At 66.0% G+C, this 56504-nt stretch carries 53 protein-coding genes (2 of these 53 cut by a window edge); 26 read left to right on the top strand and 27 right to left on the bottom strand.

Going from position 1 to position 56504, the window contains the following annotated elements:
- The 8 genes from LK540_RS12680 to LK540_RS12645 form a co-directional block, all read right to left on the bottom strand.
- On the bottom strand, window positions 1–913 hold the 5' portion of the coding sequence (locus tag LK540_RS12680) for a type II and III secretion system protein family protein (RefSeq protein ID WP_229437664.1). It extends 758 nt beyond the left edge of the window; 913 of the gene's 1671 nt are visible here — the first part of the coding sequence; the start codon lies at window positions 911–913; its stop codon lies off the left edge, out of view.
- A gap of 57 nt (window positions 914–970) precedes the next feature.
- Entirely contained in the window at window positions 971–1957 is a 987-nt protein-coding gene (gene cpaB, locus LK540_RS12675) for a Flp pilus assembly protein CpaB (protein ID WP_229437663.1), read from the bottom strand.
- Between the two features lie 3 nt (window positions 1958–1960).
- A complete protein-coding gene (locus LK540_RS12670) occupies window positions 1961–2179 on the bottom strand; it encodes a hypothetical protein (protein ID WP_229437662.1) in 219 nt (72 codons plus the stop codon).
- Window positions 2176–2952, bottom strand: coding sequence for a hypothetical protein (locus LK540_RS12665; RefSeq protein ID WP_229437661.1), 777 nt, complete (start codon window positions 2950–2952; stop codon window positions 2176–2178). Before LK540_RS12665 ends, LK540_RS12670 begins: the two co-directional genes overlap by 4 nt.
- Window positions 2949–3803: a hypothetical protein gene (locus LK540_RS12660; RefSeq protein ID WP_229437660.1), complete on the bottom strand. Its 855-nt coding sequence runs from the start codon at window positions 3801–3803 to the stop codon at window positions 2949–2951. The genes LK540_RS12665 and LK540_RS12660 overlap by 4 nt, the downstream gene beginning before the upstream one ends.
- Entirely contained in the window at window positions 3800–4690 is an 891-nt protein-coding gene (locus LK540_RS12655) for a hypothetical protein (protein WP_229437659.1), read from the bottom strand. Before LK540_RS12655 ends, LK540_RS12660 begins: the two co-directional genes overlap by 4 nt.
- Window positions 4687–6036 (bottom strand): pilus assembly protein TadG-related protein, encoded by a 1350-nt coding sequence (locus tag LK540_RS12650; protein WP_229437658.1) that lies wholly within the window; start codon window positions 6034–6036, stop codon window positions 4687–4689. The genes LK540_RS12655 and LK540_RS12650 overlap by 4 nt, the downstream gene beginning before the upstream one ends.
- An 81-nt stretch (window positions 6037–6117) precedes the next feature.
- On the bottom strand, window positions 6118–6429 hold the full coding sequence (locus LK540_RS12645) for a Flp family type IVb pilin (RefSeq protein WP_229437657.1): 312 nt from the start codon (window positions 6427–6429) through the stop codon (window positions 6118–6120).
- Between the two features lie 586 nt (window positions 6430–7015).
- Between LK540_RS12645 and ubiE the strand changes: the two genes are divergently transcribed.
- From ubiE to nudB, 9 genes are all read left to right on the top strand, one after another.
- Complete coding sequence (gene ubiE, locus LK540_RS12640; RefSeq protein WP_229437656.1) at window positions 7016–7750, top strand: bifunctional demethylmenaquinone methyltransferase/2-methoxy-6-polyprenyl-1,4-benzoquinol methylase UbiE; 735 nt, start codon at window positions 7016–7018, stop codon at window positions 7748–7750.
- 11 nt (window positions 7751–7761) lie between these two features.
- A complete protein-coding gene (locus LK540_RS12635; RefSeq protein ID WP_229437655.1) occupies window positions 7762–8721 on the top strand; it encodes a Tim44 domain-containing protein in 960 nt (319 codons plus the stop codon).
- A 130-nt stretch (window positions 8722–8851) separates the two neighbouring features.
- Window positions 8852–9598 carry an SCP2 sterol-binding domain-containing protein gene (locus LK540_RS12630; RefSeq protein ID WP_307729176.1) on the top strand — a complete coding sequence of 249 codons (747 nt, stop codon included), beginning with the start codon at window positions 8852–8854 and terminating at the stop codon, window positions 9596–9598.
- On the top strand, window positions 9598–11169 hold the full coding sequence (gene ubiB, locus LK540_RS12625; protein ID WP_229437654.1) for a ubiquinone biosynthesis regulatory protein kinase UbiB: 1572 nt from the start codon (window positions 9598–9600) through the stop codon (window positions 11167–11169). The genes LK540_RS12630 and ubiB overlap by 1 nt, the downstream gene beginning before the upstream one ends.
- 1 nt (window position 11170) lies before the next feature.
- Window positions 11171–11767 carry a methyltransferase domain-containing protein gene (locus LK540_RS12620; RefSeq protein WP_229437653.1) on the top strand — a complete coding sequence of 199 codons (597 nt, stop codon included), beginning with the start codon at window positions 11171–11173 and terminating at the stop codon, window positions 11765–11767.
- 417 nt (window positions 11768–12184) lie between these two features.
- Window positions 12185–12511, top strand: coding sequence for an FmdB family zinc ribbon protein (locus LK540_RS12615; RefSeq protein WP_229437652.1), 327 nt, complete (start codon window positions 12185–12187; stop codon window positions 12509–12511).
- Window positions 12512–12562: 51 nt separating this feature from the next.
- The gene (locus LK540_RS12610) at window positions 12563–13150 is read left to right on the top strand and encodes a DUF502 domain-containing protein (RefSeq protein WP_229437651.1); all 588 of its coding nucleotides are present in this window, start codon (window positions 12563–12565) and stop codon (window positions 13148–13150) included.
- A 76-nt stretch (window positions 13151–13226) separates the two neighbouring features.
- Window positions 13227–15020 carry an aspartate--tRNA ligase gene (aspS, locus tag LK540_RS12605; protein ID WP_229437788.1) on the top strand — a complete coding sequence of 598 codons (1794 nt, stop codon included), beginning with the start codon at window positions 13227–13229 and terminating at the stop codon, window positions 15018–15020.
- Window positions 15021–15109: 89 nt separating this feature from the next.
- Entirely contained in the window at window positions 15110–15562 is a 453-nt protein-coding gene (gene nudB / locus LK540_RS12600; protein ID WP_374041358.1) for a dihydroneopterin triphosphate diphosphatase, read from the top strand.
- A gap of 4 nt (window positions 15563–15566) precedes the next feature.
- Here the strand turns inward: nudB and LK540_RS12595 are convergent, their stop codons facing one another.
- Window positions 15567–15974, bottom strand: a complete 408-nt coding sequence (locus LK540_RS12595) for a hypothetical protein (protein ID WP_229437649.1) — start codon at window positions 15972–15974, stop codon at window positions 15567–15569.
- A gap of 315 nt (window positions 15975–16289) precedes the next feature.
- On the opposite strand from LK540_RS12595, the gene LK540_RS12590 reads away from it, so the two are divergent.
- Window positions 16290–17474: a hypothetical protein gene (locus LK540_RS12590; protein ID WP_229437648.1), complete on the top strand. Its 1185-nt coding sequence runs from the start codon at window positions 16290–16292 to the stop codon at window positions 17472–17474.
- Window positions 17475–17615: 141 nt separating this feature from the next.
- Window positions 17616–18533, top strand: coding sequence for a serine O-acetyltransferase EpsC (epsC, locus tag LK540_RS12585; protein ID WP_229437647.1), 918 nt, complete (start codon window positions 17616–17618; stop codon window positions 18531–18533).
- Window positions 18534–18609: 76 nt separating this feature from the next.
- Here epsC and LK540_RS12580 read toward each other — a convergent pair whose 3' ends face one another.
- From LK540_RS12580 to LK540_RS12545, 8 genes are read right to left on the bottom strand one after another with little or no spacing between them, the layout of a single operon-like run.
- Window positions 18610–19341, bottom strand: a complete 732-nt coding sequence (locus tag LK540_RS12580) for an ABC transporter ATP-binding protein (protein WP_229437646.1) — start codon at window positions 19339–19341, stop codon at window positions 18610–18612.
- Window positions 19338–20171, bottom strand: coding sequence for an ABC transporter permease (locus LK540_RS12575; protein WP_229437645.1), 834 nt, complete (start codon window positions 20169–20171; stop codon window positions 19338–19340). Before LK540_RS12575 ends, LK540_RS12580 begins: the two co-directional genes overlap by 4 nt.
- Before the next feature lie 4 nt (window positions 20172–20175).
- Window positions 20176–21156, bottom strand: a complete 981-nt coding sequence (locus LK540_RS12570) for an aliphatic sulfonate ABC transporter substrate-binding protein (RefSeq protein ID WP_229437644.1) — start codon at window positions 21154–21156, stop codon at window positions 20176–20178.
- A 19-nt stretch (window positions 21157–21175) separates the two neighbouring features.
- Window positions 21176–22597, bottom strand: a complete 1422-nt coding sequence (locus LK540_RS12565; protein WP_229437643.1) for an LLM class flavin-dependent oxidoreductase — start codon at window positions 22595–22597, stop codon at window positions 21176–21178.
- Entirely contained in the window at window positions 22594–23418 is an 825-nt protein-coding gene (locus LK540_RS12560; RefSeq protein ID WP_229437642.1) for a MetQ/NlpA family ABC transporter substrate-binding protein, read from the bottom strand. The genes LK540_RS12565 and LK540_RS12560 overlap by 4 nt, the downstream gene beginning before the upstream one ends.
- 29 nt (window positions 23419–23447) lie before the next feature.
- A complete protein-coding gene (locus tag LK540_RS12555; RefSeq protein ID WP_229437641.1) occupies window positions 23448–24110 on the bottom strand; it encodes a methionine ABC transporter permease in 663 nt (220 codons plus the stop codon).
- Complete coding sequence (locus tag LK540_RS12550) at window positions 24103–24921, bottom strand: methionine ABC transporter ATP-binding protein (RefSeq protein ID WP_229437640.1); 819 nt, start codon at window positions 24919–24921, stop codon at window positions 24103–24105. Before LK540_RS12550 ends, LK540_RS12555 begins: the two co-directional genes overlap by 8 nt.
- Window positions 24922–24939: 18 nt before the next feature.
- Entirely contained in the window at window positions 24940–26145 is a 1206-nt protein-coding gene (locus tag LK540_RS12545) for an acyl-CoA dehydrogenase family protein (protein WP_229437639.1), read from the bottom strand.
- A 190-nt stretch (window positions 26146–26335) separates the two neighbouring features.
- Between LK540_RS12545 and ssuE the strand changes: the two genes are divergently transcribed.
- The 14 genes from ssuE to LK540_RS12475 all read left to right on the top strand — a co-directional run bounded on the left by ssuE (window position 26336) and on the right by LK540_RS12475 (window position 41387).
- Window positions 26336–26923: an NADPH-dependent FMN reductase gene (gene ssuE / locus LK540_RS12540; RefSeq protein WP_229437638.1), complete on the top strand. Its 588-nt coding sequence runs from the start codon at window positions 26336–26338 to the stop codon at window positions 26921–26923.
- Between the two features lie 22 nt (window positions 26924–26945).
- On the top strand, window positions 26946–27920 hold the full coding sequence (locus LK540_RS12535) for a sulfonate ABC transporter substrate-binding protein (protein WP_229437637.1): 975 nt from the start codon (window positions 26946–26948) through the stop codon (window positions 27918–27920).
- Between the two features lie 9 nt (window positions 27921–27929).
- Entirely contained in the window at window positions 27930–29087 is a 1158-nt protein-coding gene (gene ssuD / locus LK540_RS12530; RefSeq protein ID WP_229437636.1) for an FMNH2-dependent alkanesulfonate monooxygenase, read from the top strand.
- The gene (ssuC, locus tag LK540_RS12525; RefSeq protein WP_229437635.1) at window positions 29088–30038 is read left to right on the top strand and encodes an aliphatic sulfonate ABC transporter permease SsuC; all 951 of its coding nucleotides are present in this window, start codon (window positions 29088–29090) and stop codon (window positions 30036–30038) included. It abuts the gene before it with no gap.
- 22 nt (window positions 30039–30060) lie between these two features.
- Window positions 30061–30834, top strand: a complete 774-nt coding sequence (locus LK540_RS12520) for an ATP-binding cassette domain-containing protein (protein WP_229437634.1) — start codon at window positions 30061–30063, stop codon at window positions 30832–30834.
- A 509-nt stretch (window positions 30835–31343) separates the two neighbouring features.
- Window positions 31344–31547 carry a hypothetical protein gene (locus LK540_RS12515; protein WP_229437633.1) on the top strand — a complete coding sequence of 68 codons (204 nt, stop codon included), beginning with the start codon at window positions 31344–31346 and terminating at the stop codon, window positions 31545–31547.
- 131 nt (window positions 31548–31678) lie between these two features.
- Entirely contained in the window at window positions 31679–32488 is an 810-nt protein-coding gene (locus LK540_RS12510) for an endonuclease/exonuclease/phosphatase family protein (RefSeq protein ID WP_229437632.1), read from the top strand.
- A 3-nt stretch (window positions 32489–32491) separates the two neighbouring features.
- Window positions 32492–33652: a cardiolipin synthase ClsB gene (clsB, locus tag LK540_RS12505; RefSeq protein ID WP_229437631.1), complete on the top strand. Its 1161-nt coding sequence runs from the start codon at window positions 32492–32494 to the stop codon at window positions 33650–33652.
- A 72-nt stretch (window positions 33653–33724) separates the two neighbouring features.
- The gene (locus tag LK540_RS12500) at window positions 33725–34105 is read left to right on the top strand and encodes an RNA-binding S4 domain-containing protein (protein ID WP_229437630.1); all 381 of its coding nucleotides are present in this window, start codon (window positions 33725–33727) and stop codon (window positions 34103–34105) included.
- Window positions 34106–34398: 293 nt separating this feature from the next.
- On the top strand, window positions 34399–35010 hold the full coding sequence (locus LK540_RS12495) for a TetR/AcrR family transcriptional regulator (protein ID WP_229437629.1): 612 nt from the start codon (window positions 34399–34401) through the stop codon (window positions 35008–35010).
- Window positions 35011–35058: 48 nt separating this feature from the next.
- The gene (locus LK540_RS12490) at window positions 35059–36849 is read left to right on the top strand and encodes an acyl-CoA dehydrogenase C-terminal domain-containing protein (RefSeq protein WP_229437628.1); all 1791 of its coding nucleotides are present in this window, start codon (window positions 35059–35061) and stop codon (window positions 36847–36849) included.
- 21 nt (window positions 36850–36870) lie between these two features.
- Window positions 36871–39267 carry a 3-hydroxyacyl-CoA dehydrogenase/enoyl-CoA hydratase family protein gene (locus LK540_RS12485; protein WP_229437627.1) on the top strand — a complete coding sequence of 799 codons (2397 nt, stop codon included), beginning with the start codon at window positions 36871–36873 and terminating at the stop codon, window positions 39265–39267.
- A gap of 24 nt (window positions 39268–39291) precedes the next feature.
- Window positions 39292–40488 carry an acetyl-CoA C-acyltransferase gene (locus tag LK540_RS12480; RefSeq protein WP_229437626.1) on the top strand — a complete coding sequence of 399 codons (1197 nt, stop codon included), beginning with the start codon at window positions 39292–39294 and terminating at the stop codon, window positions 40486–40488.
- A 125-nt stretch (window positions 40489–40613) separates the two neighbouring features.
- Complete coding sequence (locus tag LK540_RS12475; RefSeq protein WP_229437625.1) at window positions 40614–41387, top strand: enoyl-CoA hydratase; 774 nt, start codon at window positions 40614–40616, stop codon at window positions 41385–41387.
- Between the two features lie 61 nt (window positions 41388–41448).
- On the opposite strand, the gene LK540_RS12470 is transcribed toward LK540_RS12475, so the two are convergent.
- The 7 genes from LK540_RS12470 to LK540_RS12440 all read right to left on the bottom strand — a co-directional run bounded on the left by LK540_RS12470 (window position 41449) and on the right by LK540_RS12440 (window position 48217).
- Entirely contained in the window at window positions 41449–43380 is a 1932-nt protein-coding gene (locus tag LK540_RS12470) for a PKD domain-containing protein (RefSeq protein WP_229437624.1), read from the bottom strand.
- A gap of 166 nt (window positions 43381–43546) precedes the next feature.
- A complete protein-coding gene (locus LK540_RS12465) occupies window positions 43547–44521 on the bottom strand; it encodes a GlxA family transcriptional regulator (protein WP_229437623.1) in 975 nt (324 codons plus the stop codon).
- The gene (locus LK540_RS12460; RefSeq protein WP_229437622.1) at window positions 44518–45075 is read right to left on the bottom strand and encodes a cysteine hydrolase family protein; all 558 of its coding nucleotides are present in this window, start codon (window positions 45073–45075) and stop codon (window positions 44518–44520) included. The genes LK540_RS12465 and LK540_RS12460 overlap by 4 nt, the downstream gene beginning before the upstream one ends.
- A 129-nt stretch (window positions 45076–45204) precedes the next feature.
- Entirely contained in the window at window positions 45205–45552 is a 348-nt protein-coding gene (locus tag LK540_RS12455) for a DUF3325 domain-containing protein (protein ID WP_229437621.1), read from the bottom strand.
- Window positions 45549–47186: a PepSY domain-containing protein gene (locus tag LK540_RS12450; protein WP_229437620.1), complete on the bottom strand. Its 1638-nt coding sequence runs from the start codon at window positions 47184–47186 to the stop codon at window positions 45549–45551. The genes LK540_RS12455 and LK540_RS12450 overlap by 4 nt, the downstream gene beginning before the upstream one ends.
- Entirely contained in the window at window positions 47183–47485 is a 303-nt protein-coding gene (locus LK540_RS12445; protein WP_229437619.1) for a DUF3649 domain-containing protein, read from the bottom strand. Before LK540_RS12445 ends, LK540_RS12450 begins: the two co-directional genes overlap by 4 nt.
- A gap of 18 nt (window positions 47486–47503) precedes the next feature.
- A complete protein-coding gene (locus LK540_RS12440) occupies window positions 47504–48217 on the bottom strand; it encodes a DUF4198 domain-containing protein (RefSeq protein WP_229437618.1) in 714 nt (237 codons plus the stop codon).
- 130 nt (window positions 48218–48347) lie between these two features.
- Between LK540_RS12440 and LK540_RS12435 the strand changes: the two genes are divergently transcribed.
- Window positions 48348–50561: a TonB-dependent siderophore receptor gene (locus LK540_RS12435; RefSeq protein WP_229437617.1), complete on the top strand. Its 2214-nt coding sequence runs from the start codon at window positions 48348–48350 to the stop codon at window positions 50559–50561.
- A 78-nt stretch (window positions 50562–50639) separates the two neighbouring features.
- Here the strand turns inward: LK540_RS12435 and LK540_RS12430 are convergent, their stop codons facing one another.
- The 3 genes from LK540_RS12430 to LK540_RS12420 all read right to left on the bottom strand — a co-directional run.
- Window positions 50640–52766, bottom strand: coding sequence for a PKD domain-containing protein (locus tag LK540_RS12430; protein ID WP_229437616.1), 2127 nt, complete (start codon window positions 52764–52766; stop codon window positions 50640–50642).
- Window positions 52767–52879: 113 nt separating this feature from the next.
- Window positions 52880–54901 (bottom strand): PKD domain-containing protein, encoded by a 2022-nt coding sequence (locus tag LK540_RS12425; protein WP_229437615.1) that lies wholly within the window; start codon window positions 54899–54901, stop codon window positions 52880–52882.
- Window positions 54902–55378: 477 nt separating this feature from the next.
- Window positions 55379–56504: the 3' portion of a S41 family peptidase gene (locus LK540_RS12420; protein ID WP_229437614.1), read on the bottom strand. The gene runs 293 nt beyond the window's last position; the window shows 1126 of its 1419 coding nt (coding positions 294–1419); its start codon lies beyond the right edge, outside the window; the stop codon is at window positions 55379–55381.

The raw sequence follows: 56504 nt of genomic DNA, 5'->3' as shown, positions 1-56504 counted from the left end.
CTGCGCCCGAGCCCGGCGGCGGCGCGTCCGAGATCGGCAAGCCGTTGCCGCCGCCCGGAATGTCGATCATGTAGGGGCCGTCGTGGCCGCGGCGGATCGGTCCCCAGATGCTGCCGATCGCGGCGCCGCCATTGGCGTTCCACTTCAGGCCGATGTCGCGCAGCTCGCTCTTCGGGAACTCGACCACCTTCACGTCCATCATGACCATTTTTTCCCAGCCGATCGCGCTGGTGAAGTTCACGATCTGCGGGTAGCGCTTGGCCAGTTCGGCCACCTTTTCGCGGTCCTCGTCGGACAAGGCGTTGCCTTCGACGATGACCTTGTCGCCGACGACCGAGGTCCTGGCATTCGGGATCGAGGCCATGAAGGCCGCCACGTCGCGTGCGACGCGGGCGATGTCGCCAGGCACGATGTTGACCTTGATGCGCTGGTAGCGCCCATCCTCGTTCCAGATGAACAGCGTCGAGCTGCCGGCGCCGTTGGCGAACAGGATGGTTTCCTTTTCGTCGAGGGCGGCGGCCGACAGGATAGCGCCGTTGCCGACCGCAATGCGCGCCACGCCCGGCGTCGGGAACACACGCGACTCGCCGACGAACATCTCGATTTCCGGAATCTGGCTGTCGTCCTCGGTTTTCTTCACCGGCGCGTACGGGGTAGTCTTGGCGGCGTCGCGGCGCGCGCCCGGTTTCGCGCGCAGGATCTCGCCGGCGGTGTCGCGGCGCGCCGCGGCCGGATTGGGGGAAGTGGCGCCGGTGATCGGCGCCGGCGCCAGGGCCGGCGAAGTGTGCGCCGGGACGGCCTGGGCGGTGGAAACGGAGGCGGTGCCCGAGCAGGCCAGGCCCAGGCAAATGGCAACGGCGCTGCGCAGCGGGGCGCCTGTTGCACGGCGGTGGTTCAGGATGGTCAATGTCATGGGTGCGGTTGGTGGGAAGTTATCGCCGCGGCCGTGCTGCCCGGCCGCGGCGCGGGATCAGAATTCAGTGTTGGCTTGTGCGACGACCGGGGCCGATGCCGGGACCGGGGCGGGGGCGCCTGACGCGGCCGGCGCCGTAGGTGCCGGTTCGGGCTCCGGCGCCGCTGCGCGTCCGCCCAGGCGCAGTGCGCCGGGCGGTACCGCGTTCAGGTTGCCGCCGTACAGGACCGGTACCTGGCGCGCGGCGCGCACGCGGCGCGTACCGCCTTGCGGCGCCGGGTTGGTCAGGCCCAGCAGTGCGGCCACGTCGTACTGGCCGGGAAGGGCTGCCTTGTCCTGAGGGTTGCGCAGCAGGGCGGTCAGGCGTCCGGCATCGCGCGCCGCGATCAGGAGCCTGGCCTGTTCGGGGGTGGTGTCGATGGTGACGGTGGTGTACTGGCGCTCGCCGCCGGTCTTCGGATCGTCCTGGGAGCGCTGGCCGGTGGCCATTACGGTCACGCTTTGCATCACCGGGAAGGTCGACTTCTTGCCGTTGCGGTCGAGCGTGGCCAGCAGGTCGACCGTGTCGCCCGGCTCCAGCATGCCGGAGATCGAATTGATCTCGTCCACCGGCACCGTCATGGCGCGCCGCCCGGCGGCGACATTCGCCGAGAAGGTCGGCACGCGCGCGGTTTCCATCAGGCCCCAGAGGATCATTTCGCCGCTTTTCACCGGGTAGGCCAGGCGCTGGCCGTCGACCCGTTCGAAGTCCTCGGGCGAGAGCGCGACCGAGTGCGCGAATTCGGCCGGGATCGGACGCAGGGCCATGTTCTCGGCCGACAGTACCTCGCCCTTCGGAATGTCGTTCTTGGCGACGATGACGGTAATGGTCTTGCCCTTGGCGCTGTTCTCGATGGCCTGCATCTGGCGGTTCAGGTAGCTGCGCGCCGACATCGCGGCCAGGCCGCCGATGGTGAGGGCGACCAGCAGCAGGGCCCAGGTGCGGTTCGGCCGCAGGCGGCGGATATGGGTAACGGTGGCTGTGGCTTTGGCTGCGAGGTTCATGATTTACGTGGGCAGGGAAATGGAATGGGTAAAGCGCTGGTAGGCCTTTTCGAAACCGTCGAGCAGGATCTGGATCGTGTTGCGCGAGCCTGCGCCGTTGTCGCTGCCGGGGACCGGCAGGAACAGGGCCACGGCCAGGGCCGCGCAGGTGACGACATATTCCATCGTCGACTGGCCGCGCTGGCGCCCGTGCGCCGGACGGCGCAAGCGTTGCTGTGTCATTTGCGTTCCTCCACAAGATTGACGGTCTGGACCACGATGGCGCTGCCCGCCTCCTCGCCGGGGCGGATGACGGCCATGGCTTCCTTGTTCTTCCCCTTGAAGAACAGGGTGTGGCCGTTCGCTACCTCGGCCGGCACCCCCAGCGTGCGCGCCTGGCTCGGCGCCGCCTCGCGCTCGAGGATGTAGCCTTCGGCTTCGAGCCGCCTGACCAGGTGGTCGCGGTTCAGCTGCTGGCTGTGGCCGTTGGTGGCCAGGATGTAGGCGGTGGCGCGCCCGCGCTCGGTGGAGCTGAGCTGGTTCATCAGGCGGCTGCCGTTCGGCAGGCGCGCCAGCATGCGCTCGTTGATGGCGCGCGTGGCGTCGCGCTGTTCATAGGCCGTCTTCAGGTTCGCGACGGTGACCGTGCCGCGGGTGCCTCCGCGCTCGCCCGGCAGCGCTTCGAGCATCACCGATACGTAGTAGTCGCCCTCGGCCCGGCCCAGCACCAGCTTGCCTTGTACGTTGTTCTCGACCAGCGGCTGGCCGAGGCTGGTGCGGAACCAGGCCGCCGTGTCCAGCGGTGCGGTGCGGGTGACGAAGCCCTGCATGCGCGTCGGGGTGCCGTTCACGGACATCTGTTCGCCGAGCTGGTAGGGGGTGGCGCCGGAAGGAAGAGCCACGCGCGGCCAGGCTGGAGACGATGCGGCGGCAGCCAGGGGCAGCAGGCTCAACGCGGATACGAGAACCAGACCCAGCGCGCTTGCCAGTCGGATAAACAGTACAACGCCCATCATTGCCCTGTCCTCGGCCGCACGATGCGGTCGGCCGGCACGACTTCTTTCCAGTAGTCGAGTTCGCCGAGTTTCGGGCCGCAATGGGAGAAACAGCCGGACGGACTTTCCATGACCACGACGGCAGCCTCGATAACCGGCGGCAGGAACTCGAACAACGGGAGCTTGAAGGTCGAGCCTGTGTTGATTTCCGCGCTGTCGATACGGCTGGCGGTCTGGTCGGGATCTTTCGCTGTCCAGCCATCCGGCACCAGGTCCACGTGACGCCGGATCACCAGGTCGAGCGATTTCAGGCGCTCGTAGCTTTTCGTCGGCCCGGTCAGCGAATCGGGCAGGTTGGCCACGCTGACGCTGACGTTGCCGCGGAAGACGCCGCGCGCCTTGACGCCCAGTGCATCGTGACGGATGAAGATGGCGCCTTCGTTTACACCGCGGAAACCGGCGCCGCGGTCGGGGCTCGCGCTTTCGCCGAAGCTGATGCGCACATCGCTGTCGAAGTTGCGGATCAGCGCATTGTCCAGCGGGTCGCGCCAGAACAGATTCTGGTGGGCCTTGAAGTCGCCCGGCGTGTCGTTCGTCTTGATCGGCGCCGTCGGATTGCTGAAGAAGCGGCGCCGCACTTCGCCGGCCAGCTCGCCGTTCGGCTTCCAGTTGCCGCCGTTCGCATCGTTGCGCACGGTGGCGTCGAAGGCCACGTAGCGTGCGGCCATGTCGGTGGCGTGTGCGATGTCCTGGTACTTCGCGATCATCGGCAGCAGCAGCAGGAAGGGCACCAGGATCAGCGCCAGGCCAAGGAATTCGACCAGTGCCTGGCCCGCGGCCGCCGCGCCAGGCGGGAGTCGGCGCGTGCTCATGTCTGCTCCGCCGTGATCGTGAAGCCACCCTTCAGGTAGGGCGCGAAGATGGCTGGATCGGTTTTCATGTCCAGCCTGGCTTCCACCGCGGTCGAGCTTTCCTTGCCGACGGTGCGCTGCAGCGTCACGCCCTCGACGCCGACGGTGGGAATGAAACTGCCTGCCTTGCTGACGCAGCCGTGGATGCCGCCGGCGCCCTGCACCATTTCGCATGCGAGGCCGGCAATGTTGCGCTTCGGGCCGCCGGCCGGGGCGGGCCCGCCCATTACGCGGCGCAGGGCCGCCATGCGCTCCGCCAGGCGCGGATCGGCCTCGAGCGCGGCCCGGGTCTTTTCCATCTGCTCGCGCCCCGGCGCGGGCGGATGGGCCACGGCATCGGCGTGGGCGCGCGCATCGCAAACGCCATGTGCGGTCTTGCGCACCAGGTCGATCGTGCATTCGCCCTTGGCTGAACTCAGCACGGCGTTGCGCTCCTCGGCTTCCACCAGGCTGCAGTCGTCGGCCATGCGCACCTTGTAGACGACCGCATACACGATCCGCCGGTTCGGGGCGGAATATTCGAATTCGTGCACGCGCAGGGCCTGCTCCGGGAACTCGGAAGGCGCCCGCACCGGCAGGCCGAGGCGTGGATTGGCCGCGATGCAAAAGGCGACCTTTTGCTTCAGGTCGTCCAGGTGGCCTTTGACGCCGGGGCTGGCGCGGTAGTCGTCCTTCAGGTGCGCATAGTGCACGGTGACCGGCTTGCCGCCCTGCGCGAGCGCCAGGTGCGGAGCAGTGGCGGTATCGACGCGCCGTTCGGCGGCGGTCACGGCATGCGCCGCCGTGCTTGCCAGGGACAGGCACAGCACCAGCGAAAGCGCGTGCCGGAACAAATGGGGAGGGGTCATGGTGTCGCTCCTTGCAGTGCCCTGGCGGCCGCTACCGACGCAGCCGAATTGCCGACCAGGTGGACCTGCCAGTAGGGGTTGAACAGGCTGCCGAGTTCGGTGGCGCCATCCGAGTGCTGATGATCGAAAAACACTTCCGAGGTCGACACCGCGGCCAGTATGCCGCGGGCGGGATCGCCGTCGAACACGTCGAGCTGGCCGGTCGGCTTGATGTCCACCTTGTTGCCCGTGGTCCTGGTCTGGCCCTTGTCGCGCGTCAGGCGTACCGCGAACTGCACACGCGGGTCGCCGCGTTTGGATGCATTCGTGCTGTTGGGCGAGTAGGCGAGCGCGGCATCGGAGAGTTCGTAGAAATCCGGCACGCCGTTGTAGCGCCACGCCGTATTCGCCGAGGCCTGGCGGCTACCGCTTCCGAGACCGTAGGTCTTGTTGGTCTTGCATGAGAAAAAGCCCAGGGAGCGGACCTTGAAGTTGGCACTGTCGTTCGCCTGCCAGGAGGTGAAATTCTTGAGCTCGGTCTTGCCGGTGCGCCTGGCTTCGCCGATTGGGATGCTGCAGGGCCAGGGCGACTTCGAATCCCAGGCCCGCTCGCGTACGAAATCGTCGCGGTTCGCGCTGGTCACGATGGCTTCCTTCATGCGCGTACGAGCGTTGCCGCTACGATAGGCGATAAACGGCCGGCTGCCTTCGAACAAATTCCAGTCATCCTTCAGGGGCATCCCGTCGACGGCCACCCTGCCGTCGTTCTGGTAGTTGGCATCGGCCACGCTGCGCATCAGGTCGGTACGTGCCATCGTGAAACCAAGAAACATCGTGTTCTGCATCAGCTTCAGCTGGCGCTTGGCGACGTCCGCCCGGTCAAGAACCAGACTGCCGATATTCCCGACGCTGTTGAAGGCGTTGTTGGCATACCCCACTACTGCGGCGCCGGCCGGATAGGAAAGGGCATAGCACAGGGGAATGTATTCGACCGTGGCCAGGGCGACAGGAATTGAATACTGGGTATAGCAAGCCAGCGGCTTTACGCCTTTGACGTGGCCCTGTGCATACTGCAGCCAGGATGAAATGCTGACCATCTGCGCGATGCTGGCTTCGTTGGCCATCATGGCGCGGTTGGTGTAGGCATCGAAATTCAGTGCGCGCGCATGCATGACGCCGGCACTGTAGGCCACGGCATCGGCAGTATTCACGAGCTTGGTTTTCTCTGCGGTCATCTGGCCGGTGTTGAACACGAAAAAGGTGGCGACGGCCGCGCCCAGCACGACCAGGATGCCGAAGATCATGGCCTGGCCGCGCTGCCGCAAAGGCAGGCGCGCACGGTGGCCTGGCGAGGAAAAGTCGATCATGGTGCGTAGGGGACCTGGGCCGCCATGCCGCCCGAGAGGCGGCATGGCAGGAGGAACAGTGCGGCGCAATCGGGTGATCGCTTATTGCGTGCCGGCCGAGCCAGTCGTCGTCTGGTCGCCGTAGGTGTCGAGGGCACGTTTTTTCTGCGCTGCGGTGGCGGCGGCTGCACCGGCCGTCTTGGCCTTGGTAATGTCTGCCGAGGCGTTATTACCGCCGACTTCGCTGGCGATGGCGCCCATCTGGGTACGTACCGTGGTGCCGAACAACTGGGTGACAGCGATGGCCGATACGGCGATCAGTGCCACGATGATGATGTACTCGGTCATGCCTTGACCGGTTTGTTTGCGCTGTTTGCGCAGGCGCAGTTTCGAGAAGTTAAAAGTGGTACGCATAAGACCTCCTAGTTGATGGAGATCAAAGGCTAGCATTGCGATTTTTCCTGCTCAACCGCGGTTCAATTGAATTGCGTAATTAAATCATGCACTTGTGAAATTTCATTTCCGAAACGGAATGGGGTATATGCAAGCCGGTGCTTAAGCGTCTGTTAAATTTACTGGCGTAAATTGTCGAAGCGAAATTTTTCCTGTGAGCTTGTGTGACATTTATTGGCTGTAAGAAAAAAATTATGCAAAGTAAGTTTCTTTTGTTAAATCCGTTTATTGCTTTTAACAAATATGTGCGAATTGGTGAGAATCCCTTTTCGAACGCCTTTGCGTTTCTCTCTTTATGCGATTTGCATGCGTCATAGGCGAATTAAATGGATTCACTGCTTCTTTTAAGGAAAATTTTTTTCGGGGCTAGTACCACTTCTGCAACAGTATCGTGCGCCCCTTGCACGTGCATGAATTTTGTGCAGGCACGGCGTTTTCAGGCTTCGGCGCTGTGCCGGAAACAGCAGCGTCCGGCTGGCGGCCGGGCACCGGCGCTCCCCGCTCTATGTCGCTTGTATAATGCGGCAAGATCAACCGGCAGAGCACTATGACCAACACCACCCATTTCGGCTACAAAACGGTCTCCGAGGACGACAAGGTCCACGAAGTCGCCAAGGTATTCCACTCGGTCGCGGCGAAATACGACGTGATGAACGATCTCATGTCCGGCGGCCTGCACCGTATCTGGAAAACCTTCACCATCGCCCAGGCCGGCGTGCGTCCGGGCTTCAAGGTGCTCGACATTGCCGGCGGCACCGGCGACCTGTCCAAGGCCTTTGCCAGGCAGGCGGGGCCGAGCGGCGAAGTCTGGCTGACCGACATCAACGAGTCGATGCTGCGCGTGGGCCGCGATCGTCTGTTGAATAAAGGACTAGTCACCCCCACCTTGCTTTGTGACGCAGAGAAGTTGCCGTTCCCGGACAATTATTTCGACCGGGTGAGCGTGGCCTTCGGCCTGCGCAACATGACGCACAAGGATCAGGCATTGGCGGAAATGCGCCGCGTGCTGAAGCCCGGCGGCAAGTTGCTGGTGCTGGAGTTCTCGAAGGTGGCGGCGCCCCTGCAGAAGCCCTACGACCTGTATTCGTTCTCGGTATTGCCATGGCTGGGCCAGCGCATCGCCAACGATTCGGAAAGCTACCGTTACCTGGCCGAATCGATCCGCATGCACCCGGACCAGGAAACGCTGAAGACCATGATGCAGGACGCCGGGCTCGAACGCGTGCAGTACTACAACCTGACGGCGGGTGTGGCAGCCCTGCACACCGGCATCAAGATGTGAGGAGCAAGACGATGAAAAAGTTGCTAGTTGCCGCAGTGCTGGCCTTGACCACCACCGCCATGATCGCCGAAGCCACCGCGCGCCCGATGGGCGGCAAGCGTTCCTTCGGCCGCCAGTCGCAGACCGTGCGCCAGGCGCCGCCGCCGGCCCCGGCCCCGTCCGCCCCGGTCAACCGCCAGGCGGCGCAGCCGAACACGCCGGCCGCCGCGCCTGCGGCTGCCGGCGCCGCCGGCGCCGCTGCTGCGCAGGCGAAACGCCCGAGCATGTGGAAGGGCATCCTGGGCGGCGCGCTGCTCGGCCTCGGTCTCGGCGCCCTGTTCTCGCACCTCGGCATCGGCGGCGCCATGGCGTCCTTCCTGTCGGGCCTGATCATGTTCGCGCTGCTGGCCCTGGCCGTGCTGTTCATCGTGCGCATGTTCCGCCGCAAGGACACGCCGGCAAACCCATCGTTCCAGGGTTTCAACCAGCAGCCGGTTCCGGCGGGCGGCACGCCGGCCATCGGTTCCGGTCTTGGCCAGCCACAATCCTTCCAGGCCCAGCAGCCGGTTGGGAATGTGTCGCTGAACAAGGCGGCCCCGGCGCCGCAAGCCTGGGGCGTGCCGGCCGACTTCGACACCGACGCCTTCCTGCGCCATGCGAAAGCCAGCTTCATCCGCATGCAGGCGGCCTGGGACAAGGGCGACGCCAACGACTTGCGCGAATTCACCACGCCGGAAGTGTTTGCCGAACTGAAGATGCAGATCCAGGAACGCGGCCCGAACGCCGACTACACCGACGTGGTCGAGATCGGCGCCCAGCTGCTGGGCATCGAGACCACGCCGACCGACTACCTGGCCAGCGTGCAGTTCAGCGGCCTGATCCGCACCGCGCCGAATGCGCCGACCGAGCCGCTGAACGAGGTCTGGAACATGTCGAAACCACTGTCGGGCAATGGCGGCTGGGTCCTGGCCGGTATCCAGCAGCTCGCGTAATACTTTTTTTGCAAACTTTCCTGTGCGCCCGGGTTTGTGGCGGGCAAACTGGTAAGATCGAAGCCGCCCGCGCTATGCCGGGCGGCTTTGTTTTTTAGCGAACACATTCATGTTTGGGAATTCAACTTTTTTGTCCCCGCAACGCACCCTGAGCGCGACGGCCAGCGCCACGATCAACCATTTGCTGGCCGGGGAAGACTGGGCGCGCGCAGCGCTGCGCCGCCACCACGGCAAGCTGGCCTGCATCGATACCGGCCACCTGCAGGTGCGTCTGCGCGTGGCCGCCGACGGGCTGCTCGAAGCAGGGGAGCCGGATGCCGTGCCCAGCGTTACCATTCACGTCAAGCTGGCCGACCTGCCGCTGATCGCCCAGAACCGCGAGCGCGCCTTTTCGTATGTGCGCATCGAGGGTGACGCCGAATTCGCGAACACGGTCTCGCAGCTGAGCAAGGGCTTGCGCTGGGAGCCGGAACACGACCTGGAGCGCCTATTCGGCCCGATCGGCGCCATGCGCCTGGCCGGCGGCGCGCGCAGCGCGGTGTCGAATGCCCGCGCCACCGGCCGCCGCCTGGCGGAAAACCTGGCCGAGTTCCTGGTCGAGGAACAGCCGGTGCTGGTGCGCCCGAACGACGTGGAAGAATTCGGCGCCGGCGTGGTGCGCCTGCGCGATGACGTCGAACGCGCCGCGAAACGCATCGCCAAGCTCGAACAGTTACTGGCGCAAAAAACGGCGCAAAAAACGGCGCAAAGTCCGGCGCAACAGCGCGGGTCGGCGGTCATTGTCGCCCCGGCCAATGCCCTCGTGCAGACTCCGGCGCAGCGCGGCGCCGTCATTCCGACAACCCGCCCCAGCGGGGACACTACCCTGGATAGCTGATGATATTGAAATTCCTGCGCCTGCTTAAAATCTTCACGGTCGTCATTAAGTATGGCCTCGATGAAATTGCAATGTCCGGCCTGCGGGTGCCGCGCACCGCCCGCCTCATCAACGGTATCTTTTTCTGGCGCCGCATCACCACGCCGCGTGCGATCCGCCTGCGTCTGGCGCTCGAGGAACTCGGTCCGATCTTCATCAAGTTCGGCCAGGTGCTGTCGACCCGGCGCGATTTGATGCCGCCGGATATCGCCGACGAGCTCTCGCTGCTGCAAGACCGGGTGCCGCCTTTCAGTTCGGACCTGGCGATTGCCCAGATCACCAGGGCGCTCGGCGCCGCGCCCGACCAGTTGTTTGCCAGCTTCGACCCGGTGCCGGTGGCCTCGGCCTCGATTGCGCAGGTGCACTTTGCGACCCTGAAGAACGGGCGCGAAGTGGCCGTGAAAGTGCTGCGGCCGGACATGAAGAAGACCATCGACGAAGACATCGCCCTGATGTACATCGCGACCGGCCTGATCGAAAAGGTATGGGCCGAAAGCCGCCGCCTGAAGCCGCGCGAAGTCGTGGCCGAGTTCGACAAGTATCTGCACGACGAGCTCGACCTCATGCGCGAGGCGGCGAACGCCAGCCAGCTGCGCCGCAACTTTGCCGACTCGACCTTGCTGATGGTGCCGGAAATGTTCTGGGACTATTGCTCGAGCAGCGTGATCGTGATGGAGCGCATGCGCGGTATTCCGGTGTCGCAGATCGACCGCCTGGCGGCCGAAGGCGTGGACCTGAAAAAGCTCTCCAGCGATGGCGTGGAAATTTTTTTCACTCAAGTGTTCCGCGACGGATTCTTCCATGCTGACATGCACCCGGGGAACATCCTGGTCTCGGTGGAGCCGGAAAGTTTTGGGCGCTACATTGCGCTGGACTTCGGCATTGTCGGCACCCTGAACGACTTCGACAAGGATTACCTGTCGCAGAACTTCCTGGCTTTCTTCCGCCGCGACTACAAGCGCGTGGCCGAGGCCCACATCGAATCGGGCTGGGCGCCGCGCGATACCCGCGTGGACGAACTCGAATCGGCGGTGCGCGCCTGCTGCGAACCGATCTTCGACCGGCCATTGAAAGACATTTCCTTTGGCCAGATTTTGCTGCGCCTGTTCCAGACCTCGCGCCGCTTCAATGTCGAAGTCCAGCCGCAGCTGGTGCTGCTGCAAAAGACCCTGCTCAACATCGAAGGCCTGGGGCGCCAGCTCGATCCGGACCTGGATTTGTGGAAGACCGCGAAGCCCTACCTGGAGCGCTGGATGACCGAGCAGGTGGGCTGGCGCGGCCTTGTCGAGCGCTTCAAGGCCGAGGCGCCGCGCTATTCCCACATCTTCCCGCAACTGCCGCGCCTGATGCACCAGGCGCTGGAACACCATTCGCATCCGCATGGGGCGACCAACCACGAGATGATGCAGCAGGTGCTGATGGAAGTACGGCGCAGCAATCGCCTGCTCGGCTTCCTGGCCTGGCTTGCGGGCGGGATCACGTCGGGGATCTTGTTCGCAGCCTTATTGACGCGTTACGGCGGCGCAGCCTGAGATGGTGGACTTCGCCAGCCGCGATCCCTTGACGCCCGGTTTCTGGGACGAGCGTTTCGACAAGGCGTTCACGCCTTGGGAGCGCGGTGGCGTGCCGCAGGGCTTGCGTGCGTTCGTGGCCCGTATGCCCCGGCCCATGAGCGCGCTGATTCCGGGTTGCGGCAGCGGGCGTGAGCTGGCGTTCCTGATGGATGCAGGCTGGGATGCGACGGCGATCGACTTTTCGCCGGCTGCGGTGCAGCTGGCGCGTCAAGCGGTTGGGCAGTGGGCGGGTAGGGTGGTGGAGGCGGATTTCTTTGCCTATGCGCCGCCGCGTGTGCTGGACCTGATTTATGAACAGGCTTTCCTGTGTGCGATGCCGCCAGCGATGTGGCCACGGATTGCGGCGCGCTGGGCCGAACTGCTGCCGGCTGATGGCTTGTTGGCTGGGTTCTTTTTCTTTGGCGAATCGCCGAAAGGGCCGCCGTTCGGCATCGCCCGCGCCGCACTGGACGAATTGCTGCTGCCGCATTTCGAGTGCATCGAAGACAGCGAGGTCGTCGACTCCATTCCCGTCTTCGCCGGCAAGGAACGCTGGATGGTCTGGCGCCGCCGTTGAGCGGTGAGCGTATGCGCTGTCCAGGCGTCTATCGTTAGCGGCAAGATCATCGATTGCAGCATGCAATCCGTCTAAACAAAAAAACGCCCGCATGCGCGGGCTTTTCGAAGTACATCGTTCTTGTACGGCCATGCGGCGACTCGCGTCGCGCAAACTTCTGTTTCTTGACTCTTTCACCTGGCAGGTTCTTCCGACCTGCCGGTAACGCATCCCGTTGAGAGATGATATTTAATCACCTTAGTTGATTTTCGGCAAACGGATCACGCTAAATGCTGATTAAAAACAACACTACTCCGCTTCGGGAATGGTATGCCGGCCTACCCACTTGCCCCGGCACGGGCCCTTTCCAGCGAATCGGCAACGTGGGCGACAAAAGCTTTATAATTCAGGGTTTTGAAGATTTTTGCGGAGTATCCAATGCCGATTTACGCTTACCGCTGCGATGAATGCGGTTTTTCCAAAGATGTGCTGCAAAAAATTTCCGATCCGGTGCTGACCGATTGCCTGTCTTGCGGCAAGCCTGCGTTCAAGAAGCAGGTGACCGCGGCCGGCTTCCAGCTGAAAGGCACCGGCTGGTACGTGACCGACTTCCGTGGCGGCAAAGCGCCTGCCACCGGCACCGCGCCGGCCACGCCGTCGGAGTCCGCGCCGGCCACGAGCGCCGCCCCGGCCGCGTCGTCGAGCGACAGCACGCCCGCCGCCGCGCCGGCCGCCAAGGCGCCGACCGGCACCAGCAAGACCTGATGTATTCTCCTGCGGCCTCCGCGCCGCAGCAATAAGAACAACGAGAACCCGATGCGCAAATACTTTCTTACCGGCTTGCTGATCCTGGTTCCCCTGGCGATTACCGCCTGGGTCCTGAGCATGGTCATCGGTACGCTCGACCAGTCGCTGCTGTTCGTCCCGGCGCGCTGGCAGCCGCGCGCCCTGTTCGGCTTCGACATTCCCGGCATCGGCGCGATCCTGACGATCGCCATCGTCTTCCTGACCGGCCTGCTGACGAACAACCTGGTCGGCGGCTACGTCGTGCGCCTGGGCGAGCGCCTTCTGAAACGCATTCCGGTCGTCAGCTCGCTGTACGGCAGCGTCAAGCAGGTGTCCGACACGCTGTTCTCGTCCTCGGGCAACGCCTTCCGCCAGGCGGTGTTGATTCCCTATCCGCACGCGGATTCCTACACGATCGCTTTCGTCACCGGTGCGCCGGGCGGCGACGTGAAGAACCACCTGGTCGGCGAGTACCTGAGCGTGTATGTGCCGACGACCCCGAACCCGACTTCCGGCTTCTTCCTGATGATGGAACGCAGCAAGGTCGTCGAGCTGGACATGACGGTCGACGCCGCCCTGAAATACATCGTCTCGATGGGTGTTGTCGCTCCCGAATAAAGCAAATTAGCATCAAGGCCGCTGTAGCAAGTGGCAACCGATATACCAACCTGGAATAGAGAAAAATATGTCCTCCATGCGTACCAACTACTGCGGCCTCGTCACCGAAGAACTGCTGGGCCAAACCGTCAGCCTGTGCGGCTGGGTGCATCGCCGCCGCGACCACGGTGGCGTCATCTTCATCGACCTGCGCGACCGCGAAGGCCTGGTGCAGGTCGTCTGCCATCCGGACAATGCGGATGTCTTCAAGGCCGCCGAGCACGTGCGTAACGAGTACTGCCTGCGCATCACCGGCACCGTCGTGAACCGCCTGGAAGGTACCGCCAACGCCAACCTGAAATCGGGCAAGATCGAAATCAACACCTCGCAGCTCGAAGTGCTGAACGCCTCGGTGCCGGTGCCGTTCCAGCTGGACGACGACAACCTGTCGGAAACCACCCGCCTGACCCACCGCGTGCTGGACCTGCGCCGCAACCAGATGCAGCACAACCTGCGCCTGCGCTACAAAGTGTCGATGGAAGTGCGCAAGTACCTCGACAACCTGGGCTTCATCGACATCGAAACCCCGATGCTGACCAAGTCGACCCCGGAAGGCGCCCGCGACTACCTGGTGCCGTCGCGCGTGAACCCAGGCAACTTCTTCGCGCTGCCGCAATCGCCGCAGCTGTTCAAGCAGCTGCTGATGGTCGCCAACTTCGACCGTTACTACCAGATCACCAAGTGCTTCCGCGACGAAGACCTGCGCGCCGACCGCCAGCCGGAATTCACCCAGATCGACTGCGAAACCTCGTTCCTGACCGAACAGGAAATCCGTGACCTGTTCGAAGACATGATGCGCGTCGTCTTCAAGAACGCAGCCGGCATCGACCTGCCGAACCCGTTCCCGGTGATGGACTTCGCCACCGCCATGGGCTCCTACGGTTCGGACAAGCCGGACATGCGCGTCAAGCTGGAATTCACCGAACTGACCGAACTGATGAAGTCGGTCGAGTTCAAGGTGTTCAACAGCGCCGCCAACATGGCCGGTGGCCGCGTGGTCGGCATGCGCGTGCCGCAGGGCGCGTCGATGCCGCGTTCGGAAATCGACGCGTACACCCAGTTCGTCGCCATCTACGGCGCCAAGGGCCTGGCCTACATCAAGGTCAACGAGAAGGCCAAAGGCCGTGACGGCCTGCAGTCGCCGATCGTCAAGAACATCTCGGACGACGTCCTCACCCAGATCCTGGAACTGACCAAAGCCGAAGACGGCGACCTGATCTTCTTCGGCGCCGACAAGGCGAAAGTCGTGAACGATGCCATCGGCGCGCTGCGCGTGAAGATCGGCCACTCGGAATTCGGCAAGAAAGCCGGCCTGTTCGACGACGTCTGGGCGCCGCTGTGGGTCATCGACTTCCCGATGTTCGAATACGACGAAGACGGCGACCGCTGGAACGCCACCCACCACCCGTTCACCGCACCGAAGGACGGCCACGAAGACATGCTCGAGACCAACCCGGGCGCCTGCGTTGCCAAGGCCTACGACATGGTCCTGAACGGCTGGGAACTGGGCGGCGGTTCGATCCGTATCCACCGCGAAGAAGTCCAGAGCAAAGTGTTCCGCGCCCTGAAGATCGACGCCGAAGAAGCGCAACTGAAGTTCGGCTTCCTGCTCGACGCCCTGCAATACGGCGCGCCGCCGCACGGTGGCCTGGCCTTCGGCCTGGACCGCCTGATCACGCTGATGACCGGTTCGGAATCGATCCGCGACGTGATCGCCTTCCCGAAAACCCAGCGCGCGCAGGATCTGCTGACCAATGCACCGTCGGAAGTGGACGAGAAGCAGCTGAAAGAGCTGCATATCCGCCTGCGTAACGAGCCGAAAGTCGGTTAATCACGCCCGGCTGTATGGCTGGGTAGAATAGAGGCCGGAACCTGTCATGGGTTCCGGCCTTTTTTATGCGTTTCACGGAGTGTTCGAGCGTGCACAAGATTCCCGAGTCGGTCCTGGTTGTCATCCATACGGTTGACCTGGAAGTGCTGTTGATCGAACGCGCCGACCGGCCCGGCTTCTGGCAATCGGTAACGGGTTCGCTCGATGCGCTCGACGAACCGCTGCTGCAGACGGCTGCGCGCGAGCTGTTCGAGGAAACGGGGATTGTTGCCGATGGGGATACAATCCGCCTGATGGACTGGGGATTGTCAAATATTTACGAGATCTATCCGACCTGGCGCCACCGCTACGCGCCGGGCGTGACACATAACACCGAGCACGTGTTCTCGGTCTGCGTGCCGCGCGATATTCCCATCACCCTCAGTCCGCGCGAGCATGTGCAGTACGCCTGGCTGCCGCTACTGGAGGCGGCCGACCGCTGCTTCTCGTCGTCGAATGCCGAGGCGGTGCTGCAATTGCCCCGGCACTTCAAGCAGCGCTGAAGGCTTAGCGCCAGCAGCTCAGGCGCAGCGTGTCGTTTTCGCGTGCGGAAATCTGGGTAGGACGGTCGTTGCCGCAGCGGTAGACAATGTTCAGTTGTTTCCCGGTATTGCGCTTCGGATCGCCGCACAGGTGGTTGCCGGCCACAACCAGGCCACCATTGCGTTCGGCTTCCTGGCGCACCGCACGGCGGGCATCGCACATGGCGCCACGCACGCCATAGGTCGCTTCCTCGATCGTCAGGCGATCGCGGCCGTGGCCGCCGCGGCCACCGTCACGCGCATCGCGCTGGCCGGCAGCGTAACCGTCGTCGTAGCCGCGGCGGTACTCGGCGCTCTGGGCAAACGCGGAAGAGGATGCGGCGGTCAGTGCCAGCACGAGGGCGATGCGTTGGATGTTTTGATTGAATCGCATTTTTCTACTCCAGGGGTTCAGTGGTGGAACGATGCCAGCGTAATGGTGGTCTGCGCTGTAAGTACGGCTATAGTGTGTCAGCAAAAGCCGGCTGACGGTATCGCGCTCGCTGTAAGAAAAGTGTCAATCTGTAAGCGCTCGCCCTGTCATATCAGCTAGTCAACTTTTGCCGGCAGCAAGGTTATACTGTTTGGAAACATTTTGCCAACTGAAGCAGAAGGGTTTCCGATGCAGATACGTGTCGTCGTCATGGTGATGCTCGCTTGCATCGTCGTTCCACATGCTGTCGCCCAGACGCGCCTGCCGGAAACCTATATGGAGCGCCTGAAAACGGCGGAAGCGGCGACCGCGCCGCTACCGGCCGCCGTTCTCGGTCGGGGCGATGTGCCGAACGGCAGCGACCCCGCCCTGGACAAGCTGGTGCTGCAACACGGCAGCCAGCTGCAGATGCTTGGCACGGCGCGTTCCTTCGTCGGCGATACCGATGGGGCAATGGCCGTCTTCGATGTCTTGCGGCGGCGCCAGCCGCGCCATTCACCCGCCATCGTGCGCCAGATGGCGCTGCTGGAACATGCCGCGGCGGAAGAGGCGATTGCGGCGATCGTACGCGAGGCACGCACCAAACGGATCGTGCTCATCAACGAGGCCCACCACGTGCCCCTGCACCGGGCCTTCGCCCAGCGCCTAGCCGCCGAGCTGAGGAAGATCGGCTACACCTACCTGGCCTGCGAGACCTTCAACGCCCTTGGCGCCCAGGCGGCAAACGAGAAACGCTATGTTGCCCGCAATGCGGGTTATTACACGAGCGAGCCGGTGTTCGCCGGGTTCGTCAATGCCGCGCTGGCCGATGGCTGGACGCTCGTTCCCTACGAGTTCGAGGATATCCGCGCCCGGACGCCGGCCGAGCAACTGCGTCTGCGCGAAGAGATGCAGGCGCGAAATTTGGTCGATCGTATCTTTGCCAAGGATAAGGATGCCAAAGTGCTGGTGTTGGTTGGCTATTCCCACCATCACAAGTCGCCCGAAGCCGAACCGAAGACGATCTTGATGGGCGAACACTTGCGCCGGATGAGCGGCCTGCCGTCGCTGCACGTCGAGCAGGTCGACTTCATCGCCCATCCCGATCCGGCCGACGACAACCCGCTGTATGCGCCGCTGCTGGCCACCTATCCATCCCAGGGGCCAATTGTCCTGCGCAATGAAGATGGCAGCTATCCGATCCTGTTGGGCGTGAACGGACGGATCGACATGCAGGTGATTCACCCGCGCTATCCGATCCGGGACGGAAGGCCCGGCTGGCTGGTGTCGCTGGCCGGGCGCACGGCGGTGCCGATTCCGGCCAGGCTGCTGCCGTCCAGCGGGCGGCGCGTGATCAAGGCGACCCCGGCCAGCGCGCCGGAGGATGCGGTGCCGACCGACATCGTGCTGGTGGAAGCGGGCAAGCCGGCGCCGGCCTTGATGCTGAAGAAGGAGCCGTATCGCTTTTCCTATGAAGAATGACCGCGGATAGAAGAATCACCGCGGATGCCGCTGCGTTAGAGAAATTTCCTACTCTCAAGAAGGCGCGATGGCATTGTTCTGGAATAAAGAAGTGTAATTAAAATCGTTCGTGCGGCGGGCATGTTGGAGTAGGCTGGATGCATGAACGACAACCACTTCCCCCCGGCCGGCGCCAACCACTGGCAGCTCGGCCCCATCATCGAAGCGCTGCGCAATTCGCGCGAGAACACCCATAACATCCGCCACCAGGGCCGGGTGCGCGAGCTGCCGTCGCGCGAGGTCCTGAAGCAGGTGATCGAGGGCATCTCGGCGGCGCTGTTTCCCACCCATTACGGCCGCCCGGACCTGAACGACGAGAGCATCGACTACTTTGTCGGCGACACGCTGAACGTGGCGCTGGACCGCCTGGTCGAGCAGGTGCGCCGCGCGCTGCGCTTCAGTCCGGAATCCGAGGAATTGAGCGAGGCCGAGCTGGCCGAGCAGGCGCGCGCCATCACGCGCACCTTTGCCGCCAGCCTGCCGGATATCCGCGCACTGCTGGTGTCCGACGTGCAGGCGGCGCTGGCCGGCGACCCGGCCGCCAGTTCGGTGGCCGAGATCATGCTGTGCTACCCCGGCACCATCGCCGTGCTCTACCACCGCCTGGCGCACTGCCTGCACCGGCTCGGCGTGCCTTTCCTGGCGCGCCTGGGCGCCGACATCGCGCACACGCTCACCGGCATCGACATCCATCCGGCCGCCCAGATCGGCCCGAGCTTCTTCATCGACCACGGCACCGGGGTGGTGATTGGGGAAACGGCCATCATCGGCCGCCATGTGCGCCTGTACCAGGCCGTGACCCTCGGTGCGCGCCGCTTCCCGACCGACGACAGCGGGGCGCTGGTAAAAGGCGCGCCGCGCCATCCGATCGTCGAGGACGACGTCGTGATTTATGCCGGCGCGACCATCCTCGGCCGTATCACGGTGGGGGCGGGGTCGACCATCGGCGGGAATGTCTGGCTCACGCAAAGCGTGGCGCCGGGCAGCAACGTCACGCAGGCGCAGATGCGCGGCGCCTGACGCTGGCGCGGGCCGCCCCGGGCTGTGGCTAGCGGCCAGGTGGCATGAACCGGGTGCAAGCTCGGGGAGACCAGCCTCAGATCGCGTGCACCGCGTGCAAACTCTCCAGGATGGCCGGCTTCAGGGTGGACGTAGCCAGCACGGCGCGTTCGCGCGGCCGTGTGTGATCGACCTCAAACTCGGCGCGCGCCGGACCGGGCACGCCGTCCATCAGCACGATGCGGTCGCTCAGGTACAGCGCTTCGTCGATATCGTGCGTCACCAGCAGCACGCTCAGGCGATGTTGTTCGGCCACGCGCGCCAGCAGGTCCTGCAGGCGCATGCGGGTGAATGCGTCCACGGCCGAAAACGGTTCGTCCAGCAGCAGCACGCGCGGCCGGGTGTAGAGCCCGCGCGCAATCGCCACGCGCTGGGCCTGGCCGCCGGAGAGCTGTTTCGGCAGCGACTTGCCAAAGCCGCTCAATCCCACTTCTTCGAGCAGCGCGGACACGCGGCCGGCATCCGGCGCATCCGGCGCACCGAACACGATGTTCTGTTCCACCGTCAGCCAGGGGAACAATCGCGGTTCCTGGAAGATCAGGCCGATCTCGGCATGGGTGCCGCGTATCGCGCCGCCGCGCAGGCGCACGCTGCCTCGATACTGGCCATCGAGGCCGGCCGCTATCGACAGCAGGCTGCTCTTGCCGCAGCCGCTGGCGCCGATCAGGCTCACCACTTCGCCCGGCGCCAATCGCAGGTGAAAACCACGCAGCACCGTGCGCGTGCCATAGCGCTTCTCGTCGACGCCAAGCTCGAGCAGGGCCGTCATCGCGCGCCCCGGTTCGCATAGCTGTCGCGCCAGGACAGCAGGCGCGCTTCGAGCGCACCCATGGCCGTGTCGCTGACCTTACCCAACAAGGCCAGCAGCACGATGGCCGCCAGCATGATGTCGGCGCGGCTCGATTCGCGTCCGTCCGACAGCAGGTAGCCCAGGCCCTGGCTGGCCGCGATCAGTTCGGCCGCCACCATGAACATCCACGCCAGGCTCAGGCCATTGCGTAGGCCCGTGAGCACGGCCGGCAGCGCCGCCGGCAGCAGCACGCGGCGGGCGAGTGCCAGCGGCGACAGGCGGTACAGCTGGCCCACTTCGAGCAGCTTGCGATCGACGCCGCGAATGCCCGACACCACGCCCATGTAGACCGGGAAGAAGGCGCCGATGGCGATCAGGATCAGCTTCGGCGTCTCGTCGATGCCGAACCAGAGCAGCAGCAGCGGCACCCAGGCCAGCGAGGGAATCGCGCGCAGGGCCTGGAAGCTGGGGTCGAGCAGGCGTTCGGTGCGCGGGTTCAGCGCCACTGCCGCGCCCAGCGCCAGGGCCAGGCTGGCGCCGATGGCAAAACCGGCCGCCACGCGCAAGCAGCTGCTGGCCAGGTGGCCGGGCAAGCCGTTCTGCGCCAGCCAGGCCAGGGTGGTGGCGATCTCGCTCGGCGCCGGCATCAGGTTGGCCGGCACCAGGCTGTTGCGTACGCCGAACTCCAACGCTGCTACGGCCAGCAAGGGCAGCAGCAGGCCAAGCGGCAAGCGCCAGGGTTTGCGCGGCGCCGGCGCGGACGCAGGCAGGGGCAAGGGCAGGGGTAGGTTCGTCGATTGCGGCTTCATGGGTTCAAGCGCGTGCAATCAGCGGCTGCGCGAAGCGGGTGTCGATCAGGCCGGCGATGGCCGCGTTCAGGTCGGTGCCGGGTTTCACCAGCGATTCCTCGCGCAGGATGGGGGCGGCCAGTTGCAGCGCCTTCAGGTGTTCGTTCGAGGGCTGCGGATTACTAAAGTCGCTGCGCAGCTTCACCTGCAACAGGGCCACCGGCAGCGACACCTTGGCCTCGCTTGCGAGGATCTTCGCCGCTTCGCTCGGATTGGCGCGGGTCCAGAGGCGCGCCTTTTCATACGCTGCGATCACGCGCGCGGTCTGCTGCGGATACTTGGCCAGGAACTCTTCGCGCACATTCAAAAAGCCGTAGGTATTGAACGACACGTTCCGGTACAGCAGGCGGGCGCCGCCTTCGAGTTCGGCCGCGGCCATGTGCGGGTCGAGCCCGGCCCAGGCATCGACGCGGCCCTGTTCCAGCGCCGCGCGCCCATCCGCATGCTGCAGGGCGACGTGTTCGATGTCGCTGCGTCGCAAGCCCACGCTTTGCAGGGAGCGCAGCAGGAACAAATAGGGATCGGTGCCCTTGGTGGCCGCCACCTTCTTGCCCTTCAAATCGGCCAGGGTGCGGATAGGCGAGTTCTTCGGCACCACCAGCGCCGTCCATTCCGGGCGCGAATAAATGTAGGGCGTCTTGATCGGGTTGCCGTTGGCCTTGGCCAGCAGGGCAGCCAGGCCGGCGCTGGAGCCGATGTCGATGCTGTTCGCGTTCAGGTATTCGAGGGCGCGGTTGCTGCCGGCGCTGAGCACCCATTTCACGCGCGTACCGTCGGCCTTGAACGCATCTTCCAGCCAGCCGAAGTGGCGCAGCACCAGGCTGGTGGGCGAATAGTAGGCGTAGTCCAGGCGCAGTTCTTCCAGGTTGGCGGCGCGGCTGGCCAGGGGGAGGGCGGAGAGGGCAGCGCCGCTGGCGGCAAGCTGGAGCAGGCTTCGTCGTTTCATGTTCTTCTTCTTTCGTGGTTCAGGCTGCGGAGCGCAGCGCGGTGTCGGTGGGCGATGCTTCGATCCTGACCTGGCGGCCCGGGTGATCGGGCGCCAGGCGCGGGCCGGCGCCAAGCAGTTGCTCGCGCAGGGTGGCGCTTTCCTTATCCTGCCGATAGCGGCCGCGCCGCTTCAGCTCCGGCACCACCAGCTCCACCACGCCCTGCATGTCCTCGTAAGGCAGGGCAAAGGCGAGGTTGAAGCCGTCGATGCCGGTCTCGTCGAGCCAGTCGACCAGCTGGTCGGCCACTTGCGCCGCGTCGCCGACGAGCACTGGCCCGCGCCCGCCCAGGCCGATGAAGCGCGCCGCTTCGCGCACCGTCCAGCGGCGCGACGGATCGGCCACGCTGAGCGAGGCCAGCGCCGAGCGGCCGGCTTCGGTGTCGATGTATTCGACCGTGTCGTCCAGGCCATAGCGCGAGAAGTCGACGCCGGTCCAGCCCGAGAGCAGGGTCAGCGAGGCTTCGATATCGATGTATTCCTCGTACTCACGCAGGCGCGCCCGGGCCTCGGCTTCGGTGGCGCCGACGATGACCAGCGCCTGGGCATACACGCGCAGGGCAGCCGGGTCGCGGCCAGCGGCCTGGACGGCGGCGCGGGCGCTGTCCACATAACGCTGCACGATGCCTTTCGTCGGCCCGCTGACAAACGTCGCTTCCGCATGGCGCGCAGCGAATTCCAGCCCGCGCTTCGAGGCGCCGGCCTGGTACAGGAAGGGCGTGCGCTGCGGCGACGGTTCGCACAGGTGGATGCCCGGCACCGTGTAGTACTGGCCCTGGTGGTTGATCGGGTGCACGCGGCTTGGGTCGGTGTAGACGCCGCGTTCGCGGTCGCGCAGCACGGCATCCTCGTCCCAGCTCTTTTCCCAGAGTTTGTAGACGACGTCCAGGTATTCCTCGGCCAGGTCATAGCGCGCGTCGTGGCCGAGCTGGCGCTCCTGGCCCAGGTTGCGCGCCGCGCTGTCGAGGTAGCCGGTGACGATGTTCCAGCCGACCCGGCCGCCGCTCAGGTGGTCCAGCGTCGACATGCGCCGCGCAAAGGTGTACGGGTGCTCGTAGGTCACGGCCGCGGTCACGCCGATGCCCAGCCTTGTGGTGGCGTGGGCGATCAGCGGCACCAGCGCCAGCGGGTCGTTCAGCGGCAGCTGCACGCCGTGCTTCAGGGCGGCGTCGAGATTGCCGCCGTAGACGTCGTAGGCGCCCAGCACGTCGGCCAGGAAGATCGCATCGAAGCCGCCCGCTTCCAGCAACTGCGCCAGTTCGACCCAGTAGCCGGCGCCGGCATACCCCGCGCTGTCGCTGCGCGGATGGCGCCACAGGCCCGGCGACTGGTGACTCGGGGTGTTCATCTGGAAGGCGTTGAAGCGGACCGGCTTCAACGCATGCGGCTTCGCTTCGCTCATTTCGCGCTCTTCTCCAGCGCCAGCTGGTAATCGGTCTTGGCGTAGTCGGCGAACCGCTGGTTCGTCACCGCCAGGAACTCGCGCGAGCGGTAGGCCGCGGCGATATCCTTTGCAAACTGCTTGTCCTTGTCGGCCGTGCGCACCGCCACCAGGTTGGCGTAGCTCGGCGAAATCTTCTCGGTGCGCAGGGCATCCTTCAGCTTCAGGCCCGAGGCCAGGGCAAAGTTCCCGTTCACGAAGGCGTAGTCGGCATCCTGCAGGGAGCGCGGCAATTGCGCGGCTTCCAGCGGCAGCAGCTTGATGCCTTTCAGGTTCTGCGCGATGTCCTTTTCCGACGCCTTGATCGGGTCGATGCCCGGTTTCAGCTTGACCCAGCCGATCTGGTCCAGCATCACGAGCGCGCGCGCCTGGTTGGTCGGGTCGTTCGGCAGCGCCACCGTGGTGCCGGCTTTGACCTCGTTCAGCGACTTGTGCTTGTGGCTGTAGATGGCGATCGGCGCGGTCGGGATCTTGATCAGCTCCGACAGCGGCAGCTTGTGCTGCTCGGCGAAGCGGGTCAGGTAGATGATGTGCTGGAAGATGTTGGCGTCGAGCGCGCCTTCGGCCAGCGCGAAGTTCGGCTGGATGTAGTCGTTGAACTCGACCAGCTTGACCTTGTAGCCCTGCTTTTCCAGGATCGGCTTGATGCCGAAGCGGACCTGGTCGGCGTAGGGGCCGGCGCTGGTGCCGATCACCAGTTCCTTCGGGTCCTTGGCATGGACGGCGCCGGCGACAAGCAATGACAGCGAAGCGGCAAGCAGGGTGCGGCGATGGAAGCGCATGGTAGTCCTTTTTATTGGAAGAGTAGGGATCAGCGTTTGTCGAGGCGGCGCGCGGTGCGGGCGCCGGTCAGCTGGATCAGCTGCACCAGCACGATCAAAATCGTCACCGTGAACATCATCACATCGGTCTCGAAGCGGTAGTAGCCGTAGCGGATCGCCAGGTCGCCGATGCCGCCGCCGCCCACCACGCCGGCCACCGCCGAATACGAGAGGAAGCTGATAGACAGGACCGTGAGCGACAGCACCAGGGCGGCGCGCGCCTCCGGCAGCAGCACGCGCAAGACGATCTGCAGTTCCGAGGCGCCCATGGCCTGCGCCGCCTCGATCACGCCGCGCGGCACATCGCGCAGGTTCTGCTCGACCAGGCGTGCGAAATAGGGAATCGCCGCGATCGACAGCGGCACCGAGGCCGCCAGCGGACCGATCGAGGTGCCGGCCAGTACCCGCGTGAACGGCACCAGCGCCACCATCAAAATGATGAAGGGGAAGGAGCGCACCGTGTTCACGAACCAGCCCAGCACCAGCGCCAGGCGCCGGTGTTGCAGGGCCTGGCCATCGGACACCATGAACAGCAGCACACCGAGCGGGCCGCCCAGCAGCACCGCCGCCGTGACGCCGATGCCGAGCATCAGGGCGGTCTGCAGGAAGGCGGTCCAGAGTTCAGGCAAAACGGCGAGGATCGATTCAGGCATGCGCATCTCCCCAGGCAGCGGCGGCAAAGGCCTCGGTGCCGTAGTAGGCAAGTTCGCGCCCCAGCGCGGTCTGGCGCGGGACGCTGTGGTCGGCGAGCGCGAACTGTTCCGCGACTACGCCGTGTTCGATGACGGCGACGCGGTCGCAGAGGGTGCCCAGCACCTGCAGCTCGTGGCTGACGATGACGACCGTCACGCCCAGCTGGGCGTTGATGCTGCGTAGCGTGTCGAGCAGGGCGCGTGTGGTTTCCGGGTCGAGCGCGGAGGTGGGTTCGTCGCACAGCAGCACCGCCGGGTGGCTGGCCAGGGCGCGCGCGATCGCCACCCGCTGCTTCTGTCCTCCCGAGAGCTGGGCCGGATAGCTGGCGCTCTTGTCCGCCAGCCCGACCAGCTCCAGGCATTCGGCCACGCGCGCCTTCAGGCGCGGTGCGTTCAGGGAATCGTGCAGGCGCAGCGGAAAGGCCACGTTCTCGAACACGGTGGCGTTCTGCAGCAAGTTAAAACCCTGGAAGATCATGCCGATGTGCTGGCGCGCCTTGCGCAAGTCGCGCTTGCCGAGGCGGGTCAGTTCTTCGCCGGCCACCGTCACGCTGCCGCGCTCGGGGCGTTCGAGCAGATTGATCATGCGCAGCAGGGTCGACTTGCCGGCGCCGCTTTTTCCCACGATGCCGAAGATTTCGCCATCGAGGATGTCGAGCGAGACGCCGCGAATCGCCTCGAAGCGGCAGCCATCGGGCGTGGCGAAGGTCCTGGCGACGTCCACCAGGCGGATCGCCACCTGTGGCGCGTCGGGAGTCGGAACGGTGCTCATGGCGGTATCAGGCTCGGTTCACGAATAGGCCGTCGGCTCGGGCAGGCGGCCTTCGAGCGCATAACGCCCCAGGTCGCGCAGCTTGTAGTCGACCGGGTCGTGCAGGGTGTGCACGCGGGCGTTGCGCCAGTAGCGGTCGAAGCCGAATCGTCCGGAGGTCGAGCGTGCCCCCAGCAGTTCGAACATGCCGCTGGAAATATCGATGGCGGCGCGGTGCGACAGCACCTTGGCTTCGGCCACGGCCACCGCCACCTCGCCGCGTTCCTGGGCCGTGACGTCCGCACCCTTGTCGAAGGCGGCGTCGAGCAGGCGCGCGGCCCCGTCGGCCAGCACGTTGGCCGGGCGCAGCTTGAGCCAGTAGTCGCCATAGCGGTGCTGGGTGAACGGGTCGTGGCTGGCGTCGCTCACGCCGGAGGCGAACCAGGGCCGCGCCTGTTCCAGCGTGTAGTCGCGCGCGGCCTCGAAGGCGCCGATGGCGATGCCGAGGTACAAATTGGTCATGATCAGCTGGGCCACCTGCGAGCGCAGCGTCGACTGCGCGGTGGGCGCCTGGCCCGGCGCCTGCAGCACCAGCGCCGCCGGCAAATAGACTTTATCGAAATGGACGTTGCCGCTATCGGTCTGGCGCTGTCCAAAAGCGTCCCAGTCGGCTTCCACGCGGATTCCCGGTTGCGCCGTCGGCAGCACCGCGATCAGCGGTGCGTTCGCGGCTTCGTCCCAGGCCGAGAGCGTGAGCCAGTCCGAGCCCACCGAGCCGGACGAAAAGCTCTTGATCCCGTCGAGCATGAAGCCGCCGGGGATGGCCTGGGCGCGGGTGCGCCTGTCGAGCGGGTTCAGGGCATTGCCCCAGAACAGGCGCTGTTCGACGGTGGCCGTGAGCAGGTTGCGCTGCTGGACCGGCGTGCCGTACAGGCGGATGCCGGCCAGCTGCAGGTGATGGAAGCCGAACAGGTGGGCCAGCGCGCTGTCGGCCCGCGCCAGCGTGCGGATCACGGCCTGCACGGTTTCCCAGCGCGCGCCCTGGCCGCCGAATTCGCGCGGAATCGACAGCGTCAGCAGGCCGCTTTCGCGGATCAGTTCACGCTCGTGCGCCGCATGGCCGCCGGCCACATCGCGCTCGACGGCGGTGGCGGCGAATTGCTCGGCCAGGCGCTCGGCCAGGGCCAGCGGATCGGGGAAGGCGCTGGGTTCCACGGCGCGCAGCGGTTGGGCGGAAGGAGACATGGTGCGGGTCCAGATGAGAAGGTGGCAACCAGTATTGCACCGGGTTTGCGGCCGCGTGAACGAAGAAATTTGGTCATCGATATGCGCAAAACCTTAAAACGGCGGGCGCATAAGGATGTGCGAAATGATTAGTTTTCATGCAAGCCGCGCGGCCCTAGTCTGTGGTCATCCTTATATGAATGGACACACCATGAGCGTCATCCTGCTTGGCGGCAGCCCCGCGCCGCACTCTTCGTCTTCACGCCTGCTGCAGCACATCGGCGAGCGCCTGGCCCTGCATGGCCAGCGTGTGAGCCGCATCGAAGTGCGCGATTTGTCCGCCAGCGCGCTGCTCTCGCTCGACGCCGACGAAGCCTCGGTCGCCCGCGCCCTGGCCGGGGTGCGCCAGGCCGACGCCATCGTCGTCGCCACGCCGGTCTACAAGGCGGCCTACAGCGGCCTGCTGAAAGCCTTTCTCGACCTGCTGCCGCAAGATGGCCTGGCCGGCAAGCTGGTGCTGCCGCTGGCCACCGGCGGCAGCCAGTCGCACATGCTGGCGCTCGATTACGCGCTGCGCCCGGTGCTGGCCTCGATGTCGGCGCGCTTCATCCTGCCCAGCATCTATGCGACTTCCGACCAGCTGGGCCGCAGCGCCGAGGGTGGCTTGACGCTGGCCGCGCCGATCGCGGTGCGCGTGGCGCAAGGCGTCGAACAGCTGGTCTCGGAGCTGCGCCTGGTGGCGCCGCGCCCGGTCAGCGAGCCTGCCTCCGCCAAGGACCTGCACGCGGTCCCCGCCTGATTTCTCATCCCGGAAAGTCCCCATGCATCCTGACTTCACCCTGCGGCCAGCGCGCCGCCGCGCCCTCGGCCTGCTTGCCGCCGGCGCCACCGGCATCGCCGCCGGCCTGCACCTGCCCGCCATCGCCCAGGCGCCGAAGGAAATCCGCATCGGTTACCAGAAGTACGGCACCCTGACCCTGCTGAAAGGGCGCGGCACGCTGGAAGCGCGTTTGGCCCCGCAAAAGATCGCCGTGAAATGGACCGAGTTCCCGGCCGGCCCCGTGCTGCTCGAAGGCCTGAACGTCGGCAGCATCGATTTCGGTACCGTCGGCGAGGCGCCGCCGATCTTTGCCCAGGCCGCCGGTGCGCGCCTGGTCTACGTGGGTCATGAGCCGGCGTCGCCGGGCAGCGAAGCCATCGTGGTGCCGAAGACGTCCACCCTGCGCACGCTGGCCGATTTACGCGGCAAGAAGATCGCCCTGAACAAGGGCTCGAACGTGCACTTCCTGCTGGTAAGGGCACTGGAAAAGGCCGGCATTCCCTACAGCGCGATCCAGCCGATTTATTTGCCGCCGGCCGATGCACGCGCCGCCTTCGAGCGCGGCAGCGTCGACGCCTGGGTGATCTGGGACCCCTTCCTGGCCGCCGCCGAACAGCAGCTCGGCGCACGCGTACTGGCCGATGGCCGCAACCTGGTGTCGAACCACCAGTTTTATCTGGCCGCGCGCAGCTTCGCCGAACAGCACGCGAACCTGAACCGCATCCTGCTCGAGGAGATCGCCAAGGTCGACGAATGGGGCAAGGCCAATCCCGGCGAGGTGTCGACCATCCTCACGGCCCAGACCGGCCTGCCGAAGAACGTGGTCGACCTGGCCGCCAGCCGCTACGCCTATGGCGTGAAGCCGATGTCGCTTGAGGTCGTGCGCGAACAGCAGCGCATCGCCGACGCCTTCCACGCCCTGAAACTGATTCCGAAACCGATCGTCGTAAAAGACGCGCTGGTCTCTTCACTCTAAGGAAACACCATGTCCACCTCTCCGAACGTCTTCTGGTTCCTCCCCACCCACGGCGACAGCCGCTACCTCGGCACCACGAAAGGCGCGCGCACGGTCGATGCCGACTACCTGCGCCAGATCGCCGTTGCCGCCGACACCCTCGGCTACGAGGGCGTGCTGCTGCCGACCGGCCGCTCCTGCGAAGACCCGTGGATTTCGGCGGCCTCGCTGATCGGCGCCACCAAGCGCCTGAAATTCCTGGTCGCGATCCGTCCCGGCCTGTCGACGCCGGGCCTGGCCGTGCGCCAGGCCGCCACCTTCGACCGCCTGTCGAACGGACGCTTGCTCATCAACGTGGTGACCGGCGGCGACCAGGGCGAGCTGGAAGCCGACGGCCTGTTTGCCGACCACGCCAAGCGCTATGAAATCTCGGACGAATTCATCCGCGTCTGGCGCGCCAGCCTGGCCGGCGAGGGCGGGGCGGCCGGCTACGATTTCGAAGGCAAGCATATCCAGGTGAAGGGCGCCAAGACCCTGTATCCGCCGATCCAGAAGCCGCATCCGCCGCTCTACTTCGGCGGCTCCTCGGAGCCGGCGCACGAGCTGGCGGCCGAGCAGATGGACGTGTATCTCACCTGGGGCGAGCCGCCGGCAGCCGTGGCGCAGAAGCTGGACGACATTCGCGCCCGCGCCGCCAAACGTGGCCGCACCGTGAAGTTCGGCATCCGCCTGCACGTGATCGTGCGCGAAACGAACGAGGAAGCCTGGCGCGCCGCCGATGAGCTGATCAGTCACCTGGACGACGACATCATCGCCAAGGCGCAAGCCGCATTTGCCAAGATGGATTCGGTCGGCCAGCAGCGCATGGCGGCCCTGCACGGCGGCCGGCGCGATAAATTGGAGGTGTCGCCGAATTTGTGGGCCGGCGTTGGCCTGGTGCGCGGCGGCGCCGGCACCGCCCTGGTGGGCGACCCGGAAACCGTGGCGGCGCGCATGCGCGAGTACCAGGGCCTCGGCATCGAGACCTTCATCCTGTCGGGCTATCCGCACCTAGAAGAGTCGTACCGCTTTGCCGAACTGGTGTTCCCGCTGCTCGGCAAGGGGAAAGAAGGCGGCGAGCAGTCGCTGACCGGACCCTTTGGCGAGATGATGGCCAGCGATATCGTGCCGAAGAAAAAGGCGGCGTAAATGGCTTCGTTCGAGGCCTTGCGGGCGAGTGCGGCGGGCGCGTCCGACAGCGGGCGCGCCGAACCTGCGGCGCCTGCACGCACGGCGCCGGTGGCGCGCAGGCCGGGTGCGGGGGCGAGCGCCGCAGTGTCCGGGCCCTCGCCAGGCAGTGCGGCAGCCGGCGCGCCGGCCAGGACGCCAGCCGGCCGCCAGCGCAAGGTACTGGCGGCGCTCGCACCCTGGGCCTTGCCCGTGGCCCTGGTGGCCTTCTGGCAGGTGGCTGCCCACGCCGGCTGGCTCTCCAGCCGCATCCTGCCCGAACCCTGGCAGGTGCTCACCGCCTTCTGGTCGCTGGCCGAATCCGGCGAACTGTGGTCGCACCTGCGCACCAGTCTGTGGCGCGCGGCGCTGGGCTTCGGCATCGGCGCCGGCCTCGGGCTGCTGCTGGGCCTGCTCAACGGCAGTTCGCGCCGCGCCGAGACCCTGCTCGACACGACCTTGCAGATGATCCGCAACATCCCGGCGCTGGCGCTGATCCCGCTGGTGATCCTGTGGTTCGGCATCGACGAGACGGCGAAACTGTTCCTGCTGGCGGTGGGCGTGTTCTTTCCGGTCTACCTGAACACCTTCCACGGCATCCGCTCGGCCGACGGGGGCCTGATCGAAATGGCGCGCAGCTATGGCTTGTCCGGCTGGGCCCTGCACCGCGACGTGATCCTGCCGGCCGCCTTGCCCTCGATCCTGGTGGGCGTGCGCTTTTCGCTGGGCCTGGTCTGGGTGCTGCTGATCGTGGCCGAGACGATCTCGGCGCAGTCCGGCATCGGCTACATGACGATGAACGCGCGCGAGTTCCTGCAAACCGACGTGGTGCTGGTCGGCATCCTGCTATACGCGCTGCTCGGCAAGCTGGCCGACCTGGCGGCGCGCACACTGGAGCGCACTTTCCTGCGCTGGAATCCGGCTTACCGCTAGCCATTGTCGATCACGAGGTCTTATGCAGATTACCCAGGAAGAAACCCGCCGCGCCGGCTCCACGGCCGCATCCGGCAGTCGCGGCGCTGAGGTCCATGCACGCGCACTCACCAAGCGCTACGGCGAGCGCACCGTGCTGGACGATATCGACCTGCACATCGCACCCGGCGAAGCGGTGGCCGTGATCGGCCGCAGCGGCTGCGGCAAGAGCACGCTGCTGCGCCTGATCGCCGGACTCGAGCAACTCGACGATGGCAGCCTCGCCGTCGAAGCCGATACGAATGGGGGGAAGGGCGAGGGCGGCACCCGGCTGATGTTCCAGGAAGCCCGCCTGCTGCCCTGGAAGAGCGTGCTCGACAATGTCGCCCTGGGCCTGAAAGATGGCGCAGGCCGCGCCCGCGATGCCCTGGCCACCGTTGGTCTGGCCGAGCGGGCGCAGGAGTGGCCGGCCGTGCTGTCCGGCGGGCAGCGCCAGCGCGTGGCCCTGGCGCGCGCCCTGGTGCATGCGCCGCAACTGCTGTTGCTCGACGAACCGCTCGGCGCCCTCGACGCGCTGACCCGCATCGAGATGCAGCGCCTGATCGAAAGCCTGTGGCTGCGCCAGGGTTTTACCGCCGTGCTCGTCACCCACGACGTGCAGGAAGCCCTGGCCCTGGCCGACCGCGTGCTGGTGATCGATGGCGGCCGCATCGCCCACGACGTTGCGGTGAGCTTGCCGCGCCCTCGCGAGCGCGGCAGTGCGGCGTTCGCGGCTTTGGAGCGTCAGCTGCTCGGCTGTGTACTCGGCGAACGCTGACGCATTTTTCTCTCATGATGAGGTCACCGGTTGGCGACGGACATCCCGATTGTCGGCGCCCCTTTCCCGTCTTGCCGTTTCTGCACTGCTTGCAAAACAAGTCAAGAAATTTATTTCGCTAAGCGTCAATACAACAGCAATTTGATAGCCAAATTGCTTTGAAGGACGATTTTTTTTGCTGTCCAGAATACTTCAATTCCTCCGTTTAACTCTTGGTAAAAGTTACTAAGCGAAAGTTCGTTCGTCATCTTCAAACGTGAACGCAAATTGTGTCATCCGCCCTGCAATATGCATCGTGCGTCAAAAAATGATTAGGAAGAAACTTTGCTATTAACTCAATGAAATTAGTTCCTATGGGAAAAATGCCCACAGGAAATTCGTTATGTGAACTGGCGCACAGTAGAATCTGCGGTTGACAATCAGAAATCGGTCGAATATTGTCAGCAATTCGCATCCAGCGAAATTTAATAATTGCAACATAGTCCAACCAACGGATTCTGGAGGAAAGAATGGATCAATTCCAACCGAAGCACGAGGAAAAGGTGAAAGCCCTGAGCGTGGACGATGAATGCTTTTACATCGACCTCGAGTGTGGCTTGCGCCTGAGCGGCCCGCGCCTGATTGCCGTGCCTCTGGACGAGGCGGAGCATCTGGCAGCACCGCGCAACGCTGCCCTGCGCACCGATTGGGAAGCAGCTCCCGTGTTCGATTGATCGCATCGCGGGGTGCAGCCTTGGGCTCACCCCGCACCCGCAAGACAAGTTTTTTGCAGTACCGCGGCGCCATGCCGCACGATTGGAAGTCGTTCCAAAATGTCACGGACTGATGGGGGTAGAATGTTCCCATGAAGATTCGTGTCGCTACCTATAATATTCATAAGGGTGTTTCCTCGCTGCGTAGTACCCCCCGGGTATTGGCACTGAAGAAAGCCATCGCTGAATTCCACGCCGATATCGTCTTCCTGCAAGAAGTGCAGGGCAGGCACGATCGCAACCTGGCGCGCTATGCCAACCACAAGCGCGAGCACCGTATCTGGCCGGAAACGGCGCAGTACGAATACTTTGCCGGCGAATCCCACCATTCGGCCTACGGCATGAACGCGGTCTACGACCACGGCCACCACGGCAATGCCCTGCTCAGCTGTTTCCCGATTGAAAACAGCCATAACCACGACGTGTCCGACCACGCCTATGAACAGCGCGGCATCCTGCACTGCGTGCTGGAAACGCCGGCCGGGCGGATTCACTGCTATGTGGTGCACCTGGGCCTGTTCGAAGGCGGCCGCGGGCGCCAGACCGTTCAATTGATCGAGGCGGTGCAGCAATCGTCGAATGGCGAACCGGTGATCATTGCCGGCGACTTCAACGACTGGCGCAATACCCTGAGCGACCGCCTGCGAAATGCCCTCGGCGTGGCCGAAGTATTCGACGAGCTGGGGCCGAAGTCCGCGCTGGGCGACATGGTTCGCAGCTGGGCAGGGCGCCAGCCGCGCCTGGCGCCGGCGCGTACCTTCCCGGCCGCGCTGCCCTGGTTCCGCCTGGACCGCATCTACGTGCGCGGCTTCAAGGTCGATAACGCGCAAGTCATGGCCGGCCCGATCTGGGCCAAACTCTCGGACCACGCACCGATCGTCGCGGAACTCCAGCTCACCTAGCCTATGCGCCCGGTCAGCTATGTAGCGAACAACGACATCACCCTGCTCGAAACCGGCCTCCAGCTGTTTCCGGCGATGATCGCCGCCATCGATGCCGCGCGCCACGACGTCCTGTTCGAAACCTATATCTTTGCCGAGGACGCCGTCGCGCGCGGCATCGAAGACGCCCTGGTCCGGGCCGCGAGACGCGGGGTCAAGGTGCGGGTGCTGGTCGACTGGTTCGGCACCGGCCACCGCGTCTGCTGCCGCCGCGCCGAAGCCTTTGCCGCGGCCGGCGTGCATTACCGCGTGTTCAATCCCTGGTTCAAGCGCGGCGTCACGCGCACCCACCGCAAGATCACGGTGGTCGACCGCAGCATTGCCTTTATTGGCGGCATCAACATCAACGACGACATGCTGTGCGACTACGAGCCGCACCGCCCCTTGCCGGCACCACGCTGGGATTTCGCGGTGCAGGTGCAGGGGCCGCTGCTGGCGCAGATCCACCTCGAAGCACAGGCCCAGTGGGCGCGCGCCGGCCACCTGCCGCTGATCCGCCGCATCGGCCTGTTCCGCGAGATGCGGCGCCAGCCGCCGACCGAGGGCGCAAAGCCGATGCGCGCCGCCTTCGTGGTGCGCGACAACCTGCGCAATCGCCGCACCATCCAGCGTGCCTATCTGCAGGCAATCGGCCAGGCGCGCAAATGCGTGCTGCTGGCCAATCCCTATTTCGCACCGGGGCGCAAGTTCCGCGAGGCATTGGCACATGCGGCCGCCCGCGGCGTCGAGGTCACGCTGTTGATCGGCGTGGGCGAATTCAAGATGCAGGACGCGGTGGCGCGTTCCTTCTATCCGAAGCTGCTGGCGGCCGGTATCAAGGTGGTGGAATACCGCAAGACGCAGCTGCATGCGAAGATCGCCGTGGTCGACGACGACTGGGCCACGGTGGGGTCGAGCAATTGCGACGGCCTGTCGCTGTTCGTGAACCAGGAAGCGAACATCGTGGTGCGCGACGCCGGCTTTGCGCGTGCGGTGCAGGCGCACATCCTGCGCGGCGTGGCCGATGGGGTGCCGGTGCACCTGGAGGAATTTGCCGGCTTCGGCTGGGTGCGCCGGGCGCTGTATGGGACGGCTTACCTGGCCTATAAATTTGCGATGCGGATTTTTGCCATCGGCTATGCCTGATTTGGCCGAAAGGGGTCGAAAAAACCGCTCCTCGCCAGCATATGGGGTGCTTGAACCAGAAGAGGACAAGCAATGGAAAACGATAGTGTACGCATCGACAAATGGCTGTGGGCAGCGCGCTTCTTCAAGACGCGCTCGCTGGCGGCCGATGCGGTGGAGCGTGGCAGGGTGCGTATCGGCGGCGAGCCGGTGAAGCCGGCCCGCGCCGTGAAGCTGAACGACAAGATTTTTATCGACAACGGCTCGGACCGTTGGGAAGTGACGGTGCTCGGGATTTCCGACAAGCGCGGCGGGGCGCCGATTGCGCGCACTTTATATAGCGAGACGCAGGACAGCATAACCCGGCGCGAGAACGATACGGAAGCGCGCAGGCTGTTCCCGGAGCCGGGCAGCAGCATCAAGGGACGGCCGACCAAGCGGGATCGCCGGGCGATCACGCGGGCAGGGGAGTAGAAGGTTTGCTGCCGTGCGGGCGGTTGTTGAACGCGTGGACGCGCAACGGCCGTATGGGCGCCACCCGTCCGGTTTAGCCGTCCACCCTACGTGTAACGGAGGGGGTAGGGTGGACGGCTCGGCCGTCCACGCGTTCAACCACCGTTCGCGCAGCCGTACAAATCCTCACCCCCGCACAATAGAACCCCACCTCTAAGTTCCCGTTTGACATTCACCCGCCGATAGATAATAGTACGAGCGTTCGGATTTTTCGATTCACCCAGGGGACAGTCATCAACACTTCAGCCAAATTCATGCGCAAGGGCGAGCAGACGCGGGCAGCCATCCTCGATGTCGCGCTCGAGCTGGCCAGCCGCAACGGTCTGGAAGGCCTGACCATCGGCCTGCTTGCCGACCGCATGAACATGAGCAAATCGGGCGTGTTCGCGCACTTCGGTTCGCGCGAAGACCTGCAGATGGAAGTGCTCAAGCTCTACCACCACCGTTTCGAGCAGGAAGTTTTCTTCCCCAGCGTCAAGGAGCCGCGCGGCCTGCCGCGCCTGGAATCCATGTTCGCACGCTGGGTCAAGCGGGTTTCGGTAGAAATTGCGTCGGGCTGCATCTATATCAGTGGCGCAGTGGAGTACGATGACCGTCCAGGTCCGATCCGCGAAGCGCTGGTGGCAATGGTGCGTGCCTGGCAGGGAGCGCTGCTGCGCGCCGTGCAGCAAAGCATCGACGTCGGTGCGCTACAGGCGGGCACCGATCCCAACCAGCTGGTCTACGAGATGTACGGGCTGATCCTGGCCTTGCACCACGATGCGCGTTTCCTGCGCGTCCCCGGCGCACTGGAGCGCGCCAACCGCGGCTTCGTGCGGCTGATCGAGAATTACCGTAATCCCACTCAAAGCAATCAAGCGGGCTGAGCCCGTCTAGCAAGTCTCAAACAATCTTACCTTCGTCAGGAGAAAACCATGGGTCAGTACGTCGCGCCAATTCGGGATATGCAGTTCGTTCTGCACGAATTCCTCAACGTCACCGAAGAGTTCAAGAACTTGCCGGCATACCAGGAAATCGACGCCGACATCATCAACCAGGTGCTCGAAGAAGGTGCGAAGTTCACGCAGGAAGTGCTGTTCCCGCTGAACCACTCCGGCGACCGCGAAGGCTGCCACTTCGACGCGGAAACCAAGACCGTGACCACCCCGAAGGGTTTCAAGGAAGCCTATAAACAGTACGTCGAAGGCGGCTGGGCTGCGCTGGCGTGCGATCCGGAATACGGCGGCCAGGGCCTGCCGGTCTCGCTGAACAATTCGTTCTACGAAATGCTGAACTCGTCCAACCAGGCCTGGACCATGTACCCTGGCCTGTCGCACGGCGCCTATGAGTGCCTGAAGGAACACGGCACCGAAGAACAGAAGAAGTTCTACCTGCCGAAGCTGGTTTCGGGCGAGTGGACCGGCACCATGTGCCTGACCGAAGCGCATTGCGGCACCGACCTGGGCCTGCTGCGCTCGAAAGCCGAACCGCAAGGCGACGGCACCTACAAGATCACCGGCTCGAAGATCTTCATCTCGGCCGGCGAACACGACGTGTCGGAAAACATCGTCCACCTGGTGCTGGCCCGCCTGCCGGATGCACCGGAAGGCTCGAAAGGCATCTCGCTGTTCCTGGTTCCTAAGTTCCTGCCGAATGCTGATGGTTCGATCGGCGAGCGCAACCCGATCTTCTGCGGCGCCATCGAAGAAAAGATGGGCATCCACGGCAACTCGACCTGCCAGATGAACCTGGACGGCGCCGTCGGCACCCTGATCGGCCAGCCGCACAAAGGCCTGAACGCGATGTTCGTGTTCATGAACGCCGCCCGCCTGGGCGTGGGCATGCAGTCGCTCGGCCTGACCGAAGTGGCTTACCAGAACGCCCTGGTCTACGCGAAAGACCGCATCCAGATGCGTAGCCTGTCGGGCCCGAAGGCACCGGACAAGCCAGCCGACCCGATCATCGTGCACCCGGACGTGCGCCGCATGCTGCTGACGGCTAAAGCCTACGCCGAAGGCGCACGCGCGCTGACCTCGTACGTTGCGCTGCAGATCGACCGCGAACTGAACCACCCTGACGAAGACGTGCGCAAGGAAGCCGCCGGCGAAGTCGCGCTGCTGACCCCGATCGTCAAGGCCTTCATCACCGACAACGGCTGGATCGCCACCTCGGAAGCCATGCAGGTGTACGGCGGCCACGGCTACATCGCCGAATGGGGCATGGAGCAGTACGTGCGCGACGCGCGCATCAACATGATCTACGAAGGCACCAACACCGTGCAGTCGCTGGACCTGCTGGGCCGCAAGATCCTGATGGACAACGGCGCCAAGCTGCGCGCCTTCGGCGAAAAGATCAAAGCCTTCGTCGAAGAAAACGGCCTGGACGAATCGATGTCGGAATTCGTGAGCCCGCTGGGCGAGCTGGGCGAAAAAGTCACCAAGCTGACCATGGAAATCGGCATGAAGGCCTTCACCAACCAGGACGAAGTCGGCGCCGCTGCCGTGCCTTACCTGCGCGTGGTCGGTCACCTGGTGTTCTCTTACTTCTTCGCACAAATGGCGAAGATCGCCCTGGAGAAGAAAGATTCCGGCGACAAGTTCTACGAGTCCAAGCTGCACACGGCGCGCTTCTACTTCGCCCGCCTGTACCCGGAAACCGCGATGCTGATCCGCCAGGCACGTTCGGGCGCAAGCAACCTGCTGGCGCTCGACGCCGACCTGTTCTAACCGCTTCTAGGGATAAAAACCATGACCAATTTCACCGTCAAGAAAGTCGCCGTCCTGGGCGCGGGCGTGATGGGCGCGCAGATCGCTGCGCACTGCGTCAACGCCAAGGTGCCTGTCGTTTTGTTCGACCTGCCGGCAAAAGAAGGCAACAAGAACGGCATCGTCCTGAAGGCCATCGAAGGCCTGAAGAAGCTGTCGCCTGCGCCGCTGGGCAACAAGGACGACGCCGCCCTGATCGAAGTCGCCAACTACGAAGACAACCTGGATGTCCTGGCCGGCTGCGACCTGATCATCGAAGCGATCGCCGAGCGCATGGACTGGAAGCATGACCTGTACAAGAAGGTCGCTCCACACATCGCCCCGAACGCGATCTTCGCCTCCAACACCTCGGGCCTGTCGATCAACAAATTGGCCGAAGGCTTCGATGAAGAACTGAAGGCGCGCTTCTGCGGCGTCCACTTCTTCAACCCACCGCGCTACATGCACCTGGTCGAGCTGATCCCGACCACGTCGACGAATCCGGCCATCCTCGACCAGCTGGAAACCTTCCTGACCTCGGTGCTGGGCAAGGGCGTCGTGCGCGCGAAAGACACGCCGAACTTCATCGCCAACCGCGTCGGCATCTTCGGCATGCTGGCCACCATCCACGAAGCCGAGAAGTTCGGCCTGTCGGTGGACGTGGTCGACGACCTGACCGGCGCCAAGCTGGGCCGCGCCAAGTCGGGCACCTTCCGTACCGCCGACGTCGTCGGCCTGGACACGATGGGCCACGTGATCAAGACCATGCAGGACACCCTGCAGGACGATCCGTTCTTCAGCCTGTACAAGACGCCTGACGTGCTGGCCAAGCTGATCGAGAAGGGCGCCCTGGGCCAGAAGACCGGTGGCGGCTTCTACAAGAAAGTCGGCAAGGAAATTCAACGCCTCGACTTTGCCACCGGCGAATACGTGGCCGGCGGTGCGAAAGCGGCCGACATCGTCGCGCGCATCCTGAAAGAAAAAGACCCGGTCAAGAAGTTCAAGGCCATGCGCGAATCGACCAACCCGCAGGCGCAGTTCCTGTGGGCGATCTTCCGCGACGCCTTCCACTACATCGCGTTCCACCTCGACAGCATCGCCGACAACGCGCGCGACGTCGACTTCGCGATGCGCTGGGGCTTCGGCTGGAGCGTCGGTCCGTTCGAGACCTGGCAAGCCGCCGGCTGGACGCAGATCGCCCAGTGGGTCAAGGAAGACATCGATGCCGGCAAGGCGCTGACGAATGCGCCGCTGCCAGCCTGGGTCTTCGAAGGCCAGGTTGCTGAAAAAGGCGTGCACACCGCCGAAGGTTCGTATTCGGCCGCATCGAACAGCTACGTGCCACGTTCGACCCTGCCTGTGTACGAGCGCCAGGCCTTCCGTGCGCCAGTGCTGGGCGCCGGCGCGCAAGACGCCAAGACCGCCGGCACCACCGTGTTCGAGGACGACTCGGTGCGCCTGTGGCATACCGGCGATGATGTCCTGATCATTTCGCTGAAGACCAAGATGCACGTCATCGGTGACGGCGTCATCAAGGGCATCAAGCGCGGCCTGGCGGAAGCGGAAGCCAACTTCAAGGGCCTGGTGATCTGGAACACCGACGCCACCGAAGGCGGCGCCTTCTCGGCCGGCGCCGACCTGCAATCGGCCCTGCCGGCCTTCATGACCGGCGGCGCGAAAGCGATGGAGCCGATCGTCAAGGAACTGCAAGACACCTTCATGCAGATGAAGTACTCGAACGTGCCTGTGGTGGCGGCTGTCGCCGGCCTGGCGCTGGGCGGCGGCTGCGAACTGGCCCTGCACGCATCGAAGCGCGTGGCCTCGATCGAGTCCTACGTCGGCCTGGTCGAAGTCGGCGTCGGCCTGGTGCCGGCCGGCGGCGGCCTGAAGGAAGCGGCAGTGCGCGCCTTTACCGAAGCGAAGGGCAACGACATCCTGCAATTCCTGAAGACCGGTTTTACCAACGCGGCCACCGCGCAGGTGTCGAAGTCGGCACTGGAAGCCAAGGCGATGGGCTACCTGAAGGAAGACGACATCATCGTCTTCAACGCCTACGAGCTGCTGCACGTGGCGAAAGTCCAGGCGCGCGCCATGTTCGACGCCGGCTACCGCGCCCCGGCCAAGCGCCCTGTGACCGTGACCGGCCGCTACGGCTGGGCGACGATCCGCGGCCAGCTGGTCAACATGCGTGACGGCGGCTTCATCTCGGCCTACGACTACCACCTGGGCGACACCATCGCCGAGATCGTGACCGGCGGCGACGTCGACCAGGGCAGCGTGGTGTCCGAGCAGTGGCTGCTGGACATGGAGCGCAAGGCCTTCATCGCACTGCTGAACAACCCGAAGACGCAAGAGCGGATCATGGGCATGATGCAGACCGGCAAGCCGGTGCGCAACTAAACGCTGAACAACAGGACGACCAACATGAGCAAACAACTTCAAGACGCATACATCGTCGCAGCGACCCGCACCCCGATCGGCAAGGCGCCACGCGGCATGTTCAAGACCACCCGCCCGGACGACCTGCTGGTGCACGCCATCCGCGGCGCCATGGCCGCCGTGCCGAACCTGGACCCGGCCCTGATCGTCGACGCCATCGTCGGCTGCTCGTTCCCGGAAGCGGAGCAGGGCTTCAACATCGCCCGTAACTCGGTTGTGCTGGCTGGCCTGCCGAACACCGTGGGCGGCGTGACCGTCAACCGCTACTGCGCCTCGGGCATCACCGCCCTGGCCATGGCGGCCGACCGCATCCGCGTTGGCGAAGCCGACGTGATGATCGCCGGCGGCGTCGAATCGATGTCGATGGTGCCGATGATGGGCCACCACCCCTCCATTAATATGGAGACGTTCAAGGACGAGAACGTGGGCCTGGCCTACGGCATGGGCCTGACCGCTGAAAAGGTCGCCCAGCAATGGAAAGTGTCGCGCGAAGACCAGGACGCCTTTGGCCTGGAATCGCACCGCCGCGCCATCGCCGCCCAGCAGGCCGGCCTGTTCAAGGACGAGATCACCCCGGTCGAGATCATCACCCGCACGCCGAACCTGGCCACCGGTGAAGTCTCGGTCAAGCGCCGCACCGTCGATGCCGACGAAGGCCCGCGCGCCGACGCCAGCATGGAAGGCATGGCCAAGCTGAAGCCGGTCTTCGCCGCGAAAGGCACCGTCACCGCCGCGACCTCGTCGCAGATGTCGGACGGCGCCGGCGCCCTGATCGTCGTCAGCGAAAAGATCCTGAAGGAGCACAACCTGACCCCGCTGGCCAAGTTCTCGTCGTTCGCCGTGCGCGGCGTGCCGCCTGAGATCATGGGCATCGGTCCGAAGGTGGCGATTCCTGCAGCGCTGGCCGCCGCCGGCATCACCCAGGACCAGCTGGACTGGATCGAGCTGAACGAAGCCTTCGCCGCACAGGCGCTGGCCGTGATCCGCGACCTGGGCCTGGACACGTCGAAGGTCAACCCGATGGGCGGCGCGATCGCCCTGGGTCACCCGCTGGGCGCCACCGGTGCGATCCGCGCCGCGACCGTCGTGCACGCACTGCGCCGCAACAACCTGAAGTACGGCATGGTGACGATGTGCGTCGGCGCCGGCATGGGCGCGGCTGGTATCATCGAGCGCGTTTAATCGAAGAGGGCGGCGCAGTAATGCAGCCGCCCGACATCACAGCGTGGGCACACGTGCAACCGTAGGGTGGGCACCTGTGCCCACGCTGTCTTTCGTGCCCCCAAAACACCCCGGAGACTGAAAAAATGACGATCCAGACGAATAAACAAAACGGCATCCTCACCATCGAATTCGACCGCCTCGAGCGCAAGAACGCCATCACCGGCGCCATGTACCAGACCATGGCCGACGCCCTGCTGGACGCCGAACAAGACCCGCAAGTGCGCGCCGTCCTCATCGCCGGCAAGCCGGAAATCTTCACCGCCGGTAACGACCTCGACGACTTCCTGAACAACACCGGCGAAGGCGCCATGACCGAAGACCGCCCGGTATTCCAGTTCATGAAAGCCCTGGAAGGCTGCACCAAGCCGGTGGTGGCCGCCGTGGCCGGCGCCGCCGTCGGCATCGGCACCACGATGCTGATGCACTGCGACCTGGTCTATGCCGCCGACAACGCCAAGTTCTCGATGCCGTTCACCCAGCTCGGCCTGTGCCCGGAATTCGCGTCCTCGCTGCTGGTCGCGCAAGCCGCCGGCTATACCCGCGCCGCTGAAAAGCTGATGCTGGGCGAAGCGTTCGGCGCCCAGGAAGCCTTCGAGATGGGCATCGTCGCGCGCGTGCTGCCGGCCGCCGAACTGCTGGCATTCGCCCAGGGCCAAGCCGCCAAGCTGGTCGCCCTGCCTGCCGCCTCGATCCGCGCCACCAAGGCCCTGATGAAGCGCCCGCGCGCAGGCATCGTGGCGGAGACCATCGGCGTCGAGAACAAGCAGTTCAGCGCCATGCTGGTCGGTGCCGAGGCGAAGGAAGCGTTCACCGCCTTCTTCCAGAAGCGCAAGCCGGACTTCTCGAAGTTCGACTGATGCGGGACACCGCGCAGCCCACCGACAAGGCTGCGCGGCGCCCCGGCCGTTCCCGCCTTCGTCAGTTGGAGGCGGAGGCGATCCTCCCTTCGATCACCATGCCCCCCGCTGCCCCTGTTGCACCGGCGGCGCCCGCAGTCACCGTCCCGTTATCGTAGTCCACCACCTCGGCATTCGTGCCCGGTTCGGTGTGCACGATGCGCACGTGGATACTGTCCTTGCCGCCGCTCTTCACGCTGCGGGTTGCCGTCAGGACGAAGCGATACCCGGCGTTGCCGTTGACCGTGGCGCGTCCGCTGTAGCGGATGCGTGCGCCGTCGACCGTGACCGCATCGACCGCGCTGCTGCGCAGGGCCAGGCCGCCCACGTTGACGTGGACCTGGCCCTGGCCCGCCCCCGGTCCTTCCGACAGGAAGGCGAAGCTGCCGATCGATGCCTTGCGTGCGCCAGGTCCCGTGCCAAAGGCGGCTGCGGCAAACGTGCCTTCGCCGCTGATGACGGCAGACTGCCCCGCGCAGATAACGACCTTGCGCTCGACCGTGCTGCGCTTGCCGCCGCTGTCCGTCAGGGTCAGGCGCACCGTGTAGATGCCGCTCTTGCGGTATGCGTGCTGGCCGCTGACGCTGCCCGTGCCGTTCTTGCTGCTGACAGTGCCGGCGGTGCTGCCGCCATCGCCCCAGGACCAGACGGCCGTGTGCGTGTCGCCCGTGTCGACGTCGGTGAAGCCGGCCGCGAACGAGAGCAGGGAGTTGGGACGCGCGGGCCCGGTGAAGTTCACCGCGCCCGCGATCGGCGGCTGGTGGTGAACGTCGTGCGGCACCAGCAGCACCAGGGTCCCGGTGTTGGTGCCGGCAACGATCGTGCCCTTGTCGTTGATTGCCAGGCCTCCGAACAGCGTCATCCCGGGCGGGGCGCCGACGACGCGCGAACTGAGGTCGACGAAGCCGTTGGCGCGCGTCCAGATGTAGCTCGTGGTATTCAGGAAGCCCAGCACTTGTCCGCGGTTGTTGAGGGCAGTCGCGTCGGACCTGTCCACGCCAGGCGTGCCGACCACGAGCAGGCCATGTTCGCGGCTCCAGATGAAGCCGTTGCTGTCGCCCGGGGTCACCCGCAATCCGCCGATCACCAGGCCTTTTTCGTTGATGCGGCGGGCCCAGGAAAAGAAAGCGGGTTCGGTACCCAGGCCCTGCAAGCCGCCTTGCGGCGTCCAGATGAAGGCCTGGTCGCTGAGACGGGTGTCGAAGGCGGCGCTGCCGACGATCTGGCCGGCGTTGTTGATGTCTTCCGCGAGCGAGGCGATGCTGGGGAAATCGTTCAGCGCGATCGGCCCGCCGCCCCCGCCTGGCCATTTGGTCACCTGGGTCAGCCTGGGGCCCTGGGCCTCGTCCGACCAGCCAACGACCGTGCCCGCGTCGTTGATCCCGAAAGCGTTCGAGCCCGAGGTGGGGCCGAGCGCGCCGAGGTTGACCATGCCGGTGTGGGGGCTCCAGCGGAAGGCCCGCTCCGGCAAAACGCCGCCGAAGCGGGCAATGCCGGCCACCTGCCCCTTGTTGTTGATGTCGGTGGCGATCGAGTTGCCGACGCCGGGTGCGTTCAGGTCGACCAGCCCGGTGTGCCGGCTCCAGCGGAAGGCGTGAAAGGGCGCGCCGAGCCCGGTCGATGCGGTGCCGACCACTTGCCCCAGGTCGTTGAGCGCATAGACTACGGCGCTCGGGCCGCCGAAAGTGCCGAGGTCGCGCACCGTGGCCCCATCGTAGAAGCGGGCGCGCGTAACGTCGCCTTCGTATGCGGTGAATGCCACCTGGCCCTTGATGTTGATTCCCTCGACAGCGCCGTTGGCGCCCAAGGGAATGACGCGGTAGGTGGCCACGGCCGGCGGCGCGCCGGCAGGAACGGTGCCCGCCAGCGCCACGCTCGCACACGCGGCGGCGATCGGGCACAGCAGCCAACGGCGGCGTCCCGGCGAGGGGACGCTTGCATTTCTCGATTGCATTTGTTCCTCCTGGTTCAGTGTCGTGCGCTCGGTCAACATGCCACGCAGGAATAGGTGGTAGACGAGCTCACACTGTCCAGCTTAAGGACGGTTACACATCACGTTCTGGTGCAGCGCAAAGGCTGTGCGGCGCCTTCGGGAGCCCTTGCGGCAATGCGCTGCCGGCTCAGCCTCCTGGGCGCGAGGGCGTACCGGGCAGGGCGAAATCCTGCCAGGCGCGGCGCAGCTGGGTATCCGAGCTGAAGCCGGCCGCCGCCGCGGCCTGCGTCACGCTGTTGCCGGACGCCAGGGCGGTCTGGGCCACGGCCAGCCGGATGCGCCGCAGGTATTGCAGGGGCGCGACCCCGGCGTATTGGAGAAACAGGCGCGTCAGGTGACGGGGCGAGGTATGCGCCACCGCCGCCATGCCCGGCACCGACCAGGATGCGCCGGGCGACTGGCTCACCGCATCCTGCACCCGGTGCAGCGCCGGATGCACGTGGTTGCGGTAGGCGAGGAAGGGCGACAGCTCGGGATCGTGCGGGCCGCGGCGCAGGGCTACCACCATGGTCTGCGCCACCTGGGCCGCCAGCGCCGGGCCGCAGACGGCGCCGATGCGGTGCAGGACCAGGTCGATGCCGGTGGTGACGCCGGCGCTGCTCCAGACCGCGCCGTCTTCGACGAATACGCGGTTGCGCACGACCTCGCAGGTCGGCGCCGCGCCTTGCAGTTCGTCCAGGTGATGATGGTGGGTGGTGGCGCGCCGCCCCGCGAGCAGGCCGGCATGGGCGGCCAGCACGGCGCCGGCGCAGATGGTGACCAGTTCGAGCCGGCCGGGTGCCAGCGCGGGCGCGAGCGGACGCAGCCAGTCGAGCAGGGCGCGCGTGCCGGGTGCGTCGATGCCGATGCGTGGGCCGGCCTGGCCGACCAGCACCAGCCAGCTGGCGTGCGGCGCCAGCCTGGCGGGCAGCGCTTCGAGACCGGCCAGCTGCACGCCGACCGAGGTGCTGGACTGCGGCTGCGGCGCGCAGAAGCGCAGCCTGAAGGGCTCCGGCTTGCCCCCCTGGCGCATCAATCCATTGGCGATGCGCAGGGCCTCGGCCGGGCCGGCCCAGTCGAGGACCAGGCTGCCCGGCAGCAGCAGGAACAGCACGTCGATCATGCGGCCCCGGCCAGCGCCTGCTGTACCGTGCACACGGTGGCGAAACGCCCGTCCAGCACGGCGGCCGTGCGCGACTTGATGTCCGCCGTGCGCAGGATGCTGTCGTCGTGCAGGCGCATGTCGAAGGTGTGGGTGGCCTCGGTGACGTAGGCGACCTGCCAGCCCAGGTCGGATGCATGGCGGGCCGTGGTTTCGCAGCATTGCTCGCTGCGGATGCCGCTGATGAGCAGGCGCCCGATTCCCTGTTCGGTGAGCCAGACATCGAGCCCGGTGCCCACAAGGGCGCTGTGGCGGCGCTTGATGAAGCTGGCGGCGGCGCTGAATGCACGCAGGCCGCGCATCGGCACCACATGGCCGGACTCGAGCGCGAACGGGTTGTCCGCCTGCGCCGGGCCGTCGGTATGCAGGACCCGGACGATGGGGATGCCGCGTTCCTCGCAGCCGGCGATCAGGGCATTCTGCACCTCCAGGTAGGCCGCGGTACCGTCCTCGGTGAAGTAGGGGCGGTGGCGGAACGATTCCTGGACATCGATCACAATCAGACAGGTGTTCATCGGGGCCTTCCTTTCATGGTGAAGTATACGCCCCTATTTTGCGAGGATGGCCTCCCCGCCGCAACCGGCGGGCGGACAGCTTTCGATCATTTCAGGACATGATCGCGCCATGCATCCGCTCGCCGCCGCTCATATCAGCGCAGCCGCCGTGGCCAGCAGCGCCACGGCTCCGGCGATCCACGCCAACACAAGGGCCTTGCGCGGCGCGTACTGCAGCAGCAGCGTCAGCACGATGGCTGCCGCGGTCAGCACGCCGCACCAGAGTACCGGCCCGGTATGCCAGCCTTGCGCACCGACGCAGGCCGCCAGCGAGAGCAGGATGCCCGCCCAGCCGAAGGCGCGGTACAGCCGGCGCTGGCGCGGCGCCGGTTCCGCGCCGCGGCCGTGGATGTCGGCGTAATGCCGGTCCAGCGAGATGCTGTTGGCGGCCAGGCCGCCGTAGGCCAGCAGGGCGCCGGCCAGGATCAGGACGTTCATGCCGCCTCCTTCTGGATGAGCCTTGTGCCGTTCGCCGGCGCGGCCTGCTTGCCCGCCACCTTTTGTTCCTTGCGCTTCAGCCACCAGGCCGCATAGGCCAGCAGCGCGCCGAGTGCGCAGACCACCAGGTCGAACGCCGCCACCGGCCGCAGGCCCGCCGGCCCGAACAGCGTCGCGCCGAGATGGGTATTCGTCGTGAACGCGTTCAGCAGCGGCACCCCGCACAGCAGCAGCGCGCCGACGATCAATTGGAAGCGCCACATCGCGCGCGAGGGCTTGATTTGGGCCAGCAGCATGGCCGCGCCCCAGGCGATGAAGAAGCAGTTGGCCTCCGTGGCGGCGCGGTTCTCGATGGCCAGCGGCAGCAGGCGGTTGCTCCAGAAGTAGACGCCAAAGGCGATCGGCAAGCCGGCGATGGCCCCGATGTTCAGGGCGTCGACCAGGCGCACGCCGAAGCCCACGCGGCCGCCTTTCGCCACCACCTTGGCATACTTCTGGCGCTCCTTCACGCCCCACAGCAGGGCGCCGGTGGCGACCATCGCGCAGCCGGCCAGGCCGCACAGGAAGAACAGCGCGCGCAGCAGGGTGTCGGCGAAGTGGGCAAGGTGCAGGCCGTAGAAGGCGCGGCGCATGCTCGACACGCCGCTTGGCTCGCCGGTCGAGGAAATCAGCGCGCCGGTGACGCCGTTGAAGGTCATCGACGGCTCGACGTTCGACAGCTGCCTCCCCGCGGGCCGCACCAGCTGCACGGTGGCGTTGGCGTCGTTCGGCTGGCTGACGACGATGCGCGAGACCGGCTGGCCCCATGCCGCCTGGGCCTGGGCCAGCATCGGGCCAAGGTCGGCCAGCGGCGCCGCGACCCTGGCCGGCTTCACGCGTTCGTTGTCCGGGAAGACCTCGGCGAACATGGTTTGCTGGTCGCCCTTGTAGATGGCTTTCGTCGGCGCCTCCATGTACATGAACATCAGCGTCACGATGCCGGTATAGGTGATCATCAGGTGGAAGGGCAGGGCCAGCACGGCGGTGGCGTTGTGCGCGTCGAGCCAGGAGCGCTGGCCCTTCTTTGGACGGAAGGTGAAGAAGTCCTTGAAGATGCGCTTGTGCGTAATCACGCCGCTGATGATCGCCACCAGCATGAACATGGCACAGATGCCGACGATCCAGCGGCCCCGGATGGCCGACATGTAGTACAGGTCGAAGTGCATCCGGTACAGGAATTCGCCGCCGCGGGTGTCGCGCGCCTGCGCCACTTCCCGCCCGGTGGCCGGGTCGAGCGTGAGGTTCTGCTTGCGGAAGGCGGCGCGCCGCTCGGCCATGCTCATGCCCTTCTTCGGCGGCAGGGTCCAGCTGGCCTGGACCACCGGATTGCGCTCGTTCGGCAGGCCGATGTACCAGGCGTTGGCTTTCGGGGCGCGTTCCTGCAGCGCCGCCACCGTGTGCGCGGCGATCGCCGCCGGCGGCAGGGTCGCGGTGGCGGCGGCGCTGGCGTGCAATTCCGGCTTCATCCACAGCGTGATCTCGTCGCGGTAATAGGCCGAGGTGCCGCCCATGAAGATCAGCAGCAGCACCCAGCATACGAGCAGGCCCGACCAGGTGTGCAGCCAGGCCATCGATTGGCGCAGTCCCTCCCTCATGCCAGGCTCCCCGTCAGCCACAGCAGGCCGCCGAGCAGGGCGCTGGCGCCGAGGATGCCGGCCCAGGCGCGGCCGGCGCTGGCGGTGGCGAACACCCACAGCACAGCGCAGGGATAGATCACAAAGGCGAGCATGGTGGCGAGGGTGACGGCATCGGCGCGCGACAGCGGCAGCAGCAGCGTCAGCAGCACCGCCAGCAGGGTCGAGGCGACGGCGGCCAGCAGGTAGCCGCCGCCGATGGCGGCCACGGCGCGCGCCGCCACGCCCAGGCGGTAGCGCAGGTCCACGGTGGTAGTCATGTCAGGTCGCTCGCAGGATTACTTGCCCGGGGCCGCAGCCGGGGCGGCCGCCAGGGCGGGCGCGCCGCTCGCGTGGGTGAACGAGAGCGCGGTGACGAAGCTGGCCGTGTCGTAGGCCTTGCCGTTGCGCGCTCCCGGCTGCTTGTCCTCGAAGTGGGCCTCGATCACGTAGTTGCCCTGCCATGGCAGGTCGAAGCGCACCAGGCCTGCGGCGTCGCTGGTCGCTTCCTTCGACCAGCCGTTCGGGATCACCGCGCTCACCTTGACCTTCGGCGCCGGCTTGCCCTTGTAGACGACACGGAACTGGCCCTGCTGGCCGGTTGGCACGATGTCGAAGGTGAGCTTCGGCTCCTGGGCGTTGAAGGTGGTGACGTAGCGCGCTGCCGGGGTCCAGGCCAGGCGCGTGGTCTTGCCGTCGTGCGTGTTCTCGAAATACGGGTAGCCCGCTTCTTCCACCACGATGGCTTCGCCAGGCGTGGCGGTGCGCGACAGCACGAAGCCGCGCGGCGTCTTTTCCAGCGCCAGGGCTTGCTCGCCGCGCGGGCCGACGAGCGTCGCAGTCGGCGTCATGAACTTGTCGAGCAGGCCGGGCGAGGTCTCGCGCAGGTTGTCGCCGAATTCGCCGAACTGCAGCGTTGCCGTCTTGCCCTCCTGTTCGATCCAGAGATGGTGGGCCTGGGCCGGTGCGAGGGCCGCAAAGGCGAGGAGGGCGGGCAGCAGCAGTGTCTTCATGGCGGGCTTTCGAGTGTGGGTGTGCGGGTCGGGCTGGATGCCAACGTCAAATGTGGCATTGCAACAATTCGTCGATGAGAATTATAATGCGAATCATTCTCATTTACAAACCAGCAAAAAGGAAGCATCGATGCCGCGCGTTCAGCCCCCAGTCCTCGTTCCACTCACCCCCGGCGCACGCCGGGCGAAACTGCTGTGCGCAAGCGTCGTGCTGCTGTCTCCGCTGGCCGTGCTGGCGCAGGGGCCGTCGCCCGACCATGCCACGGCCGAGGAGGCCGCCGAGGCTGCGCCGGCGGTGGTGAACGTGAGCGGCAAGGCCGTGGGCAAGGACTCGTTCGCCGCGCGCTCGGCCTCGGTGTTCAGGGGCGCCGACGACCTGCGCGAGATCCCGCAGCCGGTGACGGTGCTGACCCGCGAATTCCTCGACGCGCGCAACCTGCTAGACCTGCACGACGTGCTGCAGAACACGCCGGGCGTGACAGTCGATTACGTCGACAGCGAACGCGTGACCTATTTCTCGCGCGGCTACCAGATCGACGCCCTGCAGGTCGACGGCCTGACCATCAACCAGGGCGGCTCGGCCTTCGTCCAGCCCGACACCGCCGTGCTGGAGCAGGTCGAGGTGCTGCGCGGCGCGTCCGGCATGCTGCGCGGCGCAGGCAACCCGTCGGCCACGGTGAACATGGTGCGCAAGCGTCCGACCCGCGCCTTCCAGGCCTCCGGTGCGCTGACCCTCGGCTCCTGGGATCGCCGCCGCGTGGAAGCCGACATCTCCAGCCCGCTGAATGCATCGGGTTCGGTACGCGGGCGCGTGGTGGCGGTGAAGGATAAAAAGGAGTTCTTCCAGGACGCCAAGCAGGAAGACCGTGAAGTGCTGTACGGCGTGGTCGAAGCCGACCTGGGCGAGCGCACCACGCTCACCGGCAGCCTGCAGTACACCGGCCTGGACGCCACCGGCGCCTGGGGCGGCCTGCCGGGCAAGCTGGACGGCACGCCGCTGGACCTGCCGCGTTCCACTTACCTCGGTTCGGACTGGAACAAGTGGAACCGCACCAATGAGCAGGCCCTGCTGGCGCTGGAACACCGCTTCGACAACGACTGGACCGTCAAGGCCAGCGCGGCCTACACCCACCTCGACCTGAAGGACTTCAAGCAGACTTATTTTGCGCGCCCGGCCGGCGCCACCGATCCCTACCTGATGACGGTGACCACGGCCGAGTACATCGGCAACGAGAGCAAGCAGAACGCGATGACGCTGATTGCCCACGGCCCGTTCACGGCCTTTGGCCGCAAGCACGAGCTGACCGTCGGCCTGGAGCGCGTGCGCAACGACGCCGTCGAGAGCTGGGGTGCCGGCAACCTGTATCCGCTGACCGTGGACATCCGCAACTGGGACCCGGCAAGCAGCTATCCCGAGCGCGATGTGCCGATCTCGGCCGCGCCAACGCGCCCGAACGTCACCACCCAGCAGGGCGCCTTCGGCACCTTCCAGCTGTCGCTGCTCGATTCGCTGCAAGGCCTGGTCGGCGCGCGCCTGAGCTGGTGGGAATACGATTCGCACGGCAGCCCCACCAGCAACTACAAGGTCACGCGCGAAGTGACGCCGTTCTTCGGCCTGGTGTACGACGTGTCGAAGAACCTCAGCGCCTACGCCAGCTACACCGAGATCTTCACGCCGCAGAACGTGCGCGACGCGCAAGGCGAGATCCTCGACCCGATCCGCGGCGAAGACTATGAGCTCGGCCTGAAAGGCGCGTTCTTCGGCGGCGCCCTGAATGCCTCGGCCGGCCTGTTCCGCATCGAGAACGTCGGCCGCGCGGTCGAGGACACGGGCTCGATCAATCCCTGCCTGCCTTACTTCACCAGCGGTTACTGCCGCGTGGCCGGCGGCAAGCAGCGCAGCGAGGGCTGGGAGGCCGAGCTGTCGGGCGAACTGCTGCCCGGCCTGCAAATCTTTGGCGGCTACACGAACACCCGTACCCGCTACGTCCTCGACACGGCCGCGAACACCGGCCAGCCGCTGCGCAGCATCGATCCGAAGCACCAGCTGCGCGTGTTCGCCACCTACAAGCTCGACGCGCTGGCGCCGGGCCTGAGCGTGGGCGGCGGCGTGCAGGCGCAGAGCGACAGCTTCGTGCGCTCGGGGGCGCTCACCTCGCGCCAGGGCGGCTACACGGTGGCGAACGCCATGCTGAGCTACCGCTTCAACAAGAACCTGGCGCTGCAGGTCAATGCCAACAACCTGTTCGACAAGGTCTACTACAAGAAATTCGCCCCGACCGGCATCGGCTACTACTACGGCGACCCGCGCAACGTGTCGGTGACGCTGCGCGGCAATCTGTAAGAGGGATCATGCTCGGAGCACGCACGAACCGGATCGGTTCGTGCGTGCTCCGTTACCCAGGGCTATGACGCCCACCTTTCACTGCGGCTGCGACAGCGCTCCGCCAAAGACCACGCTGCCATCGGCATGCAGGCCGCCCGCGCCGCCCGTTCCTGCCTGGACTGCGTTGTTGGCCGGGCTGGCGCCGTTGTCGTAGTCGACCACCTCGGCTTTCGTGCCCGGTTCCAGGTGCGAGATGCGCACGCGGACGCGGTCCGCGGCGCCGCTCTTGCCGCCCGCGACCGTGGCAAGCGTAAAGCGGTAATTGGCTTTGCCGTTCACGGTGCCGACGCCGCTCACCTGCACCCACTTGCCGTTCACGGCCAGCGCATCGATGGCCGTGCTGTGCAGCGCCAGGCCGGCCACGTTCACTTCGACGGCGGCCTGGCCGGCGCCGGGACGCGCGCTGCCGGCGTCGGCGACAAAGGCGAAACTGCCAGCGGCGTGGCGCGACGCCATGCCGCCTGCGAGGCCGGTAGCCCCTTTGCGTGCGCCGGCGGGCGAGAAGAAGCTGCCCTCGCCGGATACCGCGCTGCTGCAGCCGCAGATCGTCACCTTGCGCTCGACCGCCGTATGCTTGCCGCCGCTGTCGAGAATGTCCAGGCGCACTGTGTAGATGCCGGTCTTGCGCCAGGCGTGCTGGCCGCTGACGTTGCCGCTGCCGGCCGCCTGGCTCACGGTTCCGACGCTGCTGCTGCCGTCACCCCAGGTCCAGGTGGCCTTGTGCGTGTCGCGCAGGTCGACGTCGCGGAACGAGGACGAGAACGACAGCAGGGCGTTGACGCGCGTGGCGCCCGTGAGCGCGATCGGCGCGGCCACCGGCGCCTGGTGGTAGGCCGCGCTCGGCACCAGCAGCACCAGGCCAGTGCTCCCGATGGCGACGATGGAACCGTTGTCGGAAACGGCCTCGGCCTGGAACAGCGTCAACCCGGGCGGCGCGCCGGGGATGCGCGTGTTCAGGTTGACCACGCCGCCGGCGCGGGTCCAGACGATGGCCTGGTCGCCGATGCGGCCGACCACCTGGCCCGCATTGTTCAGGTCGGTCACGTACGAGGGCAGGGCGTCGGCCGTGCCGAAGCGCAGGATGCCATGTTCGCGGCTCCAGACGAAGCCGAGGCTCTCGAACGGATTGTAGGCTTCCTGTCCGATGACCAGCCCTTTTTCGTTGATGTGTTCGGCATACGAGAGGAAGGTGGAGTCGGCGCCGAGGTCGACCTGCGTGCCGGCCGGCGTCCAGAGCAGGGCGCGGTCGTTGAGCGCGAGGTCGTTCGTGCCGCTGCCGACGATCTTCCCGGCCTCGTTGATGTCGTTGGCCGACGAGACCACGCTCGAGGTACCGACCAGCGACTGCAGGCCGCCGGACGGCGTCCATTTGAAGGCCCTGGCGACGATGCCGAGTTCCGGCCCTTCGGAGTAGCCGACCACGGTGCCGGCATCGTTGATGTCGTAGCCGTAGGAGGTGTTGCCGAAGGAACCGAGGTTGACCATGCCGGTGGCCGGCGTCCAGCGGAAGGCGGTGAACGGCCCGGTGCCGGAGAAGGCGGCGGCGCCGGTCACCCAGCCCTTGTTGTTGAGGGCGTAGGCGTTCGAGATGCTGATGCCGGGCCCGTTGATGTCGACCATGCCGGTTGCCTTGCTCCACAGGAAAGCGTGGTAGGCCCCGCCCGGCGTCGATGCGCTGCCGGTGATCTGCCCGCGGTCGTTGATGCCCTGGCTGACGGCGCCGCCGGTGCCCCCTAACGTGCCGATGTCGCGCACCGTGTAGCCGTCGTAGTACTTGGCGCGCGGCGTGTCGGTGCCGGGAACGGTTTCCGTGAACGTGACCTGGCCTTTGGCGTTGATGTTCACCACGCCGGGGGCGAGGGTCGACAACTGGACTACCCGGTAGTTGGTGGCGGCGGGCGCCGGCGGATGGCCGTTGGCGGTTGCGTTGGCAGCTGAATTGGCTGCTGCGTTGGCTGCTATATTAGCCGCTGAATCGGCCGCTGAATTGGCCACTGCGTTGGCCGCCGTGTTGGCGGCTGTGCCGTTAACACCGCCAGGCGCCGTGATGGCCGCGCCCGACGCCGCCAGCGCCGCCGCCGACAGCGCGCCCATCAGCGGGCACAGCAGCCAACGATTCCAGCCGGCGCCGTGGGGCGCGCCGCTTGTCGTGTTCGATTGCATTTGTTCCTCCTGATTCCATGCGGGCGCCCGGGGCTGGCCATGCCGGCCTGCCCGGGCGCCCTCGGTTAGCGATGGACGGCGCGCGGCAGCGCGCCAGCCCGCTCACGCATTGCTCATTGACTCCCCGCCGACGGCCCGCCGAACACGATCGCCCTGTCGCCGAGCACGGCGCTGCCTTCGGCCGACGTGCTTGTACCGGCGCCTGCGCCGGCCATGAGGCTGGCCGCCCTGGCGCCGGCGCGCGGGCCGTTGTCGTAGTCGACCACCTCGGCCTTGCTGTGGGCATCGGCATGCGTGATGCGCACGTGGACGCGGTCCTTTGCCGTGCCCGCGTCGGCCAGCGCCGTCAGCGTGAAGCGGTAGCCGCCCACACCGTTGACGCTGCCGCTGCCGCTATAGCGCACACGCTTGCCGTCGACCGTTACGCTGTCGACGGCGGTGCTGCGGAAGTTCAGCTTGCCGGTGTTGAAGTGGACTTCGGACGCGCCTTGTTTTGCGCGCGTGCCCGTTGCCTCCGACAGGAAGGCGAAGCGGGCGACGCCGGCGCCCTTGGTGTCGCGCGCCGAGGCGCCTTGCGGCGACAGGAAGGCGCCTTCGCCGGCAACCGCGCCGCTGCTGCAGCCGCATACCGTGAGCTTGCGCTCGACGCTGGTGCCCTGGCCGCCGCTGTCGAGGATGTTCAGGCGCACCGTGTAGATACCGCTTTTCCGGTAGGCGTACTGGCCGCTGACGTTGCCGCTGCCGGCCGCCTGGCTGACGGTGCCGGCGGCGCTGGCGCCGTCGCCCCAGGTCCAGGTGGCCTTGTGGGTGTCGCGCAGGTCGACGTCGCGGAACGAGGACGAGAACGACAGCAGGGAATGCACGCGCGTGGGGCCGGTGAGCTTGATCGGCGCGGCCACCGGCGCCTGGTGATAGGCCGCGCTCGGCACCAGCAGCACCAGGCCGGTGTTGCCGACGGCGGCGATCGAACCGTTGTCGGACACTGCCTGGGCCTGCCACAGCTCGAGTTCGGGCGGGGCGCCCGGGATGCGCGTGTTCAGGTCGACCACGCCGGCCGTGCGCGTCCAGGCGAAGGCACGGTCATTCAGGCTGCCGACCACCTGCCCGAGGTTGTTGACGTCGCCCGTGTTCGAGGTGTCGGTGCCGGGCGTGCCGATCAGCTGCAGGCCGGTGTCGCGGCTCCAGATGAAGCCGTTCGGATCGACCGGTGCGCTGTAGTACTGGCCCGTGACCAGGCCTTTTTCGTTGATGCGCTGGGCAAACGCGAGGTAGCTGGGCGCGGTGCCGATTTCCTGCAGGCCGCCGCCCGGCGTCCACAGGAAGGCCTGGTCGGAGAGCGAGGTGTCGAACGAGGCGCTGCCGACGATCTTGCCGGCCTCGTTGATGTCGAGGCCTTCCGAGGCCACGCTCGAGATGCCGACCAGCGATTGCAGGCCGCCGGCCTCGGTCCAGCGGAAGGCGCGGCCGAGGATGCCGAGTTCCGGGCCTTCGGAGTAGCCGACGACGGTGCCGGCTTCGTTGAGCGCATTGGCGCTGGACGCATTGCCGAAGGAGCCGAGGTCGACCACGCCGGAGGCGGGCGTCCAGCGGAAGGCATGCAGGGGCGAGCGGCCTGGCGCGGTGGCGACGGCGCCGGCAACCCAGCCGCGGTTGTTGATGGCATTCCCGAACGAGCGCCCGGAACCCGGCGGGTTGAGGTCGACCATGCCTGTGGCCTTGCTCCAGCGGTAGGCGTGGTAGACCTCGCCGGCGGCATCGACCGTGGCGCTGCCGGCGATCTGGCCGTAATCGTTCAGTGCGCCGACGTCCGCGTTCGGGCCGCCGAGGGTGCCCAGGTCGCGCACGGTATGGCCATCGTAGAACTTGGCCCGGGTGCCGGTTCCGGCGGAAAATTCGGTGAACGCGACCTGGCCCTTGACGTTGATTTCCGCAAAGGCGCTCGAGGGCGACAGCTGGATGGCGCGGTAGTTCGGAATCGCCGCCGTGCCGCCGGATGCGGTGCTGCCGGGTGCGCCGGCGGGGGCAGCCGCCGCCATCGCCGCCACCGATGCGGCTGCCGCAGCCGCCAGGGGCCGCAACAGCCAGGGCTTGCGGCCTGCACGGTGCCGCCTGCCGCTCGTATTTCTCGCTTGCATTTGTTCCTCCTGATCCAGTGTCGTGCGTTCAATCAACATGCCACGCAGGAATAGGTGCTAGACGAACGCAGTCGTTCCAGCTTAGGGACAGGTGTGGAGGCCGCTTCTGGCCCAGATCAAACGGAAAGCTCGGCAGTACGCAGGCATTGCAAACGCCGTGCGCACTGCCGCGATCATCTTCAGGAAGGAATTGGTGCCAGTATATTTCCCGACCGCTGGCGCCGGTAGGGCAGGCAAGCTGCCGTGTTCGTGTGAACAGGCGCCATGTTGGCCGATGAATGTGACAGGCGTTTGACCGCCAGGTGACAGTTTGCTGACGCTAAGTACTCGACCGGAAATAAATGTGAGTTTTGGCAAACAGAACCGGATGCGGTGCAAGGCGGCGAGCGCGCCGCAGTGCGAGCACTGCAAGCACGAGCCAACGCAGCAACGCGCCGGTTATGGCAGCCAAAAACACATTTATTTATGGGCGAGTACTTATAGGCTTTTTGCCACGGCCTGGGCCGAGGCTTCGATTTTGAGGCCCAGCTTGCGCAGCAGGGCGCCGGCTTCGTACGCCAGGCCAAGGTCGGGCGCCAGCATGCGCACCGCCGTGGCCAGGGCCAGGTCGTCGCCGCTGCCGAACAGGCGCGTGCTTTCCGGCGCGGCGCGCCTGGCCTGCGCAGCGGCAGCGGCGCCGTCCTGGGCCGGCAGCGTCGGCGCCAGGTGGTGTTCCAGGTCGGCCTCGCGCAGCACCAGGCCTTCGGCGTCGCTTCTGCCGCGCAGCGGCGCCACCGGCACGTCGGGCACGATGCCGCGCGCCTGGATCTCGCGCCCCCGCGGCGTGAAGTAGCGCGCCACCGTCATCTTCACGGCGCTGTCCTCCGACAGCGGGAACACGGTCTGGATCGAACCCTTGCCGAAGCTCGGCGTGCCGACGATCCGCGCGCGGCCATGGTCCTGCAGGGCGCCGGCCACCAGCTCCGCCGATGAGGCCGAGCCGCCGTTGACCAGCACCGCCAGCGGCACCGTGCGGGTCCAGGCGGGCAGGCCGGCCAGCACGTCGGGTTCGCCCGGCCCGCGGTAGTAGCGCGGAGCGACCGTGACCCGGCTCTCGGCGCCGGCCATGCGTCCGCGCGCCGTGAACAGCAGCGCATCCGGCGGCAAGAAGGCGCCGGCCACGCCGACGGCGGCCGTTACCAGCCCGCCCGGATCGTTGCGCAGGTCGAGCACGACGCCGCGCGGCGCGCCGGCCGCGTCGAGCGTGGCCAGGGCTGCGGTCAAATCGGCGGCGGTGCGGCCCTCGAAGCGCGAGATGCGGATCCAGGCCACGCCTGGCGCGGCCATGCGGGTGCGCACCGTGTCGGCGCGCAGCGCGGCGCGCGTCACGTCGACGCTGCGCACGTCGCCCTTGCCGCCCCGGCGCAGGCCCAGCGTCAGCGCGGTGCCGGGCACGCCGCGCATGCGCTTTTCCAGTTCCGCCGGACGCATGCGCATGATGGCCTCGCCGTTCAGCGAAACGAGGGTGTCGCCGCTTTCGATGCCGGCCTGCGCCGCCGGGCCGTCGTCGGCAACGGCGACCACCTGCATCTGGCCTTCCTCGACTTCGACCTCGACACCGATG

This window comes from Massilia sp. IC2-278, assembly GCF_020708045.1.
GTDB lineage: Bacteria > Pseudomonadota > Gammaproteobacteria > Burkholderiales > Burkholderiaceae_D > Telluria.
This window is presented reverse-complemented; position numbering and strand designations above follow the sequence as displayed.

Coding starts and splice junctions, on each gene's coding strand:
- cpaB (WP_229437663.1), bottom strand. CDS start 1,957: ATGAACCTCGCAGCCAAAGCCACAGCCACCGTTACCCATATCCGCCGC.
- LK540_RS12670 (WP_229437662.1), bottom strand. CDS start 2,179: ATGACACAGCAACGCTTGCGCCGTCCGGCGCACGGGCGCCAGCGCGGC.
- LK540_RS12665 (WP_229437661.1), bottom strand. CDS start 2,952: ATGATGGGCGTTGTACTGTTTATCCGACTGGCAAGCGCGCTGGGTCTG.
- LK540_RS12660 (WP_229437660.1), bottom strand. CDS start 3,803: ATGAGCACGCGCCGACTCCCGCCTGGCGCGGCGGCCGCGGGCCAGGCA.
- LK540_RS12655 (WP_229437659.1), bottom strand. CDS start 4,690: ATGACCCCTCCCCATTTGTTCCGGCACGCGCTTTCGCTGGTGCTGTGC.
- LK540_RS12650 (WP_229437658.1), bottom strand. CDS start 6,036: ATGATCGACTTTTCCTCGCCAGGCCACCGTGCGCGCCTGCCTTTGCGG.
- LK540_RS12645 (WP_229437657.1), bottom strand. CDS start 6,429: ATGCGTACCACTTTTAACTTCTCGAAACTGCGCCTGCGCAAACAGCGC.
- ubiE (WP_229437656.1), top strand. CDS start 7,016: ATGACCAACACCACCCATTTCGGCTACAAAACGGTCTCCGAGGACGAC.
- LK540_RS12635 (WP_229437655.1), top strand. CDS start 7,762: ATGAAAAAGTTGCTAGTTGCCGCAGTGCTGGCCTTGACCACCACCGCC.
- ubiB (WP_229437654.1), top strand. CDS start 9,598: ATGATATTGAAATTCCTGCGCCTGCTTAAAATCTTCACGGTCGTCATT.
- LK540_RS12620 (WP_229437653.1), top strand. CDS start 11,171: ATGGTGGACTTCGCCAGCCGCGATCCCTTGACGCCCGGTTTCTGGGAC.
- LK540_RS12615 (WP_229437652.1), top strand. CDS start 12,185: ATGCCGATTTACGCTTACCGCTGCGATGAATGCGGTTTTTCCAAAGAT.
- LK540_RS12610 (WP_229437651.1), top strand. CDS start 12,563: ATGCGCAAATACTTTCTTACCGGCTTGCTGATCCTGGTTCCCCTGGCG.
- aspS (WP_229437788.1), top strand. CDS start 13,227: ATGCGTACCAACTACTGCGGCCTCGTCACCGAAGAACTGCTGGGCCAA.
- LK540_RS12595 (WP_229437649.1), bottom strand. CDS start 15,974: ATGCGATTCAATCAAAACATCCAACGCATCGCCCTCGTGCTGGCACTG.
- LK540_RS12590 (WP_229437648.1), top strand. CDS start 16,290: ATGGAGCGCCTGAAAACGGCGGAAGCGGCGACCGCGCCGCTACCGGCC.
- epsC (WP_229437647.1), top strand. CDS start 17,616: ATGAACGACAACCACTTCCCCCCGGCCGGCGCCAACCACTGGCAGCTC.
- LK540_RS12580 (WP_229437646.1), bottom strand. CDS start 19,341: ATGACGGCCCTGCTCGAGCTTGGCGTCGACGAGAAGCGCTATGGCACG.
- LK540_RS12575 (WP_229437645.1), bottom strand. CDS start 20,171: ATGAAGCCGCAATCGACGAACCTACCCCTGCCCTTGCCCCTGCCTGCG.
- LK540_RS12570 (WP_229437644.1), bottom strand. CDS start 21,156: ATGAAACGACGAAGCCTGCTCCAGCTTGCCGCCAGCGGCGCTGCCCTC.
- LK540_RS12565 (WP_229437643.1), bottom strand. CDS start 22,597: ATGAGCGAAGCGAAGCCGCATGCGTTGAAGCCGGTCCGCTTCAACGCC.
- LK540_RS12560 (WP_229437642.1), bottom strand. CDS start 23,418: ATGCGCTTCCATCGCCGCACCCTGCTTGCCGCTTCGCTGTCATTGCTT.
- LK540_RS12555 (WP_229437641.1), bottom strand. CDS start 24,110: ATGCCTGAATCGATCCTCGCCGTTTTGCCTGAACTCTGGACCGCCTTC.
- LK540_RS12550 (WP_229437640.1), bottom strand. CDS start 24,921: ATGAGCACCGTTCCGACTCCCGACGCGCCACAGGTGGCGATCCGCCTG.
- LK540_RS12545 (WP_229437639.1), bottom strand. CDS start 26,145: ATGTCTCCTTCCGCCCAACCGCTGCGCGCCGTGGAACCCAGCGCCTTC.
- ssuE (WP_229437638.1), top strand. CDS start 26,336: ATGAGCGTCATCCTGCTTGGCGGCAGCCCCGCGCCGCACTCTTCGTCT.
- LK540_RS12535 (WP_229437637.1), top strand. CDS start 26,946: ATGCATCCTGACTTCACCCTGCGGCCAGCGCGCCGCCGCGCCCTCGGC.
- ssuD (WP_229437636.1), top strand. CDS start 27,930: ATGTCCACCTCTCCGAACGTCTTCTGGTTCCTCCCCACCCACGGCGAC.
- ssuC (WP_229437635.1), top strand. CDS start 29,088: ATGGCTTCGTTCGAGGCCTTGCGGGCGAGTGCGGCGGGCGCGTCCGAC.
- LK540_RS12520 (WP_229437634.1), top strand. CDS start 30,061: ATGCAGATTACCCAGGAAGAAACCCGCCGCGCCGGCTCCACGGCCGCA.
- LK540_RS12515 (WP_229437633.1), top strand. CDS start 31,344: ATGGATCAATTCCAACCGAAGCACGAGGAAAAGGTGAAAGCCCTGAGC.
- LK540_RS12510 (WP_229437632.1), top strand. CDS start 31,679: ATGAAGATTCGTGTCGCTACCTATAATATTCATAAGGGTGTTTCCTCG.
- clsB (WP_229437631.1), top strand. CDS start 32,492: ATGCGCCCGGTCAGCTATGTAGCGAACAACGACATCACCCTGCTCGAA.
- LK540_RS12500 (WP_229437630.1), top strand. CDS start 33,725: ATGGAAAACGATAGTGTACGCATCGACAAATGGCTGTGGGCAGCGCGC.
- LK540_RS12495 (WP_229437629.1), top strand. CDS start 34,399: ATGCGCAAGGGCGAGCAGACGCGGGCAGCCATCCTCGATGTCGCGCTC.
- LK540_RS12490 (WP_229437628.1), top strand. CDS start 35,059: ATGGGTCAGTACGTCGCGCCAATTCGGGATATGCAGTTCGTTCTGCAC.
- LK540_RS12485 (WP_229437627.1), top strand. CDS start 36,871: ATGACCAATTTCACCGTCAAGAAAGTCGCCGTCCTGGGCGCGGGCGTG.
- LK540_RS12480 (WP_229437626.1), top strand. CDS start 39,292: ATGAGCAAACAACTTCAAGACGCATACATCGTCGCAGCGACCCGCACC.
- LK540_RS12475 (WP_229437625.1), top strand. CDS start 40,614: ATGACGATCCAGACGAATAAACAAAACGGCATCCTCACCATCGAATTC.
- LK540_RS12470 (WP_229437624.1), bottom strand. CDS start 43,380: ATGCAATCGAGAAATGCAAGCGTCCCCTCGCCGGGACGCCGCCGTTGG.
- LK540_RS12465 (WP_229437623.1), bottom strand. CDS start 44,521: ATGATCGACGTGCTGTTCCTGCTGCTGCCGGGCAGCCTGGTCCTCGAC.
- LK540_RS12460 (WP_229437622.1), bottom strand. CDS start 45,075: ATGAACACCTGTCTGATTGTGATCGATGTCCAGGAATCGTTCCGCCAC.
- LK540_RS12455 (WP_229437621.1), bottom strand. CDS start 45,552: ATGAACGTCCTGATCCTGGCCGGCGCCCTGCTGGCCTACGGCGGCCTG.
- LK540_RS12450 (WP_229437620.1), bottom strand. CDS start 47,186: ATGAGGGAGGGACTGCGCCAATCGATGGCCTGGCTGCACACCTGGTCG.
- LK540_RS12445 (WP_229437619.1), bottom strand. CDS start 47,485: ATGACTACCACCGTGGACCTGCGCTACCGCCTGGGCGTGGCGGCGCGC.
- LK540_RS12440 (WP_229437618.1), bottom strand. CDS start 48,217: ATGAAGACACTGCTGCTGCCCGCCCTCCTCGCCTTTGCGGCCCTCGCA.
- LK540_RS12435 (WP_229437617.1), top strand. CDS start 48,348: ATGCCGCGCGTTCAGCCCCCAGTCCTCGTTCCACTCACCCCCGGCGCA.
- LK540_RS12430 (WP_229437616.1), bottom strand. CDS start 52,766: ATGCAATCGAACACGACAAGCGGCGCGCCCCACGGCGCCGGCTGGAAT.
- LK540_RS12425 (WP_229437615.1), bottom strand. CDS start 54,901: ATGCAAGCGAGAAATACGAGCGGCAGGCGGCACCGTGCAGGCCGCAAG.